The sequence below is a fragment of the Cellulomonas sp. P4_D11 genome (assembly GCF_056401915.1).
In genome coordinates, this window is record NZ_JBFUIK010000025.1 from 1 (window position 1) to 47511 (window position 47511).

At 75.0% G+C, this 47511-nt stretch carries 40 protein-coding genes and 1 pseudogene; 22 read left to right on the forward strand and 19 right to left on the reverse strand.

The annotated features are described in order from the left end of the window. The 4 genes and pseudogenes from AC1DT4_RS15000 to AC1DT4_RS15015 all read left to right on the forward strand — a co-directional run. Positions 1 to 225: pseudogene (locus tag AC1DT4_RS15000) on the forward strand (DUF4350 domain-containing protein); the annotation flags it as partial. Further along, a complete protein-coding gene (locus AC1DT4_RS15005; RefSeq protein ID WP_477090599.1) occupies positions 222 to 1229 on the forward strand; it encodes an AAA family ATPase in 1008 nt (335 codons plus the stop codon). The pseudogene AC1DT4_RS15000 and the gene AC1DT4_RS15005, both read left to right, overlap by 4 nt. A 1-nt stretch (position 1230) precedes the next feature. Continuing rightward, on the forward strand, positions 1231 to 2523 hold the full coding sequence (locus AC1DT4_RS15010; RefSeq protein ID WP_477090600.1) for a DUF58 domain-containing protein: 1293 nt from the start codon (positions 1231 to 1233) through the stop codon (positions 2521 to 2523). Continuing rightward, positions 2520 to 3680 carry a winged helix DNA-binding domain-containing protein gene (locus tag AC1DT4_RS15015; RefSeq protein WP_477090601.1) on the forward strand — a complete coding sequence of 387 codons (1161 nt, stop codon included), beginning with the start codon at positions 2520 to 2522 and terminating at the stop codon, positions 3678 to 3680. Before AC1DT4_RS15010 ends, AC1DT4_RS15015 begins: the two co-directional genes overlap by 4 nt. Here the strand turns inward: AC1DT4_RS15015 and AC1DT4_RS15020 are convergent. After that, entirely contained in the window at positions 3677 to 4666 is a 990-nt protein-coding gene (locus AC1DT4_RS15020; protein WP_477090602.1) for a stage II sporulation protein M, read from the reverse strand. The genes AC1DT4_RS15015 and AC1DT4_RS15020 overlap by 4 nt on opposite strands. A gap of 50 nt (positions 4667 to 4716) precedes the next feature. On the opposite strand from AC1DT4_RS15020, the gene AC1DT4_RS15025 reads away from it, so the two are divergent. Next, positions 4717 to 5532, forward strand: coding sequence for an RDD family protein (locus AC1DT4_RS15025; protein WP_477090603.1), 816 nt, complete (start codon positions 4717 to 4719; stop codon positions 5530 to 5532). A 25-nt stretch (positions 5533 to 5557) separates the two neighbouring features. On the opposite strand, the gene ahcY is transcribed toward AC1DT4_RS15025, so the two are convergent. The 6 genes from ahcY to AC1DT4_RS15055 form a co-directional block, all read right to left on the reverse strand. Continuing rightward, positions 5558 to 7048: an adenosylhomocysteinase gene (gene ahcY, locus AC1DT4_RS15030; RefSeq protein ID WP_477090604.1), complete on the reverse strand. Its 1491-nt coding sequence runs from the start codon at positions 7046 to 7048 to the stop codon at positions 5558 to 5560. Between the two features lie 113 nt (positions 7049 to 7161). Continuing rightward, a complete protein-coding gene (locus AC1DT4_RS15035) occupies positions 7162 to 8112 on the reverse strand; it encodes a cation diffusion facilitator family transporter (RefSeq protein WP_477090605.1) in 951 nt (316 codons plus the stop codon). Positions 8113 to 8152: 40 nt separating this feature from the next. Continuing rightward, the gene (locus AC1DT4_RS15040) at positions 8153 to 8356 is read right to left on the reverse strand and encodes a Trm112 family protein (RefSeq protein WP_477090606.1); all 204 of its coding nucleotides are present in this window, start codon (positions 8354 to 8356) and stop codon (positions 8153 to 8155) included. Next, complete coding sequence (locus tag AC1DT4_RS15045; RefSeq protein WP_477090607.1) at positions 8356 to 9822, reverse strand: phosphomannomutase/phosphoglucomutase; 1467 nt, start codon at positions 9820 to 9822, stop codon at positions 8356 to 8358. The genes AC1DT4_RS15040 and AC1DT4_RS15045 overlap by 1 nt, the downstream gene beginning before the upstream one ends. A 69-nt stretch (positions 9823 to 9891) precedes the next feature. After that, positions 9892 to 10170, reverse strand: a complete 279-nt coding sequence (locus AC1DT4_RS15050; protein ID WP_477090608.1) for a hypothetical protein — start codon at positions 10168 to 10170, stop codon at positions 9892 to 9894. A gap of 1 nt (position 10171) precedes the next feature. Then, positions 10172 to 10543, reverse strand: a complete 372-nt coding sequence (locus AC1DT4_RS15055) for a DUF3499 domain-containing protein (RefSeq protein ID WP_477090609.1) — start codon at positions 10541 to 10543, stop codon at positions 10172 to 10174. A gap of 75 nt (positions 10544 to 10618) precedes the next feature. Here AC1DT4_RS15055 and AC1DT4_RS15060 point away from each other — a divergent pair, with 75 nt between their 5' ends. Then, entirely contained in the window at positions 10619 to 11116 is a 498-nt protein-coding gene (locus AC1DT4_RS15060) for a metallopeptidase family protein (RefSeq protein ID WP_477090610.1), read from the forward strand. A gap of 27 nt (positions 11117 to 11143) precedes the next feature. Next, on the forward strand, positions 11144 to 12013 hold the full coding sequence (locus tag AC1DT4_RS15065; RefSeq protein WP_477090611.1) for a glycosyltransferase family 2 protein: 870 nt from the start codon (positions 11144 to 11146) through the stop codon (positions 12011 to 12013). A 21-nt stretch (positions 12014 to 12034) separates the two neighbouring features. Here AC1DT4_RS15065 and AC1DT4_RS15070 read toward each other — a convergent pair whose 3' ends face one another. From AC1DT4_RS15070 to AC1DT4_RS15080, 3 genes are all read right to left on the reverse strand, one after another. Then, on the reverse strand, positions 12035 to 13669 hold the full coding sequence (locus AC1DT4_RS15070) for a DUF5719 family protein (protein WP_477090612.1): 1635 nt from the start codon (positions 13667 to 13669) through the stop codon (positions 12035 to 12037). Further along, positions 13666 to 17175 (reverse strand): glycosyltransferase family 2 protein, encoded by a 3510-nt coding sequence (locus tag AC1DT4_RS15075; protein ID WP_477090613.1) that lies wholly within the window; start codon positions 17173 to 17175, stop codon positions 13666 to 13668. Before AC1DT4_RS15075 ends, AC1DT4_RS15070 begins: the two co-directional genes overlap by 4 nt. 66 nt (positions 17176 to 17241) lie before the next feature. Next, complete coding sequence (locus tag AC1DT4_RS15080) at positions 17242 to 17571, reverse strand: WhiB family transcriptional regulator (protein ID WP_456826089.1); 330 nt, start codon at positions 17569 to 17571, stop codon at positions 17242 to 17244. A gap of 282 nt (positions 17572 to 17853) precedes the next feature. On the opposite strand from AC1DT4_RS15080, the gene AC1DT4_RS15085 reads away from it, so the two are divergent. The 3 genes from AC1DT4_RS15085 (at position 17854) to AC1DT4_RS15095 (ending at position 21286) form a co-directional block, all read left to right on the forward strand. Continuing rightward, positions 17854 to 18486 (forward strand): class I SAM-dependent methyltransferase, encoded by a 633-nt coding sequence (locus AC1DT4_RS15085; RefSeq protein ID WP_477090614.1) that lies wholly within the window; start codon positions 17854 to 17856, stop codon positions 18484 to 18486. Next, positions 18483 to 19214 (forward strand): TIGR03089 family protein, encoded by a 732-nt coding sequence (locus AC1DT4_RS15090; RefSeq protein ID WP_477090615.1) that lies wholly within the window; start codon positions 18483 to 18485, stop codon positions 19212 to 19214. Before AC1DT4_RS15085 ends, AC1DT4_RS15090 begins: the two co-directional genes overlap by 4 nt. Positions 19215 to 19363: 149 nt before the next feature. Further along, entirely contained in the window at positions 19364 to 21286 is a 1923-nt protein-coding gene (locus AC1DT4_RS15095; protein WP_477090616.1) for a hypothetical protein, read from the forward strand. Positions 21287 to 21404: 118 nt separating this feature from the next. Here AC1DT4_RS15095 and AC1DT4_RS15100 read toward each other — a convergent pair whose 3' ends face one another. Genes AC1DT4_RS15100 through AC1DT4_RS15115 form a run of 4 tightly spaced genes read right to left on the reverse strand, consistent with a single transcriptional unit; the run spans position 21405 to position 24886 of the window. Further along, the gene (locus tag AC1DT4_RS15100; RefSeq protein WP_477090617.1) at positions 21405 to 22427 is read right to left on the reverse strand and encodes a glycosyltransferase family 2 protein; all 1023 of its coding nucleotides are present in this window, start codon (positions 22425 to 22427) and stop codon (positions 21405 to 21407) included. Continuing rightward, positions 22420 to 23739: a lipopolysaccharide biosynthesis protein gene (locus tag AC1DT4_RS15105; RefSeq protein ID WP_477090618.1), complete on the reverse strand. Its 1320-nt coding sequence runs from the start codon at positions 23737 to 23739 to the stop codon at positions 22420 to 22422. The genes AC1DT4_RS15100 and AC1DT4_RS15105 overlap by 8 nt, the downstream gene beginning before the upstream one ends. After that, entirely contained in the window at positions 23736 to 24146 is a 411-nt protein-coding gene (locus tag AC1DT4_RS15110) for a DUF2304 family protein (RefSeq protein WP_477090619.1), read from the reverse strand. The genes AC1DT4_RS15105 and AC1DT4_RS15110 overlap by 4 nt, the downstream gene beginning before the upstream one ends. Beyond that, positions 24143 to 24886 carry a glycosyltransferase family 2 protein gene (locus AC1DT4_RS15115; RefSeq protein WP_477090620.1) on the reverse strand — a complete coding sequence of 248 codons (744 nt, stop codon included), beginning with the start codon at positions 24884 to 24886 and terminating at the stop codon, positions 24143 to 24145. The genes AC1DT4_RS15110 and AC1DT4_RS15115 overlap by 4 nt, the downstream gene beginning before the upstream one ends. A gap of 121 nt (positions 24887 to 25007) precedes the next feature. Here AC1DT4_RS15115 and AC1DT4_RS15120 point away from each other — a divergent pair, with 121 nt between their 5' ends. Further along, on the forward strand, positions 25008 to 26570 hold the full coding sequence (locus AC1DT4_RS15120) for a DUF2142 domain-containing protein (protein WP_477090621.1): 1563 nt from the start codon (positions 25008 to 25010) through the stop codon (positions 26568 to 26570). Here AC1DT4_RS15120 and AC1DT4_RS15125 read toward each other — a convergent pair. Both AC1DT4_RS15125 and manA read right to left on the reverse strand, forming a co-directional pair. Continuing rightward, positions 26555 to 27679, reverse strand: a complete 1125-nt coding sequence (locus AC1DT4_RS15125) for a glycosyltransferase family 4 protein (RefSeq protein WP_477090622.1) — start codon at positions 27677 to 27679, stop codon at positions 26555 to 26557. The genes AC1DT4_RS15120 and AC1DT4_RS15125 overlap by 16 nt on opposite strands. Positions 27680 to 27699: 20 nt before the next feature. Beyond that, positions 27700 to 28896 (reverse strand): mannose-6-phosphate isomerase, class I, encoded by a 1197-nt coding sequence (manA, locus tag AC1DT4_RS15130; protein WP_477090623.1) that lies wholly within the window; start codon positions 28894 to 28896, stop codon positions 27700 to 27702. Between the two features lie 96 nt (positions 28897 to 28992). Between manA and rfbA the strand changes: the two genes are divergently transcribed. Next, positions 28993 to 29862 (forward strand): glucose-1-phosphate thymidylyltransferase RfbA, encoded by an 870-nt coding sequence (gene rfbA, locus AC1DT4_RS15135; RefSeq protein WP_477090624.1) that lies wholly within the window; start codon positions 28993 to 28995, stop codon positions 29860 to 29862. 140 nt (positions 29863 to 30002) lie between these two features. Further along, entirely contained in the window at positions 30003 to 32030 is a 2028-nt protein-coding gene (locus AC1DT4_RS15140; protein WP_477090625.1) for a hypothetical protein, read from the forward strand. Here AC1DT4_RS15140 and rfbD read toward each other — a convergent pair. Next, entirely contained in the window at positions 32020 to 32877 is an 858-nt protein-coding gene (gene rfbD, locus AC1DT4_RS15145) for a dTDP-4-dehydrorhamnose reductase (protein ID WP_477090637.1), read from the reverse strand. The genes AC1DT4_RS15140 and rfbD overlap by 11 nt on opposite strands. A 95-nt stretch (positions 32878 to 32972) precedes the next feature. On the opposite strand from rfbD, the gene AC1DT4_RS15150 reads away from it, so the two are divergent. Beyond that, positions 32973 to 33599: a dTDP-4-dehydrorhamnose 3,5-epimerase family protein gene (locus AC1DT4_RS15150; RefSeq protein ID WP_477090626.1), complete on the forward strand. Its 627-nt coding sequence runs from the start codon at positions 32973 to 32975 to the stop codon at positions 33597 to 33599. Here the strand turns inward: AC1DT4_RS15150 and AC1DT4_RS15155 are convergent. Next, positions 33585 to 34688 (reverse strand): glycosyltransferase family 4 protein, encoded by a 1104-nt coding sequence (locus AC1DT4_RS15155; RefSeq protein WP_477090627.1) that lies wholly within the window; start codon positions 34686 to 34688, stop codon positions 33585 to 33587. The genes AC1DT4_RS15150 and AC1DT4_RS15155 overlap by 15 nt on opposite strands. Before the next feature lie 32 nt (positions 34689 to 34720). Between AC1DT4_RS15155 and AC1DT4_RS15160 the strand changes: the two genes are divergently transcribed. The 7 genes from AC1DT4_RS15160 (at position 34721) to AC1DT4_RS15190 (ending at position 42560) form a co-directional block, all read left to right on the forward strand. Further along, positions 34721 to 35701, forward strand: a complete 981-nt coding sequence (locus AC1DT4_RS15160; RefSeq protein ID WP_477090628.1) for a glycosyltransferase family 2 protein — start codon at positions 34721 to 34723, stop codon at positions 35699 to 35701. A gap of 64 nt (positions 35702 to 35765) precedes the next feature. After that, on the forward strand, positions 35766 to 36386 hold the full coding sequence (locus tag AC1DT4_RS15165; RefSeq protein ID WP_477090629.1) for an acetyltransferase: 621 nt from the start codon (positions 35766 to 35768) through the stop codon (positions 36384 to 36386). Next, entirely contained in the window at positions 36383 to 37492 is a 1110-nt protein-coding gene (locus AC1DT4_RS15170) for a DegT/DnrJ/EryC1/StrS family aminotransferase (protein ID WP_477090630.1), read from the forward strand. Before AC1DT4_RS15165 ends, AC1DT4_RS15170 begins: the two co-directional genes overlap by 4 nt. Then, complete coding sequence (locus AC1DT4_RS15175) at positions 37489 to 39165, forward strand: FkbM family methyltransferase (protein WP_477090631.1); 1677 nt, start codon at positions 37489 to 37491, stop codon at positions 39163 to 39165. The genes AC1DT4_RS15170 and AC1DT4_RS15175 overlap by 4 nt, the downstream gene beginning before the upstream one ends. Before the next feature lie 28 nt (positions 39166 to 39193). Continuing rightward, on the forward strand, positions 39194 to 40219 hold the full coding sequence (locus AC1DT4_RS15180) for a glycosyltransferase family 4 protein (RefSeq protein WP_477090632.1): 1026 nt from the start codon (positions 39194 to 39196) through the stop codon (positions 40217 to 40219). Further along, on the forward strand, positions 40216 to 41241 hold the full coding sequence (locus AC1DT4_RS15185) for a glycosyltransferase family 4 protein (RefSeq protein WP_477090633.1): 1026 nt from the start codon (positions 40216 to 40218) through the stop codon (positions 41239 to 41241). The genes AC1DT4_RS15180 and AC1DT4_RS15185 overlap by 4 nt, the downstream gene beginning before the upstream one ends. Next, positions 41238 to 42560: a glycosyltransferase gene (locus AC1DT4_RS15190; protein WP_477090634.1), complete on the forward strand. Its 1323-nt coding sequence runs from the start codon at positions 41238 to 41240 to the stop codon at positions 42558 to 42560. Before AC1DT4_RS15185 ends, AC1DT4_RS15190 begins: the two co-directional genes overlap by 4 nt. A gap of 42 nt (positions 42561 to 42602) precedes the next feature. Here the strand turns inward: AC1DT4_RS15190 and AC1DT4_RS15195 are convergent, their stop codons facing one another. After that, a complete protein-coding gene (locus tag AC1DT4_RS15195; RefSeq protein WP_477090635.1) occupies positions 42603 to 44903 on the reverse strand; it encodes a hypothetical protein in 2301 nt (766 codons plus the stop codon). A gap of 166 nt (positions 44904 to 45069) precedes the next feature. Here AC1DT4_RS15195 and AC1DT4_RS15200 point away from each other — a divergent pair, with 166 nt between their 5' ends. Beyond that, positions 45070 to 47394, forward strand: coding sequence for a glycosyltransferase (locus AC1DT4_RS15200; RefSeq protein ID WP_477090636.1), 2325 nt, complete (start codon positions 45070 to 45072; stop codon positions 47392 to 47394). The last annotated feature ends 117 nt before the right edge of the window (positions 47395 to 47511 follow it).

Here is a 47511-nt window from a genome sequence, read left to right on the forward strand (position 1 = left end):
GGTGCCGCCCTGCGCGCCGGCGCGGCCTCCCGCAGCGCGGCCCGGTTGGGGCTGCCGCGGTCCGCGCCCGCGCCGCTGGTCATCGACGCCGTCGCGCGGGCGACCGGCCGGCGGCCGGCCGACGTCGAGGCCCTCCTGTACGGACCACCACCCACAGACGACCGGGCGCTGGCGCAGCTGGCGCGCGACCTGGACCATCTCGAGAGCGAGGTTCACCGAACGTGAGCGACGACAGCCCCCAGTGGACGGCGACGGCCACCCAGCCGGCGCACGAGCCCTCGCACGAGCTGCGGGCCGCCCTCGGCGCCGTGCGCACCGAGGTGGCCAAGGCGGTGGTCGGCCAGGACGCCGCGGTGAGCGGCCTGGTCATCGCGCTGCTGTGCCGCGGGCACGTGCTGCTCGAGGGCGTGCCCGGCGTCGCCAAGACGCTGCTGGTCCGTTCCCTGTCCGCGGCCCTCGACCTGCAGACCAAGCGGGTGCAGTTCACACCCGACCTCATGCCGGGCGACGTGACCGGGTCGCTGGTGTACGACGCGCGCACCGCGGAGTTCTCGTTCCGCGAGGGGCCCGTGTTCACCAACCTGCTGCTCGCGGACGAGATCAACCGGACGCCCCCCAAGACCCAGGCGTCCCTCCTGGAGGCCATGGAGGAGCGCCAGGTCTCCATCGACGGCACCCCGCGGCCGCTGCCCGACCCGTTCCTGGTGATCGCGACGCAGAACCCGGTCGAGTACGAGGGCACGTACACGCTCCCCGAGGCGCAGCTGGACCGGTTCCTGCTCAAGCTGGTCCTCCCGCTGCCGGAGCGCGACGAGGAGATCGAGGTGCTGGCGCGCCACGCCGCCGGCTTCGACCCGCGCGACCTGGCCGGCGCGGGGCTGCGGCCGGTGGCGAACGCGGCGATGCTGGCCCGCGCCCGGGCGGAGGTCGCGCGCGTGCAGGTGGCGCCCGAGGTGCTGGGCTACGCGGTCGACGTGTGCCGGGCCACCCGCCGGTCGCCGTCCCTGTCGCTCGGCGTGTCCCCCCGTGGTGCCACGGCGCTGCTGGCGACGTCGCGCGCGTGGGCGTGGCTGTCGGGGCGCAGCTACGTGACGCCCGACGACGTGAAGGCGCTCGCTCACCCGACCCTGCGGCACCGCGTCCAGCTGCGCGCCGAGGCCGAGCTCGAGGGCGTCGGCACCGAGAGCGTCCTCGACACGGTGCTCGCGTCCGTCCCCGTCCCCCGCTGACGTGGCGGTCACGTGGCGCGCGGTCGTCCTGGCCGCGCTCGGCCTCCCGGTGGTGCTCCTCGTGCCCGCCACCGGGACCGTGCTGCTGTGGACGCTGCTCGTCGTGGTCGCGTGCGTCGTGGACATCGCCCTGGCCGCGTCGCCGCGGCAGGTGGGCGTGCGGCGGGACGTCCCGGCGTCGGTCCGGCTCTCGGAGCGGGCCACGTCGACCCTGACGCTCTCCAACCTGGGCCGACGCCGCCTGCGCGGGCTCGTGCGCGACGCGTGGCCGCCCTCGACTGCCGCCCTGGTCGACCGGCACCCGCTCGACGTCCCCGCCGGTGAGGGGACCCGGGTCCGGACCGTGCTCGTCCCCACCCGGCGCGGCGACGCGCACGCCGACCGCGTGACCGTGCGCACCGTCGGGCCCCTCCGGCTGGCGGGCCGGCAGGCCTCGATGACCGTGCCGGGCCGCCTGCGGGTGCTGCCGGAGTTCGCGTCGCGCCGCCACCTGCCCAGCCGGCTGTCGCGCCTCAAGGAGCTCGACGGGCGCGCGGCCGTGCAGGTCCGCGGCCCGGGCACGGAGTTCGACTCCCTGCGCGAGTACGTCATCGGCGACGACGTCCGCTCGATCGACTGGCGCGCGACGGCCCGGCGCTCGGACGTCGTGGTCCGGACGTGGCGGCCCGAGCGCGACCGCCGGGTGCTCATCGTGCTCGACACGGGCCGCACGTCCGCCGTGCGCGTGCTCGACGCCCCCCGGATCGACGCGTCGATCGAGGCCGCCCTGCTGCTCGCGGCGCTGGCCACCAAGGCCGGCGACCGCGTCGAGCTCGTCGTCTTCGACCGCCGCGTGCGCGGGCGGGTCGCGGGGGCCACCGGCCCGCGCGTGATGGCCGCGTTCGCCGACACCCTCGCCCTGGCCGAGCCGGCGCTCGTGGAGACCGACTGGCCGGGCGTCGTCGCCCAGGTGCGCGAACGGCTGAGCCAGCGCGCGCTCGTGGTCCTGCTCACCGCCCTCGACCCCTCCGCCGTGGAGCAGGGGCTGCTCGGCGTGATCGGGCAGCTCACCGACCGGCACCAGGTCGTGCTCGCGTCGGTCGCCGACCCGGAGGTCGACGCGCTGCGCACCGACCGGGACGGCGCCGCCGCGGTGTTCGACGCCGCCGCCGCCGAGCGCGTGGGCCTGGAGCGCGCCGCCGTGGCCGTGCGGCTGCGGCAGCGCGGCGCGGAGGTCCTCGAGGCCCTCCCCGACGACCTGGCACCCCGGCTGGCCGACACCTACCTCGCGCTCAAGGCCGCGGGCCGGCTGTGACCGAGCTGCTCACGCGCGCGCGCCTCAACCGCGCGCTGCTCGCCCGCCAGCACCTGCTCGAGCGCCGGGCCGGACCCGCCGTCGAGGTCGTCGAGCACCTGGTCGGGCTGCAGGCGCAGAACGCCTGGTCGCCCTACGTCGGCCTCTGGAGCCGGGTCGCGGGGTTTCGGACCGACGAGCTGGCCGACGCGTTCTGGGACCGCAGCGTCGCCCGGATCGCGGTCATGCGCGGCACGATCCACCTGGTCACGGCCGCCGACGCGCTGCTGCTGCCAGGCCTCATCGCCCCGCTGTACGCCAAGGACCTCCTGGTCAACGCCCAGCACGCGGCCGGCCTGCGCACGCTGGACGTGCCCTCGCTCACGGCGGCTGCGCGCGAGCTGGTGGAAGCCGAGCCTCGGGTCACCACCGAGCTGGGCCGGCTGCTCGCCGAGCGGTGGCCGGACGTCTCCCCCAGCACGCTGGCCTACGGCGCCCGCGGCACGCTCCCGCTGGTCCAGGTGCCGCCGCGAGGGGTGTGGGGCCGCTCGGGCGCGACCACGTGGACGACGGCGTGGTCCTGGCTCGGACCGGAGCTGACCGCGGCCTCCCCCGACCTGACCGACCCGGCCGTGCTCGCCGCCGAGCAGGAGCGGCTCGTGCGGCGCTACCTCGCGGCGTTCGGCCCCGCCTCGGTGGCGGACGTGCAGAACTGGTCGGGGCTCACAGGGCTGCGCGCGGTGGTCGACCGGATGGACCTCGTGCGGTACCGCGCCGAGCCGTCGCCCGGGGCGGTCCGGGAGCGCGAGCTGCTGGACCTGCCGGGCCAGCCGCTGCCCGACCCGTCGGTCCCCGCGCCCGTGCGGTTCCTGGCCGACTACGACAACGTCCTGCTGGGCCACGCCGACCGCACGCGCATCCTCTCCCCCGAGCACCGGCCGCACCTGGCCAGCCCGAACGGCGTCGTCCCGGCGACGTTCCTGCTGGACGGGCGCGTGGCGGGGACCTGGGACGTGCCGCGGGACCGCACGGCGCGCGGGCCCGTCACGCTGACGCTGCGACCGTTCGCGCCGCCCACCACCCAGCAGCGGGACGCGCTCGTCGCCGAGGCGGAGGGCTTGGTCGAGCTGATGGCGGGCGAGGCCGCCGAGCGACGCGTGGTGCTGGTCGAGCCCTAGCCCGCCGTGGCCAGGGCGTACCCCGCACGGTCGGCCTCGAGGTCCCCGGTCTCCCCGGCCCGCACCGCGCGGCGCCCGAGCACGAGGACGTAGGCCCAGAACGCGGCGAGCGCGACGATGCCGATCCCGACCTTGACCGCCCACGGCAGCCCGGACCCGGTGACGAAGCCCTCGATCAGCCCGGAGACGGCGAGCACGCCGACCAGGCCGAGCGCGACGGTGAACAGGGCGCGGGCCTCCTCGGCCAGCGCCCGCCCGCGCGGCCGGGGGCCGGGATCCACCCACGTCCAGAAGATGCGGAGCCCGGCCGCGCCCGCGACGAACACGGCCGTGAGCTCGAGCAGCCCGTGCGGCGCGATGAGCTGCAGGAACACGTCCAGGTGCCCGTGCGCGGCCATCATGCCGCCTGCCGCGCCGACGCTGATCGCGTTGCTGACCATGAAGTACACCGGCAGGACCCCGGTGATCCCCGTGGCGATGCAGAGGGCCGTGAGCAGGGCGTTGTTCGTCCACACCATCGCGGCGAACCCCGCGCCGGGGTCGTAGTACTCGGCGAACGACTTGTCGACGTACTCCTGCTGCTGGCTCGGCGTGCCCATCGACGCGAGGGCCTCGGGCTGCGTCGCCACCCAGATGCCGGCCGTGACGGCGAGCAGGACGAACGCCGTGGCGACGCCGACGATCCACCAACGGACCCGGAACAGGGCCGCCGGCAGCGAGACGCCCACGAAGGCCGTGACGTCCCGCCAGCTGGGCTCGTGGGTGCCGGCGACAGCGGCACGCGCGCGTCCCACCAGCATGGACAGCCGCGTGACCATCTCCGGGTCGGGCGCGGCGGACCGCACCGCCGACAGGTCGGTCGCGACCGCCTGGTAGAGGCGCACCAGCTCGTCGGCCTCCGCACCCGTGCGGCGGCGCTGCCGCACCAGCTCGTCGAGCCGCGCCCAGTCGGCTGAGCGGGCCCGCTCGAAGGCGTCGAGATCCATGCGGCACAGCCTGCCATCTCGCAGGCCCACTCAGCGGTTACCCTGCCCGCATGGACGGCATCATCACGGGCGAAGGTGTCGTCCTCGACTCGCGGCCGGCGTCCGCGGCGAGCCGACTGCTGGCGGCACTGCTCGACCTCGTCGTGCTCGGGGTGGTCGTCTTCGTGGTCCTCATCGCGCTCGGTGCGGTGTTCTCGAGCCCGTCCGAGGAGGGCGTCCGGATCCTCGTGGTCGCGCTCTTCGCCACGGTGACGGTCGTGGTCCCGACGACGGTGGACACCCTGACCCGCGGGCGCTCGCTGGGCAAGCTCGCGCTCGGCATCCGGATCGTGCGCGACGACGGCGGCCCGATCGTGTTCCGGCAGGCGTTCGTGCGGGCGCTCGTCGGCGTGGGTGAGCTGTGGCTGACCTTCGGCAGCGTGGCGCTGATCTGCTCGATCGTGCACCCCCAGGGCAAGCGGATCGGCGACATCCTCGCGGGGACCTACGCGCTGCGCGTCCGCGGCGCGGCGCGCGTCCGCACGCCCGTCGTCATGCCCCCTGCGCTCGCGGGCTGGGCCCGCTCGGCCGACCTCGCCCGGCTGCCCGACGGGCTCGCGCTGTCCGTCCGTCAGTTCCTCGGCCGGGCCGCGTCCCTGCACCCCGCGTCACGCGTGCAGCTGGGCTCGCAGCTCACCGCGGAGGTGCAGCGGTACGTCAACCCGCTGCCGCCGCTGGGCACCCACCCCGAGGCCTTCCTCGCGGCCGTGCTCGCCGAGCGCCGGGACCGCGAGCTCACGGCACGCCTGCGCGCCGGGGCGCGGGACGCCGCGGAGTCGTCGCTGCTGCAGCGGCTCCCCCACGGCGTGCCGGACCCTCTCGACTGACGCCGTCCAACCCCGTGGACTGAGGTCAGTACCGGTAGTGCTCCGGCTTGTACGGGCCGGACACGTCGACGCCGAGGTACTCGGCCTGGGTCTTCGACAGCTCGGTGAGCCGCACGCCCAGGGCGTCCAGGTGCAGGCGCGCCACCTTCTCGTCGAGCACCTTGGGCAGGCGGTAGACCTCGCGGGCGTAGTCGCCCGGCTTGGTGAACAGCTCGATCTGGCCGATCACCTGGTTGGAGAACGAGTTGCTCATGACGAACGACGGGTGGCCGGTCGCGTTGCCGAGGTTGAGCAGGCGCCCCTCGGACAGCACGATGATCGATCGCTCGGGCCCCGAGTCGTCCGCCGGGAACGTCCACTCGTGCACCTGCGGCTTGATCTCCGTGCGCGTGATGCCGGGGACCGCCGCGAGCCCCGCCATGTCGATCTCGTTGTCGAAGTGCCCGATGTTGCCGACGACGGCCTTGTTCTTCATGCGCGCCATCTGCGCGGCCGAGATCACGTCCTTGTTGCCGGTGGTCGTGATGAAGAAGTCGGCCTGGCCGAGCACGTCCTCGAGGAGCGCGACCTGATAGCCGTCCATCGCCGCCTGCAGCGCGCAGATCGGGTCCACCTCCGAGACGATGACGCGCGCACCCTGACCGCGGAACGCCTCCGCGGCGCCCTTGCCCACGTCGCCGTAGCCCGCGACGAACGCGACCTTGCCGCCCATGAGCACGTCGGTCGCCCGGTTGATGCCGTCGGGCAGCGAGTGCCGGATGCCGTACTTGTTGTCGAACTTCGACTTGGTCACCGAGTCGTTGACGTTGATGGCCGGGAACAGCAGCCGACCGGCCTCCGCCAGCTGGTACAGCCGGTGGACGCCCGTGGTCGTCTCCTCGGTCACGCCCGTGATGTCCGCCGCGATCGTGGTCCACCGCTGCGGGTCGGCGGCGAGCGAGCGGCGCAGGGTGCCGAGGATGACCAGGTACTCCTCGGAGTAGCCCTCCTCGCCGGGCTGCGGGTCGGCCGGCACGGCGCCCGCGGCCTCGTACTCGACCCCCTTGTGCACCAGCAGGGTCGCGTCGCCGCCGTCGTCGAGGATCATGTTCGGGCCGGTGCCGCCGGGCCAGACGAGGATCTGCTCGGTGCACTCCCAGTACTCGTCGAGCGTCTCGCCCTTCCACGCGAACACCGGGACGCCCGCGGGGGCGTCGACCGTGCCCGTCGGGCCGACCGCGATCGCCGCGGCCGCCTCGTCCTGGGTGGAGAAGATGTTGCAGGACGCCCAGCGGACGTCCGCGCCGAGCGCGACGAGGGTCTCGATCAGCACCGCGGTCTGCACCGTCATGTGCAGCGAGCCGGCGATGCGCGCGCCCGCGAGGGGCTGCGTGGGGCCGAACTCGGCGCGCAGGGCCATGAGCCCCGGCATCTCGTGCTCGGCGAGGCGGATCTGGTGGCGGCCGGCCTCCGCGAGGGACAGGTCGCGGACCTTGTAGCGGCCGGGAAGCTCGGAAAATACCGCGGACGTGGACATCTCACTCCTGAGGGGTGCGCTGCGGTGGGCGGGCGCGACGAAGCGGGCTTCGTCGTTCGCGCCGGCGCGACCCCTCTCGGTCTGCGGGCATCACCCACGCCGTCCGGGCCATGCTAGACCTGGGTCGCGCCCGTCACACCGGCTTCCGGGGCCGAGCGCCGCAGGTCGGGCTCGAGGTAGATGACGGTCGCGATGGGCACGGCCGCGCGCACCCGGACCTCGGCCGCGTCGATCGCCGCCGCGACGTCCGCGGCGCTCTCGGCCGCGGACACCTCGATCTTGGCGGCCACCAGCAGCTCCTCCGGCCCCAGGTGCAGCGTGCGCAGGTGGATCACCGACGCGACGCCCTCACCCACCAGCGCACCCTCGATCGCGGCGACGTCCTTGGCGCCGGCGGACTCGCCGAGCAGCAGCGACTTCGTCTCCAGCGCCAGGACGATCGCGATGAGCACCAGCAGGATGCCGATCCCCGCGGTGCCCAGGGCGTCGAACTTCCCGTTCCCCGTGATCAGGGTCATCCCGACGCCGAAGAGCGCCAGCACGAGGCCGATGAGCGCACCGAAGTCCTCCAGCAGCACGACGGGCAGCTCGGGGGCCTTGGCGGTCCGGATGAACGACACCCACGACTGCTTCCCGCGGATCTGGTTCGACTCGTGGATGGCCGTGCGGAACGAGAACCCCTCGAGGCCGAGCGCGACCACGAGGACGACGAGCGGCACCCACCACCAGCGCCCCTCGATCGGGTGCGGGTCCTGCCACTTGTGCCACGCCTCGTACAGCGCGAACAGGCCGCCGAGGGAGAACAGGATGATCGACACGATGAAGGCGTAGACGTACCGCTCGCGGCCGTACCCGAAGGGGTGCGCCTCGTCGGCCTCGCGCCGCGCGCGCTTGCCGCCGACGAGCAGCAGCAGCTGGTTGCCGGAGTCCGCCAGCGAGTGCACGGACTCGGCCAGCATCGAGCTCGAGAGCGTGAGCAGGTACGCGATGAACTTGGTCACCGCGATCCCCAGGTTGGCGGCGAGCGCCGCCACGATCGCGCGTGTCCCGCCGCCGTGCGCCACTCGAGCTCCTCGTTGTCGGTTCAGCGGGACGGCGGGAGGGTCAGCCTCGGGCGACCGGGACGCCCTCGTCCACGAGGAGCACGGGGATGCCGTCGCGGACGGGGTACGCCAGCGGGTTGTCGGGGTCCGTGGACACCAGCGTCGGCTCGCCGTCCGGACCCACGCCGTCCACCAGCGTCGCACCCGTCACCGGGCAGCGCAGCAGCTCCCGCGCCCACGGCTCCAGAGCGCGCCCCGAGCCCATCAGGACTCCCCGTCCTGGCGCACGAGCGCGAGCACGTCGTCGCGGACCTTCTCCATGATGTCCTCGTCGGCCGCCTCGACGTTGAGCCGGAGCAGCGGCTCGGTGTTGGAGGCCCGCAGGTTGAACCACCACTGCGGATGGCCGTCCCAGTGCGACACCGTGAGCCCGTCCAGCTCGTCGACCTGCACCGGGCCGGCGCCCTGCTGGGTCACGTACGCCTCGACCACGCGCTCGCGCGCCGCCGCGACGTCGGCGACCCGGGAGTTGATCTCCCCGCTGGCCGAGTACGGCTGGTACTGCTCGGACAGGGCCGACAGGGGGTGCGGCTGCCCCCCGAGCGCCGCGAGCACGTGCAGCGCCGCGAGCATGCCGGTGTCGGCGAAGAAGAAGTCGCGGAAGTAGTAGTGCGCGCTGTGCTCGCCGCCGAAGACCGCGTCGTGCTCGGCCATCTGCGCCTTGATGAACGAGTGGCCGACGCGCGTGCGGACGGTCGTCGCGCCGGCCGCACCGAGCAGGTCCGGCACCACCTGGGACGTGATGAGGTTGTGGATCACGGTCGGCGTGCGCCCGGCGGCGCGCTCGCGCTCCACCTCGCGCAGGCCGACCAGCGCCGTGATGGCGGACGGGCTGACCGGGTCGCCGTGCTCGTCGATGACGAAGCAGCGGTCCGCGTCGCCGTCGAACGCCAGGCCCAGGTCGGCGTCGTGCTCCACGACCGCCGCCTGCAGGTCCCGCAGGTTCTCGGGCTCCAGCGGGTTGGCCTCGTGGTTGGGGAACGTGCCGTCGAGCTCGAAGTACAGGGGCACGACGTCCAGCGGCAGTGCCGGCAGGCCGGCGCCGGTCCCCAGCACGGCCGGCGCGGTGAAACCCCCCATGCCGTTGCCCGCGTCCACGACGACCTTGAGCGGGCGGATGCCCGACAGGTCCACCAGCGAGCGCAGGAACGCCGCGTACTCGGCGAGCATGTCGCGGTCCTCGACCGTGCCGCGCTGCGCGGCGTCGACCTCGGGCACAGAGCCTGCGGCGAGGTAGTCGCCCGCCAGCTCGCGCACCGTCGTCAGTCCGCTGTCCTGGCCGACCGGACGCGCGCCCGCCCGGCACAGCTTGATGCCGTTGTACTGCGCCGGGTTGTGGCTCGCGGTGAACATGGCGCCGGGGATGCCGAGCGCGCCGGAGGCGAAGTAGAGGCCGTCCGTCGAGGCCAGGCCGATCCGGATGACGTCGACACCGCGCACGGCCAGGCCGTCGGCGAACGCCGCCACCAGCTCGGGGCCGGACGGGCGCATGTCGTTGGCGATGACCACCTGGGGGCGCTCGGTGGCCTCGGGGAGCACGACGACGTCCGCGAACGCGGCGCCGATGGCCCGGGCGACGGCGGGGTTGAGCTCGTCGGGGACGACACCCCGGACGTCGTAGGCCTTGATGAGGGCAGTCAGATCGACACGGTCGGCTGCAGGGGAGGTCACGCCCTCATCGTACCCGGGGCCCTCCGGCCGCCGGGGAGTGGCGGCCGTCACACCGGGGCCGCGGGCACCTCAGTCGTCGTCGCCGCCGACGACCTCGGACCGGTCCAGCGGAGTGCCGTCACCGTCGAGCGCGAACCAGTTCCGCTGCTCGCAGGCAGGGCACGAGACGAAGACCACCTGCCGGCCGTCCGTGAGGGCCATGCGGATCCGGGTCAGGTCCGTCTCGCCGCACCGCAGGCACGCGGCGGAACCGAGCACGGCGGGTCCGGCCGGCTGGCTGATCGAGCCGAGCGGCTCCCCCGCGCGCTCCGCGCGGGCGCGGGCGGCCTCCCCCTTGCGGCGGGCCACGTCAGCCCTCGCCCCGCAGCACCCGCAGGTGCCCCCGGCGGGGAGCCTCGTTCAGGGCCGCGCCGACGGCCTCGGACAGCGCGACAGGCTCGGGCTCCGGGCGCCGGCCCGCCTCGCGCACCGCGTCGGCCAGCGCGAGCAGGTCGTCCTGGCTGGGCGGGGCGGCGGCGAACTCGGGCGTGAGCCGGACGACCTCCCAGCCGCGCGGCGCGGTCAACCGCTCCGCGTGCTCCACGCACAGGTCGTACGAGTGCGGCTCGGCGTGCTGCGCCAGCGGACCGAGCACGGCGGTCGAGTCGGCGTACACATAGGTCAGGGTGGCCACAGCGGCACGGCCACACGCCGTGCGCGTGCACTGCCTCACGGATCTCACGCGCTGACCGTACCCCCGGCCGCCCACAGCCGTGCCTCCCCACGCCGTCGCCCCCGCGCGATCTACAGTGCTGTGGTGAGCACCTCGCCCCTCCCGCCCGCGCGCCGCACGCCCGGCGTGGGCCGTCGGACGCTCGCGGTCCCGACCATGACGGTGGCCCCCGTCCGGCGGCGCGACCGGCGCGGCCGCGGACCCCGCGGCCCCCTCCTGCCCAGCTCCATGCCCGCCTACCGGACCCGGGCCGAGCGGTTCGACGACCTCGTCCTCGACGCGGTCGAGCGGATCGAGCGCACGTGGTCGCGCCAGCTCGAGGGCACCGAGTTCGCGGTCGAGGACGTGCCGCCGTCCAACCCGGCGCCGTGGGAGCACGGCGGGGTGCCCCTCGGCCGCTACTTCCCGGCCGACGCCGGGCTCCCGGCACGCATCGTCGTGTACCGACGCCCGGTCGAGTCCCGCGCGACCGACCCGCTCGATCTCGCCGACCTCGTGCGCGACGTCGTCGTCGAGCAGGTGGCCCACATGCTCGGGCGGTCGCCGGACGACGTGGACCCCCTGTACGGCGACACCCACTAGGGCGATGGCCATTACCCTGTCCGGACGATGAGCACCGCCCTCCCCCACTCCTCCCCGGCCACCGTCCGCGTCGTCTGCGTCGTCTACCACCCCGGCGAGGAGCTGGCGACGTTCGCCCGCACCCTCCGCACCGCGTCCGCCACCGCCGTGGAGCTCGTCATCGTCGACAACGGCACGGACCCGACCGTGGCGCGCGAGGTGGCCGACGAGTTCGGGGCCGTCCTCGTCGCGAGCGGCGGCAACCTCGGGTACGGCCGCGGCGCCAACCTCGGTGCGCAGGGGGCGCGGGCGCCGTGGCTCGTCGTCGCGAACTCCGACATCGAGTGGCAGCCCGGGTCGCTGGACACGCTCGTCGCCGCCGGCGAGGCCCACCCGACAGCGGGCTCTCTGGGCCCCGCGCTGCTCAACACCGACGGCACCGTCTACCCCTCCGCGCGCGAGCTGCCGTCCCTGACGCAGGGCGCCGGGCACGCCGTCTTCGTCCGGCTCTGGCCGGGCAACCCGTGGACCCGTCGGTACCAGGCCCACCAGCAGAGCACCGGCGGCCAGCGACCGGCCGGCTGGCTCTCCGGCGCCTGCCTGCTGCTGCGGCGCGAGGCGTTCGAGGCGGTCGGCGGGTTCGACGACGACTACTTCATGTTCTTCGAGGACGTCGACCTGGGCGAGCGGCTCGGCCGCGCGGGCTGGACCAACCTCTACGTGCCGCAGGCCCAGGTCACGCACGTGGGTGGGACGTCGTGGCGGGACAAGCCGGCGACCATGATCTCCGCCCACCACGCGAGCGCCGCCCGCTACGTCCGGCGCCGCTACCCGCGCTGGTACCAGTGGCCCGTCCGGCAGGCTGCCTCGCTCGGGCTGCGCCTGCGAGAGCGCTCGGAGCTGCGCGCGGCGCGCTGAGCAGAATCGGCGCGAGCGGCGTCAGCGGGTCCCGAGCCGCGCGTCCTCACGGACCGCGACGTCGGGCGTGGTGCGCGGCACGGCGACCGGGTCGAGCACCGAGACGAGGATGCCGTCCGCCTGGGTCACCTCGGAGACGAGCGCCCACGCGAGCGCGACGTCCGCACCGTCGTCGGTCACCAGGTCCACCCCGACAACCTTGCCGATGGGCGGCGGCACGTCCGCGGGAGCCGCGGGGTCCAGGATCACGACGTCCCCGGTGCCCGCCGCGAGCGACTCGACGTTCCAGGCGCCGGTCGTGCCGGCGCTCAGCCGGACGTCCCGCTCGACCAGGACCGTCCCGCCGGCGCCCAGCAGCCGGAGCGTTCCCGTGGCGTCACGGCCCGTCGTGGGGTCGAGGTGCGAGGAGACCGCGCCGATCACGAGGATGCCTCGCGTGCCGGTGGGCACGGCGACGACGCCGCTGCGGCCGACCGCGGTCGACGCGGCCCACGCCCGCTCGGTGCTGGGGACGTCGTCAAGCTCGCCGATGGAGCCGGGGCGGGTGACGACGGCCGCGGCGAGCACCGGCCGGTCGGCGTCGACGATCGCCGTGTAGGCGCCCGCCGGGAGCCCGCCGAGGGGCACGTCCGTGACCTCGCCCGGGGCGAGGGCCACGGAGTCCGCGCCGGGGAGCTCGGTCACCCCCGCGGGCCCGAGCAGCGTGACGTGCGCGGTCGTGCCGAAGTCGCCCGGGACCAGGAGCCGCAGGGCCGGCGCGGTGGCGTCGCCGACCGCGGAGGCGACCACCGCGACCCCGGGCACGACCTGGCGCTTCGAGGGCGCCGCGCCGGGCACCACCAGGTCGGTCCCGGCCGGCGTGAAGCCGTCGATCGCGGAGTCCTGGACGTGCGCGGCGACGCGGCCGCCCGTGGCGGAGACGTGCACCGCGAGCCGGCGCTGCTCGGCGGCGATCCCCCCGAGGACCACGACGCGCTCGGTCCCGGGCGCGACGAGGAACCGCTCGCCGGTCAGGTCGACCGGGCCCGACGGACCCCAGATCTCGATCGTGACCTCGGCGGGCGTCGACCCCGCGTTGTCGAGGACCAGCTGGGCGGTGCTGGACAGGTCGGTCGCGCCGCCCAGCAGCCAGGCGGCCGCCACGGGCTGCTGGCACGAGGCGGCGGACAGGCCGCGCAGGTCGCCCGCGGTCACCAGGCCGGCGCTCGCCGCGGCGACCCGCGCGGGAGCCGCACCGGGCTCGGCGCGGACCACCTGCGGTCCCGCCACGCCCGTGACGACGGCCGAGCCGCCCCCGGCGTCGAGCGTCGCGGTGGTGGCCGAGCGGTCGAGCGGACCGACGGTGCCGGCGGCGCTGCCGTCGGCGTCCGGCACGGACGTCACCGCCGTGACGGTGGTGACCGGGTCGACGGGGGTCGGGTCGAACGCGGAGTCGCCGCGTCCCGTGTCGTCCGGCTGGATGAGCGGACCCGGGCAGACCAGGGTCGTCGCGGCCGGCGGGACCGCGACCTTCGTCGGGGGGACGTCGGCCTCGTCGGCGCCGGGGAACCGCGCGCCCGCGACCACGACGACGACCGTCAGGCCGAGGACCGCGATCCCGGACAGGCCCCGCGCCGTGCGTCCGAGCCACACCTGCTTGCGGGAGAGCTCGCTCATGTCCGCACCCCCCGTCGGCGCCGCACCGGCACCGCGAGCAGCAGCGTGACCAGCGCGACCAGGCTCTGCACCGCGAGCCAGGGGGTGCGGGCCGGGCTGTCGAAGCGGACCACGAGGTCTCCACCCTCCGCGCCGAGCGCGAACGTCTGGCGCCAGCCGCCGTCGACCGCCCGGACCGGGACGCCGTCGAGCCAGGCGTGCCAGTGCGGGTCGGAGCGCTCGGCGAGCACGAGCAGCCGGTCCGCTGCGCCGGCCGCCACGACCGTGTCCACGGCGCGGTCCGCCGACGGAACCGGCACGGCGGTGACGGTGGGGTCGGTCACGTCGGCGCCGGCCGGCACGAGGCGGGCCCACGAGGGGACGACCGTCGGGGCGGCGACGCCGGCGGCGGGGGCGGTCGCCTGCACGCGCCAGAACGTCCCCGACGCGTTCTCGGTGACGCGCTCGAGCCCCGCCGTGGAGTCGAGGCGGCTCACCAGCTCCTCACGCTGCGCCGCGGCGACGGACGGCTCGACGTCGCCGAGCTCCGTGGGCAGCGGCGGGACCAGCACGTCGGCGACGGCGAGCGAGGCCAGCTCGCCGGCGACGTCGCCCGTCGCGGCCGTGGCCAGCTTCGCGACCAGGGTGTCGACCTCGCTGGTGGCGGCGTCGTCGGGCATCACCTCGGGCGTGAGCAGCTCGCCGCCCACCGTGCGCGTCGTCCCCGCGGCGGCCTGGTCGACCAGCTGGGGTCCGTCGCCGCGCAGGAGCTGCCAGGTGACGGTCGTCGACTCGCCGGCCGGCTCGAGCCCGACCGCGAGCACCCGCGAGGCGAGCGGCGAGTCCTGCGCCTGCTGGCCGACCGCGGGGACGACCAGGCGCTCGACGGGCCGGAGCCCGACGGCGTCGCCGGTGCGGGCCTGCCAGGTCCAGGACCCGAGCCACGCCACGGGCACCGCGACGGCCACGAGGGCGACCACCGCGACGAGCGGCTGGCGCCAGCCGAAGGTGTAGTGCGTCATCCGCTCGCGCAGCCGGTCGGTGCCGATCACGGCCGCGGTCAGCAGGCCGGCACCGGCGAGCGAGAGCGCGGGGCCGGCCCACCCGTGCACGACGACGCCGTCGGACCCCGCGACGGGGATCGCCACGACGACCGCGGCGGTGGCGAGGCCGAGCGCCGCGACCACCCAGGCGCCGCGCACGGCCCGCGCGACGGGGGCGCCGCGCAGGAGGGCGAGCACCGCCAGGGCCAGCACGACCGCGCCGGTCGCGACGGGCCAGACCCAGGCGACCACGGTGGGCAGGCCGGCCGGGACCAGCGCGGACGGGTCCGCCGGCACGCCGAGCAGCCGGCTCACGGGGTCGGCGGCCGTCGACGCGGCCGCCAGGCCGGGGTCGGCCACGAGCAGGCGCCAGCCCTCGATCCCGCGACCGCCCGCCTCGAGCAGCGTGGGGCCGAGCAGGGCGAGGGCCGGCAGGGCGACGAGGAGGACCCGTCCGCGGCGGCGCGGCGCGCAGAGGGCGACGACGCAGAGCGCCAGGAGCCCGGGCACGAGCAGGCCGGGCGCTCCGGCCACGACCACGGCGAACGCGATCGCTGCCGCGGCGGCCGCGGAGATCGAGCCGGTGGGATCGGGGGCGCCGACGCGCTCGGGCGTCGGGGCGTCGTCGTCGCCCGGTTCCGGGGGCACGTCGCCGGACGCGCGCGGGGTCGGCACCGTGGGCGTCCCGCGCACGGGCGTCGCCACGTCGGCCTGGTCGACGTCGTCGTCGCGCTGCGCGGTCGCGAGGCCCGAGAGGACCTGGTCGACTCGCTGGACGCCGACGGCCCGCGCCAGCCCGAGGGCGACCCACGGCAGCGCCACGTGCGCCACGACGGCGCCGAGACGCCCGTCGCCGAGGCCGAGCAGCAGGGCGGGTGCCCCGGCCCACACGACCGCGGCCCACGCGCGCACGCCCACCGAGCGCGTCGCGGCACCGGCGGCGGCCCAGGCGCCGAGCCCGGCGAGCAGGACGGAGCCGAGCAGCAGGAGGGCGACGGCGGTCGACAGGGACCCGCCGAGCACGACGGTCGGCACCGTCAGCGCCGTGAGGAGGGCGTCCGCGGGACCGGGCCCGCCGAGGCCGCCGGCCACCCAGCCGGACGACGCGGCCGACCACAGCTCGCCCAGCCGGGCGGAGGCAGGCAGCAGGGCGTCCCCGACGAGCCGCGCACCACCGGCGACGGGCGCGAGCAGGGGGCCGAGGGCGATCGCGACCACCACGACCAGCACGGTGGCCACCGCGGCAAGGGTGGCGCGGCGGCGCGTGGCCAGTCCGGCCAGCTCCCGCAGCTCGAGCTCGCTGGGTGCCTGGACGACGCGACGGGCCTCGGCCCGGGCCAGCCGGCGGTCGCGGGCCTGCGACCAGACGTCCCGCCAGCCGGCCTGCAACGGCCGCAGCGCGCGGCGCGGCAGGCGGCGGCTGCGGGTGGCTCCGACGCGCGCGCGCAGGACGCCGTCGGGCCGCGCGAGGGCGACGAGCGCCGCCCGGACCTCGTCGACAGCCAGGCCGGGCTGCTTGACGGCGAGCTGCATGAGCGCGCGGACGACGGAGCCGACCAGCGCGAGGACGGCCACCACGGGCACGAGCAGCGCGGGCGCGGAGACCAGCCGGCTGTGCACCAGCGCGCGCCGGCGGGCCGCGAACGACCGACGGGGATCCGCGCGGTCGTCCTCGCCGTCGCCGTCACGGTCGACCGGGTCGCTCTCGAGGGCCGTCGAGCGCAGCCCCAGGTACCCGGCCTGGGCGTGCCGCACGACGGCGGACGGGACGACGATCACGCGGTGCCCCGCCAGGCGGGCCCGGCGGGAGAGGTCGAAGCCGTCGCCGAACGGTCCGAGCAGCGGGTCGGTGCCGCCCAGCTCGTCCCAGACGTCGCGCCGCACCAGGGCGCCGGCGATGCCGACCCCGAGCACGTCCTCGCGGCCGTCGTGCTGCCCCTGGTCGAGCTCACCCGGTTCGACGTCGGTCATCCGGCGGCCCGAGCGCGACGTCCGGACGCCTACCTCGAGCAGCCGCTCCGGGTCGGTCCAGGTCCGCTGCTTGACGCCCGCGACGCCGACCGACCGGGCGTGGCCGACCGCGCGGACCAGCTCCGCGAGAGCGGTGGGCGCCGGCGCGCTGTCGTCGTGCAGCAACCACAGCCAGCTCGTCGCCAGGCCCTCGTCGGTCTCGAGCGCCCGGCGCACCGCGTGCCCGAACGTGCGCGCGCCGGGCGCGCGCACGACGTGCAGCGCCGGGGTCGGCGATCCGCCCGCGGCGGCGAACGTGCTGGTCAGGAGGGTCGAGATCGAGTCGTCGGCGGCGTCCGAGACGTCCACCAGGAAGACCCGCAGCGGCCGGCGCGTCTGCGCCGCGAGCGCCACGAGCGTGGGCGCGAGGTACGGGGTGCGACCGCGGGTGACGACGACCGCGGACACCGGCGTCGTCACCGGTGTCGAGGAGGTCGCGGTGGGGAGGTCCACCGGAAGGAGCGTGTCAGTCATGCTCGGCACATCATGCCGTCGCGCGGGACGAGGCCCGCGCGCGACACTCCAACCAGGCGGAGACGATCAGACGACACGCCGCTTGAGCTTGCGGCGCTCACGCTCCGACAGACCGCCCCAGATGCCGAAGCGCTCGTCGTTCTGCAGCGCGTACTCGAGGCACTCGGAGCGCACGTCGCAACCCGTGCACACCTTCTTGGCCTCACGCGTCGAGCCGCCCTTCTCGGGGAAGAACGCCTCGGGGTCGGTCTGGGCGCACAGCGCGCGCTCCTGCCAGCCCATCGGGCCCTCGTCCTCGAGGGCGCCGAAGATCGGCAGCACGTTGGAAGCGTGCGTCTGTGCACTCTTCCGTGCGTCCGACGGGAAGATCTCGTCGTTGTCGAGCAGGTTCCACATGCGTGCCTCCGTGCGGTCCTCGTGCTGGTTTTCTGCTCGTTCAGGGGCTCGGCGTTCGACGCTCTCTGCACTGCTCTCTCGAGGCGCCGCGGGTGGTGCTCGCTCATGAATCCGTTCTAAGGAATTACACGCGTGTCGTTCGCGTTGGTCAAGCGGGAGCGTGGTAGTTGTCCGGTTTTGCCGGGTGAACTTGGCGCGGACGGGTGATCCGGGCGTGTCGGGCGTGCCGCCCAGCACGTCTCGTAGGGTGAGGGCACCACCCGCCGACCCAGGACGTGAGACGTGGCAGACGAACCCGTGGACGGCCCGCGCGACGAGGTCCCGGCGACCGCGCAGGAGGACTACGCCGAGCGGTTGGCCCGGCTGCAGGGCGCCCGGTGGAAGCAGTGGGTCGACGTGCAGGCGCCGTACCGCCGGCACATCCGGCGCCTCCGGCTCGGCCGCACGGTCGACGTGGGCTGCGGTCTGGGGCGCAACCTCGCCTGGCTCGACGAGGGGTCCGTGGGCGTCGACCACAATCCCTTCTCCGTCGGCGTCGCGCGGGAGCGTGGTCTCGACGCCTGGACCGACGAGGAGTTCTTCGCCGACCCCGCCCTGAGCGCCCCCGAGTCCTTCGGCGGCCTGCTCGCCGCGCACCTGGTGGAGCACCTCGACGAGGACGACGTCGTCGGGATCCTGCGGCCGTACGTCGACCTGCTCGCCCCGGGGGGTCGGGCGGCCTTCATCACGCCGATGGAGCGCGGCTTCGCCAGCGACGCCACGCACGTGCGGTTCAGCGACTTCGCCGTGCTGGTCGACCTCTGCGAGCAGCTCGGGCTCCAGGTGCGCCGGACCTACTCGTTCCCGTTCCCGCGATGGACGGGCCGCTTCTTCACGTACAACGAGTTCGTCGTCCTGGCCCAGAAGCCCGCATGAGCGAGGTCGGATCGGTCCCCCAGCTCCTCGACGCCCTCGTCCGGGCCGGCGGCGCTCCGCGGATCACCTGGTACGGCCCGGGCGGCGAGCGCGTCGAGCTGTCCGGGGCGGTCACCGTGAACTGGGTGAACAAGACGGCGAACCTGCTGGTGGAGGAGTTCGACGCCGGCCCCGGCACGGTGGTCGGGCTCGACCTGCCCGCGCACTGGCGCACCCTGGTGTGGGCGCTCGCCACGTGGCGGACGGGCGCGTGCGTGACCGACCGGGCGGCCGGTTCGGACGTCCTGGTCACCGCCGACCCGGCGAGCCGCGCGGGTCACCCCGCGCTCGTCGGCGTCCCGCTGCCCGCTCTCGCCCGGCGCGTCGAGGGCACCCTCCCGCCCGGCGCGGTCGACGCCGGGTCGGCCGTGATGACGTACGCGGACCAGCTCCTCTGGGCTCCGCCGACCGTCGCGTCCGCTCCCGCGCTCGACACCGGGGGCGCGGTGGTCCCCCACGAGGGTCTCGCCGGCGTGCTCGCGCAGGGAGCGCCGTCGCAGCCCGAGCGCGCGCTCCTCGTCGCCGGGGAGCTCGCGGACTTCCTGCGCTCGGCCGTCGGGGTCCTGCTCGCCGGCGGCTCCGTGGTCCTGCTGCACGGCGACGTCGCCGACGAGCTGGCGCGCGACGACGCCCGGCGGACCCGGCTCGTGTCGACCGAACAGGTGACGCTGGAGCTGCCGCGCCGCTGATCAGGGTGAGATCCGGACTTTTCCGCCACCCTCCGGTTGCGCCTATGTCCGGGCTGTAGTATCGCCGATCGCTCGAGGATGTCGGGCACGCCGCATCACGCCCGATGCACCCGGTGGCGACCCCGGGCAGCCCCGAACGGACCTCGCCCGTGCTCGTCATCCACCCGGCGCTGGCTCGCCTGCGCGAGACCTCGTCCGCCCGACCGGCTCCCCGCGCCCTGGTCCGCTCGGTCGCGGTCCTGGCGGGGCTCGCGGTCGGCCTCGTCGTCACGCTCCTGCGCTCGGCCGGTCTGCTGCACGGCGCGGCGGCCCTCGTGGTGCTGGCGCTGCTCGCGCTGGCCGTCCCGACCTCGCGCGAGCTCCCGCGCCGGATCCTCCTGCTCGCCGGCGTGACCATGGCCGCGGTCCCCGCGCTGTGGTGGTGGAACCTGCCGGTCGGCGGTGTGGGCCGGGCGACGTGCCTGCTCGCGGCGCTGGCGGGTGGGCTCACGGCCGCCATGTTGTGGGACGGGCCGCGCGCCGGCCTGCGACGGGCGCGGGCCGCCGTGCCACGGTGGCGTCGCACGGACCTCGTCCTGCTCGCCGCCGGGGCCGCGGGCGCGTGGGTCGCGGCGGGCTGGCTGCGGCTGTCCACGGGCAGCGCGGCGCTCTCGGCGCTGCTGCCCGCGTGGGACAGCTCGGCGCACGTCGACATGGTGCTCATGCTGCGGCGCCACGGCGCGGTCGTCGCGGCGCTGGGCGCAGGACCGGGCGGCGAGCACTGGAAGTTCGCCGAGTACCCGGAGGGCTACCACGCCGTCGCGGCGACCGCCGTCGAGCTGCTCGAGGGCGCCCGCCCCGGGACGATGGCCGACGAGGTGCTGGCGTTCGCGCACGTGCAGGGCCTCCTCGTCGTCGCGCTCGCCGTCCTGCTCGCCGCGGCGGTGTGCGCACTGCCCGCCCTGAGGCCGCGGCCGACCCGCGCGCTGCTGCTCTCGGCGTTCGTCGTGGCGGCCTTCGTCGCCGGGCCCGGTGCCGCGGCGGTGCGCGACGGCTTCGCGAACTTCGCGCTGGCGGCCGCGCTCGCCGCCTGCGCCGTGCTGCTGGCGACCTCGATGCCGCGCCCGCTGATGCCGCTGCACCTCCTGGCGCTCTGCGGCCTGGTGGTGGGGGTCGCCCAGACGTGGGTCCTGCTGCTGTGCGTCGCCGTGCCGGCCGTCGCGCTCGCCGCGCTGCCGCTGCGCCGCCGGGAGTGGCGCAGCAACCCCCGCGTCCTGGCACTCGCCGGGGTCGTCGTCCTGGTGGGCCTGGTGGGTCTGGCCCAGACGGCGCGGACGCTCGCGGTGCTCGACGCCGGCGCGGTCCTGGTCATCCCGGGCGCCATCACGACGGCCGAGCCGGGGATCCTGGTGACCGTCGTCCTGGGCGCCGTCGCCGTGTCGCTCTGGCCGAGGGGTCCCCGGTCGTCCTGGTCGGCCGTGGTGCCCGTCGCCGGCGCGGCAACCGTCGTCGCCCTCGCCGTCGTGCAGCTGCAGGGCGCCGGCACGCTCTCCTACTACTTCTGGAAGCTGTTCACCGGCGTTGCGCTGGTGTGCACCGCGACGATCGCCGCGCAGGTCGCGGCATGGCCGACGACTCCTCGTCCTGCCACCGCGGCCGCGCGGCTCCGCCTCGGTCTCGCCGTCGGTGCGGGCGCGATCGCCGTGACGCAGGTCTTCGGCTTCACCGGGCTCGGGCGCGCGCTCCTGCCGGCGTCCGCCGACCACGAGGCCGCCGCCGCTGCGCTTCTGCAGGCCGCCGAGACCGTCGACCGGCTGCCCGCCCGGACCGTGTCGTACCTCGGCGGCGACGGCCTGCACCCGATCAACGCGCAGCAGTGGGTGCTCGCCCTCACGGGCCGGTGGACGGTCGAGGCGAACGACACCGCGGGAGCGCTCGTCGGGGCAGACGGCGCGCCGCGCACGGCTTCCGACGCCGCCGCCGTGCTGCTCGCCTCGCCCGACGCGATGGTCGTCGTCGACCCGCGGCTCGCGGACGGCCTGCGCACGGACCCCACGCTGGCCGCGTCCACCGACCGCGTCGTGACCTGGTGACCTGGTGATCTCGCGACCTCGCGACCTCGCGACGTCGTGAGCTCGTGAGCTCGTGAGCTCGTGACGTCGTGAGCTCGTGAGCTCGTGAGCTCGTGAGCTCGTGAGCTCCTGACGAGGCTCAGACGAAGCGCCGCACCAGCCGCCAGTAGCCGGCCAGGACGGTCTGCAGGATCTCCGCGCCCGCGGGGAGCGCGAGGGCGACGGGCGAGAAGCGGGCGACCCAGAGGTCGGTGAGGTCCCGGTCGGGGACGGTGCGCGCCGCCTGGACCTCGGCGCGGCGCGACCGCACCCAGGACGTGTGCCGCAGCAGCCAGCCCCAGCCGGCGACCTTCTGCCGCCCCCAGCCCTGGAGCCCCGCCACCACAGCCATCGCGAGCTCGAACCCCAGCAGCGCGGGCGCCAGCAGCAGGAGCGTGCGGGTCCCGTAGGTGGTGAGCACCAGGAGCAGGCGGTTGCGCTCGAGGAGGTACATCTTGCGGGCGTTGCGGCTGAACGCGTAGTGGTGGACGACGACGGCTCCGGGCACGTAGCGCACGCGCCAGCCGCGCTGCCACGCGCGCCAGCTGAGCTCGAGGTCCTCCTGGTAGGCGAAGTACGGCTCGGGGAAGCCGCCGAGCGCGTCCCAGGTGGCCCGCCGCATCGCGAGGGTCGCGCCGGTGGCCGACGCGACGTCGCGTGCCACCCGGTGCTCGGACGCCGGGTCGCCGAGGCCGCCTGCCCAGCTCAGCCCGAGCACGTGCAGCGGGTTGCCCGCGGTGTTCATGGTCGAGGGGTCGTCGGCGAGCCGGACGTCCGCGCTCGCGATGCCCACGGCCGGGTCGGACACGACGGCGACCAGCGCGGCCAGGGCGTCGGGCGCGACGATCGCGTCGCTGTTGACCAGGGCGAGGTACTCCCCCGAGCCCTGCCGGGTGCCGAGGTTGACGCCGCCGGTGAAGCCGAGGTTCCGCGCCGGCCGCAGGAGGCTCACGCCGCGGTCCGCGCACAGCTGGTCGACGTCGTCGCGCGTGCAGCCGTTGTCGACGAGCACGAACCGCACGTCGACGCCTTCCGACGCGAGCACGGCATCCAGCGCCTCGACCAGGTACGGCTCGTCGCCGTACGCCAGCATCACCACGTCGAGCACGGGCAGGTCAGCCATGGAGCACCTCCGTCGGGGCCTGCACGGTCCGCCGCCACCGCACCGTGTGCACGACGAGCGCGACGGCGAGCACGACGAGCGCGACGCCCGACCCGGCCACGAGGGCCACCGCGGCGACGCGGGTGACCAGGCCGTCCGCGAAGCACGCGAGGACGAGCGCGACCAGCCCGGAGCACCAGCCGACGACCACCCACGGGTCCGCGCCGAGCGCGAGGAGCGCCTGCGCGCACAGCTGCGCGAGCATGAACAGCGCACCCGAGACGGCGATCAACCAGATGACGTCCCGGCCGACCAGGAACTCGTCGCCGAACAGGAGCTCGACCAGCGCGCCTCCCCAGAACCACATGACGACGACGCCGACGCCCGCGATGGCCGCCGTGAGGCCCGTCGCGAGGCCCAGCCGTCGGACGAACCCGCGGGTGTCGGCCGCCCCGACCAGGGCAGCCAGGCCCGGCAGCAGCACGGCCTGGACGGCCGCGAACAGGAACACCGGGACGCGCGCGATGACGAGCGCGGCCAGGAACTGCCCGGTGAGCGCCTGCTCCGCGGGCGTCGCGAGGACCTGGACGATCAGCGGGCCGGCGTTGGCCAGCAGCTGCGACGTCACCGAGGCGACCAGCAGGACCGCCATGGCCCGGACGACCTCGCTGCGCACGACGTCCGGACCGGGCGCGACCAGCTCCCGGCGGTGCCGCGGCGTGGTGACCAGCACCGCGAGCAGCGGGGCGACGACCAGGACCAGCCCGTACGCCGCGGGGTCCTGCACGCCCGCGGCCGCGAGCGCGGCTGCCGCCGCGACCCGCAGGACGCCGTCGACGGCCAGCTGCGCGCCGTAGTGGCCGAACCGGCCGTTGCCGGCGAGCAGGCCGCGCACGGCATAGGACAGCCCCATGCCCACCAGCGCGAGCACCAGGATCAGGACGAGTCCGCGGCGGTCGTCCAGCAGCTCGGACGCGAGCAGCGGCGTCGTGACGAGGGCCAGCACGAGGACCGCGCCGACGAGGACTCCGCCGACCCGCAGCACGGTCGCGGCGACGGGCCGGTTGCCCTGGCCGAGCGCCCGCCGCGCCGCGGTCGTGCGACCCAGCTCCTGCTCGAAGGGCAGGAAGAGCCCGATGCCGACGGCGTTGAGCAGGGTCCACAGGACCGACAGGGGGGCGAACAGCTCCGGACCGAGGGCGTGCCCCGCCTGCCCGAGGAAGCCGTAGGTGGACAGCCCGAAGACCCCGAGGCCGAGCGCGACCGGGACGAACCCGCCCCGACCCCGGTCCGCTGCGGCCGCCGGCGCGAGCTCCTCGACGGCGTCGGTCATCCGACCGCGCCGCCACCCGAGGAGGGGTCGGCGACCGGGGGCTCGCTGGCGCCCAGGCCCGTGTGCTGCTCGAGCACCTCGATGCGGTTGCGGAGCAGCGCGGACTCCTCGGCCAGCGTCTGGTTCTCGTGCTCCAGGCCGCTCACCTCGCCGCTGAGCTGCACACAGACGATGAGCAGGACGAGCAGGCCGAGGAAGAAGACCAGGTTGACCGGCGTGGTCACGCCCACCAGCTCGGCCAGCCACGCGGTGATCTGCGGGAAGATCGCACCCACGAGGACCACCACGGCGACGCCGATCCACAGGGCGGCGAACTTCTCGCGCAGCCGGCGGCGGCGCAGCAGCTCGATCATGAAGGCGAGCGTGACGAGGCCGCCGACGAGGGCGACCAGGTAGCCGCTGGTCACACGACCACCGCCTCGGTCGCACTGACCGGGGTGCGGCGGCGCGTCAGGGAGATCAGCAGCGCGAGGCACGCGCGCAGCAGGTACACGGCCGACTTGACCGGACCCTGCGAGGGGCGGCCCGCGGTGCGCTCGCGCATCGACACGCCGACCTGCGCGACCGACAGGCCGCTGCGCGCCGCGATGACCAGCGACTCGACGGTGTCGCCCAGGTACTCGGCCGGGTAGTGGACCGCGAAGAGCCGCACGGCCCGGGGGCCGGCGCCGCGAAAGCCGGACGTGGCGTCGGTGAGCTTCGTCCCCGAGATCCGGCTCAGCGTCCCCGCGAGCACCTGCATGGCCCAGCGGCGAGGTCCGCGGACGTCGTACTCGCCCGTCCCCGCGAACCGGGCGCCGATGACGACGTCGGTGTGCTGCAGCTGCTCCACCAGGCGCGGGACGTCGCGCGGGTCGTGCTGGCCGTCGGCGTCGACCTGGACGACGACGTCGTAGCGCTGCTCGATCGCGTACCGGAACCCCGCGCGCATGGCACCGCCGACGCCCAGGTTGAACGGGAGGTCGAGGACCGCGACGCCGTGCTCGCGGGCGACGGCGCTGGTGCGGTCCGCGGAACCGTCGTTGACGACGAGGACGCCGACGTCGGGCAGGTGCTCGCTGATCTCTGCCAGCACGGCCGGGAGCGAGTGCTCCTCGTTCCACGCCGGGAGCACGACCAGCACGCGCTGGACGGACGGGGTGGGCATGACGCACAGGGTACCGGCGTCGGCGCTCACCCCGTGCACGCCCCGGGGACGGTCCGGGCGCACCTAGACTTGCGCGCGCCTCGCCGATCGCCTGGTCGGCACCGCTGCCACCGAGGACGACATGACGACGCGCGCCGACTCCCCGACGCCGACCACCCGCGAGCGCACCCGTGCGTCCGCCCTGGGCTGGACCGGCATCGGCGCGCTCCTGTTCGCGCTCGGCGCCCTGTGGTCGCTCGCGGTGCCGCTGATGGCCTCGCCGGACGAGCCGAGCCACGTCGTGCGGGCCGCGGCGGTCGCCCGCGGGCAGCTGTACGGCACCCCCAACGACGCGGAGCAGAGCGTCGACCGCCCGGGGGCCGGCACGCTCGTCCGGCTGCCGTCGGACTTCGCCGCCGCGCTCGCGCTGCCCAACTGCTTCGCGTTCGACCGCGACCAGCCCGCCGACTGCCAGGACGAGCTGCCGCCCGCCGGCCCGGACGTGCTGGTCGAGACGTTCGCCGGCCAGTACCCGCCGCTGTACTACGCCCTCGTCGGCTGGCCGTCGCTCTTCCTGTCCGCCGGGCCGAGCATCGTCGCGATGCGGCTGGTCAGCGCCGCGATCTCGGCCGCGCTGGTCACCTGGGCGGCGTTCCGGCTCTCCACCGCGCGCGGCAACCGGGCAGGTCCCTGGGGGCTCGCCGTCGCGCTCACGCCGATGTGCCTGTTCCTCGGCGCGACGGTGAACCCGGCCGGTTTCGAGATCAGCGCCGCGATCGCGTTCTGGGCCGCGTGCCTGGTGCTCGTCTCCCGCGACGGTCCGGTCAGCACCCCGGCGCTGGTGCAGGCGGTGGTCGCCGGTGCGCTGCTCATCAACAGCCGCGCCACCGGGCCGGTCTGGGCGCTGGCCATCGTCGTCGTGGTGCTCGTCGCGGCACCGGCGGGCCGCTGGCGCGAGCTGCTCCGGCTGCCGTCGGCACGGTGGCTCGGCGCCGTGGCCGTCGTCGCGGCCCTGGTCGCGGTCGGCTGGCTGGCGACGCACGGCTCGGTGGTCACCACGCGCGGCCTGTACCCGCAGTACGACGACCTCGCCGCCGCGCTGCTGGGCATCTTCGGTGCGGGCTTCGGCTACCTGCAGAACATGATCGGCGACTTCGGCTGGCTCGACGCGCCCGCGCCGCCGCTGACCTTCGTCGCCTGGTACGTCGCCCTGGGCGCCCTGCTGCTGCCCGCCCTCGCCGCCGTCCGTCCGGTCCGCCAGCGCGCGGCCCTCGGGCTCGCGATCGTCGGGACGGCCGTCGCGCCGGTCGCGCTGCAGCTGCCGACGATCGCCGACTCCGGCCTCGTGTGGCAGGGCCGGTACGCGCTCCCCCTCGCCGTCGGCGTGCCGATGCTCGCCGCGCTGGTGCTCCGCGTCGACGCGACCGAGTCGGGCGAGGCGCACCGCCGCACGGCCCGGGCGGTCGTGCCCGTGCTGCTCGTCGCCCACGTCGCGGCGTTCTTCTGGGGCTCGCGCCGGTACGCCGAGGGGCTCGACGGCCAGCTCGTGACGGCACACCCCGACTGGTCCTCACCGGTCGGGTACCTCACGGGCGTCGCCCTCTACGCGGTGGTCGCCGCGGCGCTGGCGTGGATCCTCTGGTCGACCTACCGCCCCGCGCGCGAGCCGGCGCCCGAGCCCGAGCCGGTTCACGCGGCCGTCTGAACCGCCTGCTCGTACGCCTCCACGTGCGCGGCCGCAGCCGCGTCCCAGGTGAACCCCGCCGCGCGCTCGACGGCCGCCGCGGACAGCGCCGCGCGCCGCTCCGGGTCGGCGAGCAGCGCCGCCAGCTCACGCCCGATGCTGCCGGCGTCGGTCCCGGTGTAGGCGACGGCGTCGCCGCCGACCTCGGTCAGGGACAGCTCGCGCGTCGTGAGGACGGCCGCGCCGCACGCCATCGCCTCGAGCACGGGGAGCCCGAAGCCCTCTCCCAGGCTCGGGTACGCGACGACGGCCGCGCCGGAGAGGTACGGGGCCAGGTCCTCCAGCGGCAGGTAGCCCGGTCGCAGCACCCGCAGCCCGTCCGGCACGGCGGCGACCGCGGGCTCGACCTCGGTGTCCCAGCCGGGCCCGCCCGCGAGGACGAGCACCGGCGCGTGCGGACCCTCGACGGCCGCCGCCCAGCCCCGGACGAGCGCCGGCACGTTCTTGCGGGGCTCGAGCGTGCCGAGGAACGCGACGTACGGGCCGTCCGCCAGGCCGAGGCCGGCGCGCACCCGGTCGACGTCCGCCGCCGGGCTCGGGTGGAACAGGTCGGTGTCGACGCCGTGGTGCGCGACGTGGAACCGCGCGGGGTCCCCGCCGACGAACTTGCGCACCTCGCGCCCGGTCGCCTCGGAGGGGACCACGATCGCGGCCGCCCGGGCGACGGCCGTGCGGGTGGCCCGCGTGAAGAACTCGCGCTTCACCCTCGAGTGCAGCTCGGGGTGCGAGAAGAACGTGGCGTCGTGCAGGGTCACCACCACCGGCACCGAGCCGCCGCGCGGCATCGTGTAGTGCGGGCTGTGCAGCACGTCCGCGCGGACGGCCCGCGCGAGCCGCGCCAGGTGCGTCTGCTCCCAGACCAGCCGAGGTCCGCGGCGGTCCACGCGAGCCGGCGCCGTGACCAGCTCCGCCCCGGGCACCAGGGCCGCGAGGGTCTCGGCGTCGCGCTGCTGGCCCACGACCACCAGGTCGACCCCCTGCCGCGCGAGCGCGGGCAGCAGCGCGTCGACGTAGCGCCCGACGCCGCCCCGGTCGACGGGGATGGCCGTGGCGTCGAGCAGGATGCGCATCCGACCAGGGTAGATGTCGCTCAGGGGACGTCGGCCTGCACGAGCGTGCCCCGGCCGCCGACGGTGAGCGGGCCGTCGCTCGCGGGCACGAACGCCGACTGGCCGCGGCCGAGCACGAGCGCGCCGTCCCGCTCCGCGCTCAACGTCACCTCGCCGTCCAGGCACAGGACGATGCGCGGCCCCCGGCCCGGCAGCGGGTGGCTCAGGTCGTCGCGGATCTCCGTGACGGAGAGCTCGAAGTCGTCGACGGGCGCGTAGAAGACCTTCGTCGCGCCGTGGAACACCTCCGGGGCGATCCGGATGGGGGGCGCTGCGACGTAGTCGACGTTCGCGAGCAGCTCGGGGACGTCCACGTGCTTGGGCGTCAGGCCGGCACGCAGCACGTTGTCCGAGCTGGCCATGATCTCGACCGCGAGCCCGCTGAGGTAGGCGTGCACCCCGCCCGCCGGGACGAACATGGCGTCCCCGGGCTGGAGGGTGACGGGGTTGAGCAGCAGCGACGTCACCACGCCTACGTCGCCGGGGTACTCCTCCTGCAGGAGGACGACGGTGCGGTCGGCGCGAGGCGACGGCGACCCCGTGGCCAGGCGGTCGGCGCAGGCCTGCGCCACCTCGCTCACCTCGTCCGGGCCGGGGCGCGTCGCGGGGTCGAGGAGCTGCTCGAACACGGTCCTGATGCCCTCGGCCGTGGGCTGCGCCAGCAGGGCGCCGTGCAGCTCCTTGGCCAGCGGGGCGTCGAGGCCGGCGAAGAGCTCGGCCGTGCGCCGGGGAGCCCGGAACCCGCACATCGCCTCGAACTGGGTCAGCGCGTAGACGAGCTCGGGCTTGTGGTTGCGGTCGCGGTAGTTGCGGTGCGGCGCGTCGACCGGGACCCCTGCCGCGTCCTCCTCGGCGTGCCCGGCGCGGGCCCGCTCCAGGTTCGGGTGCACCTGCAGCGAGAGGGGCCGCTCGGCGGCGATCACCTTGAGCAGGTACGGGAGCGACTCGCCGAACCGGCCCACGACGTCCTCGCCGAGCAGGTCGTGGTGGCTCGCAGCGATGAGCTCGTGCAGGGGCTGCGCTCCGGCGTCCGCCGCGGCGACGGCCGGCGCCGACGGGTGCGCCCCGAACCACGCCTCCGCGACAGGCTGCCCGTCGGGACTCGTGCCGAGCAGGTCGGGGATCGCTGTGGTCGAACCCCAGGCGTAGGGCTGGGTCGACGGCATCAGTCTCAGCACGGCTGCCCATCTGGTCGGCGTCGGGAGAGCCCCGATGATAGCGACCCCCGGGCGCACGATTCCCGGGTGAACCTTCGGATGGACCACTATGGCCCCATGCGCGGCATCATTCTGGCGGGCGGCTCCGGCACACGCCTCCACCCCATCACGCTCGGCGTGAGCAAGCAGCTGGTCCCGGTCTACGACAAGCCGATGATCTACTACCCGCTCTCGACGCTCATCCTCGCGGGCATCCGCGACGTGCTGGTCATCACGACCCCGCACGACGCGGAGCAGTTCCGCCGGCTGCTCGGGGACGGCTCCCAGTTCGGCATCGCGATCACCTACACGGTCCAGGCCGAGCCCAACGGGCTCGCCCAGGCGTTCGTGCTGGGCGCGGGCTTCGTCGGCAACGAGCCGGCCGCCCTCGTGCTCGGCGACAACATCTTCTACGGGCCTGGGCTGGGCTCGCGCCTGCAGCGCTTCGAGAACATCGACGGCGGCGCCGTGTTCGCCTACCGCGTGGCCGACCCGACCGCGTACGGCGTCGTGGAGTTCGACGCCGAGGGGCGCGCGCTCTCGCTCGAGGAGAAGCCGGCGAACCCGCGGTCCAGCTACGCGGTGCCCGGGCTGTACTTCTACGACAACGACGTCGTCGCGATCGCGCGGGACCTGGCGCCGTCGGCGCGGGGCGAGTACGAGATCACCGACGTCAACCGCACGTACCTCGAGCAGGGCCGCCTGCAGGTCGAGGTGCTGCCCCGGGGCACGGCGTGGCTCGACACCGGCACCTTCGACTCCCTGCTCGAGGCCTCGGACTACGTCCGCACCATCGAGCACCGGCAGGGCCTCAAGGTCGGCGCCCCCGAGGAGGTCGCCTGGCGGCGTGGCTTCCTGTCCGACGACGAGCTGCGCGAGCGCGCGGAGAAGCTGGTCAAGTCGGGCTACGGCACGTACCTGCTCGGCCTGCTGGACCAGGTCCGCTGACCGACCGGCCCGTCGGCGCGTGACCGGTCTCACGCCCGCCGGCGCCCGCTGACGCCCGCTCGGGACCGCGGTGGGTCACCGCCGCCCGGGTACCCTGGCACGTCTCGCGACCGAGGCGCCCGACCCTCGAGAGGACGACGATGACGCACCGCGACCCCGGTGCCACCCCGGCACCCAGCGGCGTCACGGACGTCCCCGAGGCGACCGAGGAACCGGTCCAGCTTCAGGAACCGACGCAGCCGGAGGAGCCGGCGGGCTCGGCCCGGGCCGCGCGTCCCACCGTCGCCCGGATCGCCCTCGCGCTGCTCGCCGGCGTCGTCGTCGCCGCGGTCGTCGTCGCGCTGCGCTCGGCGGGCGCGCTCTCCGGCCTGGTCGGATTCGGCTTCACCGCCCTGGTGCTGCTGGCGATCCCGAGCTCGCGCGAGCTCGCCCGCCGCCTGTTCGTCAACGGCTCCCTCGCCGTGGGCTGGTGCGTCGTCACGTGGTGGGTCGTCGTGCCGCCCACCAGCCTCGGCCGGGTCACCGTCGCGCTCGCGCTGGCGAGCGGCGCCGTGGTCACGTGGGTGCTGTGGGGTCCGACGGCGCGGCGGGCGCGCGCGCTCGTGCCCCGCGTCCGGCTCGTCGACGGCATCGCGCTGGGCGCCCTGCTCTGGATCCCGGTGCGCCTGCGCAGCCGGCTCCGCGTGGAGGACGCCCACGCCGCCCTGTCGATGGCGATGGGCGGCTACGACAACGTCGGCCACTTCAGCATGGTCAACATGCTCCGGCTGCACGGGGCCACGATCGACCGGCTCCCGCCCCCGGCGCCGGGTGACGGCTGGACCTACGACGACTACCCGCAGAGCTTCCACGCCGTGGCCGCCAGCGTCATCGAGCTGGCCCACTCCGCCGCATACTCCACGCCCTCGCAGGAGATCGTGCGGTTCACGCAGGGCTCGGCCGTCGTCGCGGGCCTCATGGTCGCGCTGCTCGTGCTGGGCATCGTCAGCCTCCCGCGCCTGCGCCGCGCGCCCGTCGTCGCGCTCCCCGTGGTCGCGTTCGTCGTGGCCGCGCTGCTCGTCGGCCCCGGCGCGACGATGCTGCTGGCCGGCTACCACAACTTCTTCTTCGGGTGCGTGGCGGTCGGCCTGGCCATCGTCGCCGCCCTGCTCATCCCCCGACCGACGTCGGCCCTGCACCTCGCCGTGCTGGGCGGGATGCTCGTCACCGTCGCCCACGCGTGGCTGCCGCTGACCGTGCTCGCGGGCGTCGCGGCCGTGAGCATCCTGTGGCCGGCGCGCCGCGGACAGTGGCGCGCCACGACCCGGCAGTGGGTCGCGGTCGGGCTGGTGGTCGCCGCGACGCTCGGCGGGCTGCTCGAGGCGCTCCGGATCCTGGGCCGCCTGCTGACGGCGTCGACGTCCGTGCTCAGCATCGGCGGCGCGTTCGACACCCCGCCCACGAACGTCGTCGTCCTCGTCTCGGCGAGCGCGGTCGCCGGCTGCCTGCTGGTCGGCCGGTGGCGGGGCTCGTCGCGCGTGATCGCGCTGGCCGCCGTCCCGGTGGTGGGCGCGCTCACGCTGGCCTACATCGCCCGGAGCCAGCTCTCGGCGGGCGGCGAGCTCGGCTACTACTTCTCCAAGTTCGTCTTCGCGGAGTACATCGTCTCGCTCGTGCTCCTCGCGGTCGTGCTCGGCGTCGCGTTCGCCGCCGTGCCCCGGCTCGCGGCCCCGCTGACCACCCGCGCCCGGCACGCCGTCGGCTCGGTCGTGCTGGCCGCGGCCGCGTTCCAGACGTTCGGCTGGGTGCCGCTGCAGGCGTTGCCGTCCGACGTCGCGATCTTCAGCCCCATGCCGGTCATCGACCACCTGCTCGGCGCGTCCGAGGTCATGGCGCAGGACCGCCTGTCGCCCAGCTCGTACGTGTCGATGTCCGACGACCTGTTCGGGGACCCGGTGCGCGCGTGGTTCTGGTCGGCGGCGCTCTCGGGCACCAGCTACGACAGCCGGAGCGCGATCACGACCGCCATCTGGAACAACGCCGGCGACGGCGACGCGGGCCTGATCGACGGGATCACCGAGATCCTCTCGCTCGACCCGAGCGAGCGGGTGCTGGTGTCCCCGGCCCAGCTCGACGTGGTGCGGTCGGCGGTCGGTCCGGCGGACGCCGACCGCGTCCTCAGCTGGTAGGCCCGGCCAGCACGGTCGGCGCCGCGGCCGCCCAGCGCTCGTCCCACGCCCCGACGGGCGCGATCCCGACGGCCGTCAGGTTCTCGTGGTCGAGCACCGAGTACGCCGGGCGCGGGGCGGGGCGCACGAACGCCTCGCTGCTGGTCGGCCGGACGATCTGCGGGTCCATCCCGGCCGCGCCGACGACGGCCCGCGCGAACCCGTGCCACGTCGTCGAGCCGCCGGCCGTGCCGTGGTACGTCCCCGCGGGCACCCGCGCCGCGACCATCCGGTGCACCAGGTCGGCGAGGTCGAAGGTCCACGTCGGCTGTCCGTGCTGGTCGTCGACGACGTCCAGGCCGCCGCGCTCGGCCGCGACGCGCGCGATCGTCGTCGGGAAGCACGTGCCGTGCGCGCCGTACAGCCAGGCCGTGCGCACGACCAGGTGGTCCGGGCACTCCGCCCGCACGGCCCACTCGCCGGCCGCCTTCGTCCGGCCGTACGCGGAGCGAGGAGCGATCGGGGCGTCCGGCGGGTACGGCCGTCGGGCGGCGCCGTCGAAGACGTAGTCGGTCGAGATCTGCACGATCCGGCCACCGGCGCGCCGCGTGGCCCGGGCGAGGTGGGCGGCGCCGACGGCGTTGACGGCGAACGCGGCGGGCTCGTCCGTCTCCGCGGCGTCGACCGCCGTGTACGCCGTGCAGTTCACCACGACGTCGGACCCCTCGACGGCCTCGTCGACCGCGGCCGCGTCCGTGACGTCGACGTCGGCCCGGAGGAGTCCGCGGACGTCCTCTCCCCGCGCCTCGAGGAGGTCCACGAGCTCCGTCCCGAGCATGCCGCCCGCTCCGACCACCAACCAGCGCACGCCGACTCCCCCGCTCTCGATCACGACGGGCCAGGGTATCCGGCCCGGGTACCCTGGCTCGTCCCCGACGCCGCCTGCCCTCCGGAAAGAAGACGATGACGTACCGCGAGCTTGCGATCCCCGGGGCGTGGGAGATCACGCCCGTCCAGCACGGCGACCCGCGCGGCGTGTTCCTCGAGTACTTCCAGGGCCCGCCGTTCCTCGAGGAGGTCGGGCACGGGTTCGACCTCAAGCAGGCGAACCTGTCGGTCTCCGCCGCCGGCGTGCTGCGCGGGATCCACTACGCGGACGTCCCCGTCGGCCAGGCCAAGTACGTCACCTGCGCCAAGGGCGCCGTGCTCGACGTCGTCGTGGACCTGCGCGTCGGGTCCCCCACGTTCGGCACGTGGGACACCGTGCTGCTCGACGACGTGGACCGCCGCGCGATCTACCTGTCCGAGGGCCTCGGGCACGCGTTCCTCTCGCTCGAGGACGGCTCGACCGTGCTCTACATGTGCTCCGAGCCGTTCACGCCGGCGCGTGAGCACGGCGTGCACCCCCTGGACCCCGACGTCGGCATCGTGTGGCCGACGACGGCGCGTGACGGGTCCCCGCTGGTCCCGCAGCTGTCCGCCAGGGACCTCGAGGCGCCGTCGCTGGCCGAGGCCCTCGCGTCCGGTGCGCTGCCGCAGGCCGACGAGGTCGCCGCCTACATCGCGTCCCTCGGCTCAGCGCAGGGCTGACGCCGCCCGGTAGACCTCGGCGTGCGCCGCGGCCGACGCGGCCCACGTGTACCGCCCGGCCGCTGCCCTGACCTCGTCGCGCCCCGGACCGCCCGACACGGCCGCGACCAGCCCGGCGGCGATCGCGTCGACGTCGAGCGGGTCGACCAGCTCCCCCACCGCGAACTCCGCCATGGAGCTGCCCGCGGACGTGACCACCGGCACGCCGTGCGCCATCGCCTCGAGGACCGGCATGCCGAAGCCCTCCCACAACGACGGGAAGGCGAACGCGTCGGCGCTCGCGTAGGCGGCCTGCAGGTCGGCGTCGCCCAGCCGTCCGAGCAGGTGCACGCTCCCCGCCGGCAGGTCCGCCAGCGCGCGCTCGACGTCGGCGGTGGCGTCGCCCCAGCCGGACGGGCCGACCAGCACCAGGTCGTGGTCCAGCTGCCCGGCCGCGCGGGCGTAGGCCTCGACCAGGCGCGGCACGTTCTTGCGGGGCTCGAGGGTGCCGCACCACAGGACGAACGGCCGGTCGACCCCTGCCCGGCGGCGCCACGCGCCCGCCTGCTCGGGCGTGACCTCGTCCGATCGCACCCCGTGCGGCACCACCGTGAGGCGCGCGGCGTCGAGACCGTGGGCCACGCAGTCCTCCTGGGTGGCCGACGACGGCACGACCACCTGCGCGGCCTCGTCGCGCACGATGTCCAGGGCCCGACGGAAGAACGCGTTGCCGCGGGCGGTGAAGTGCTCGGGCTCGCGCAGGAACGCCAGGTCGTGCACCGTCACGACCAGCGGCACCCGGCGCCCCGGAACCGCCCACGTGGTCGCGTGCACGACGTCGGCCCCGGGCACGGTCGACTCGGCGCGCGGGCGTCGGAGCCGGCTCCAGCTCTCGTACAGCGCGACCCGGGGCAGCGGGGCGTGCACGACGCGGCCGGTGGGCGCGGGACGCGGGACCTCGTCGGCACCGTGCCGCGCGGCGAGCCCGACGGCCGTGACGTCGGAGCGGTCGGCGAGCGCGCGCGTGAGCTCCGCGATGTACGAGCCCGAGCCGCCGGGGACGGGCTGCCAGCACTGCTCGACGGTCATCGCGATGCGCAGCGGGTCCACGGCGCGAGCGTAACGACACCTAGACTCGCGCCGTGCCGACCACCCCGACCGCGACCGTCCGCGCGGTCGTCGTCTCCTGGAACGGCGCCCACCTGCTGCCCGCGTGCCTGGACTCGCTCGCGGCGCAGACGGTCCCGGTCGAGGTCGTCGTCGTCGACAACGCCTCGGTGGACGGGACCGCGGAGCTGCTCGAGGCGCGCGGCGTCCACAGCGTCCGCGCCGAGCGCAACCTCGGCTTCGCCGGTGGGGCCGCCCTCGGGATGCGGGGGGCGACGGGGCACGTGGTGCTTCTCAACAACGACGCGACGTTCGCTCCCGACGCCGTGGAGCAGCTGCTCCGCGCGCTCGACGACCCCCGGGTCGGCGCCGCGACCGCCAAGATCCTGCTCGCGGGCACCGACCCGGTGCTGGTGAACTCCACGGGCAACATCGTCACCGCGGACGGCCGGGGCACGGACCGCGACTACCGGCGGCCCCTCGGCACCGAGTCCACCGACCCGGACGTCTTCGGCTTCTGCGGCGGGGCGGCCCTGCTGCGCCGGGACATGCTCGACGAGGTCGGCGGGTTCGACCCCTCCCTGTTCCTCTACTACGAGGACACCGACCTGTCGTGGCGCCTGCGCGCCGCCGGCTGGACGGTCCGCTACGTCCCGGGCGCCGTCGCCGAGCACCAGCACGCGGCCAGCTCGGGGACGGACAGCCCGGTGTTCCGGTACTACAACACGCGGAACTCGCTGATCGTCCTGGCCCGGCACGCACCGGCGCGGACGGCGCTGACGTCGGGAGCCCGCCAGGTGCTCGGCCTGCTCAGGGCCGGGCTGCGCGACGGCTGGCGCACACCGACCACCGGGGCGCGCGCCCGCGCCCTGCGCGACGTCGTCGGGCGCCTCCCGCGCGAGCTCGCGGTGCGGCGCCGGACCTGGTCGCACGCCGCCGTCCCGCGGCGGGACGTCGCCGCACATGTCGGGCTGCCGGACGCCCCGCCGAGCGGCGGACCCCGGGCGATCGAGTAGGCTCTCCGGGGCTACCGGGCGACGCGCACGGGTCCAGGACGACGTCTTCGGAGGTGCGACAGCAGTGGGGGGCGTAGTCGTCGTCGGCAACGGAGGGCACGCCCGCGCCTGCCTCGACGCCTGGGACCCCGCGCCCGCGCTGACGCCCGCCGGCTACGTCGGGCCCGCCTCCGGCGACGTCCTCGGCCTGCCGTACCTGGGCAGCGACGACGCCCTCGCCGCGCTGTTCGCGTCCGGCATCACGCACGCCTTCGTCGCGCTCGGCTCGAACGCCGCGCGGCGGACCCTCGGTGCCCGCTGCCTCGAGCTCGGCTTCGCGCTCGCGACCGTCGTCGCCCCCTCCGCGCAGGTGGGCCGGACGGCCGAGGTCGGTCCGGGCTCGATCCTGCTGCACCGCGCCGTCCTCGGCGCCCGCGCGCGGGTGGGCACCGGCTCGATCGTCAACACGGGCGCGACCGTCGACCACGACTGCGTGATCGGCGACTACGTCCACGTCGCGCCCGGGGTGAACCTCGCCGGAACCGTCGTCGTGGGTGACCACGCGATGATCGGGATAGGTGCGAGCATCATCCCGGGAGTCCGCATCGGCGCGGGCGCCACGGTCGGCGCGGGGGCCGTCGTCCTGCACGATGTGCCGGACGGACAGACCGTCATCGGAGTACCTGCACAGGAGTTGAAGCGTTGATCCCGATCGCGAGCCCGGACCTCTCCGGCAAGGAGACCGAGTACGTCAACGAGTGTCTGACCTCGACATGGATCTCATCCGTCGGTCACTTCATCACCGATTTCGAGCAGTCGTTCGCGCAGCTTGCCGGCACCAAGCACGTCATCGCCACGAACAACGGCACCACGGCGCTGCACCTCGCGCTGGTCGCCCTCGGCATCGGACCGGGCGACGAGGTGATCGTGCCCGCGCTGACCTACATCGCGACCGCCAACGCGGTGGTGTACTGCGGCGCGACCCCGGTGTTCGCCGACGTCGAGGCCGACACCATGAACCTCGACCCCGCCGACATCGAGCACCGGATCACCGAGCGCACCCGCGCGATCATCCCGGTGCACCTGTACGGGCACCCGGCCGACATGACGGCGATCATGGAGATCGCCGCGCGGCACGGCCTGCAGGTGGTCGAGGACGCGGCCGAGGCGCACGGCTCGCGCGTGGACGGGCGCCCCGTCGGCTCGCTCGCGCACGTCGGCGTGTTCAGCTTCTTCGGCAACAAGATCGTCACCACCGGTGAGGGCGGCGCCGTCACCACCGACGACGACGAGCTGGCGGCACGGCTCCGGCTGCTGCGTGGCCAGGGCATGGACTCGGCCAAGCGGTACTGGTTCCCGGTGGTCGGCTACAACTACCGCATGACCAACGTCGCGGCCGCGATCGGCGTGGCCCAGCTGGAGCGGTTCGACCAGTTCGTGGTCCGCCGGCGCCAGATCGCCGCCGCGTACGTGCAGCACCTCGGGGGCGTCGCGGGGATCACCCTGCCGATCCAGCGGCCCGACGTGCAGCGGGTCGACTGGCTGTACACCGTCGGCATCGACGGGTTCACGTCCGACCAGCGCAACACCCTGATCGACCTGCTGCGCGCCGACGGCATCGAGACCCGGCCCGTGTTCTACCCGCTGCACCTCATGCCCCCGTACCACGTGGACGGCGGACCGACGTTCCCCGTCTCCGAACGGCTGGGCGAGGAAGGCATCTCGCTGCCGACGCACATGCTGCTCTCCGACGACGACGTCGCGACCGTCTGCGCCGCCCTCGTCACGCGGGTCGCCGAGCTCCGCGCATGAGCGCCGAGCCGTTCGTCTCGTACGCGCAGCACGGCGAGGACGTCGTCCTCTGGCGCGCCCTCGGCGACCGCGAGAAGGTCACGTACGTCGACGTGGGCGCCTTCGACCCGACGTACGACTCCGTCACGCGCGCCCTGTACGACCGGGGGTGGCGCGGCGTCAACATCGAGGCGCAGCCCGCCCGGCTCGAGGCCTTCGAGCGCGACCGCCCCGAGGACACCAACCTGTCGATGGCCATCGGCGACAAGGACGGCGAGGCCGTCCTCACGCTGCCGACGAACCCGGGCTGGGCCTCGCTGCTCGACTCGTCGGTCACCGGCAGCGACGAGGGCTCGAGCCAGCTCATCACCGTGCCGGTGCGGCGGCTCGCCACCGTCTTCCGGGACCTCGGTCTCGAGCACGTCGACGTGCTGAAGATCGACGTCGAGGGAGCGGAGCCGGGCGTCGTGCGCGGGCTGCTCGACGGCGACGTGCGCCCCGTCGTGTGCGTGGTCGAGGGCGTCGCGCCCGGCCTCGGGCGGCAGGCGGGCGACGAGGCGGTCGCGCTCCTCGTCGAGGCCGGCTACGTCCACTGCATGTTCGACGGCCTGAACCACTACCTGACCACCGACGAGTCCCTGCGCGAGAGCCTGTCGCTGCCGGCGAACCCGGTCGACGGCTTCGTCACCGACCACGTCTACCGGCTCTCGCACGAGCGCGACGCCCTGACGGCGTCGATCACCGCGCTCGCGCAGGAGAACTCCGCCCTGCGCCGGGGGGTCGGGCACCTCGACGTGGGCCCGACGCCGCAGGCGACCAAGGCTCCCGCGGCCTCCCCGGCGCCCCGCGCGACCGAGCGCCCGGCACCGTCGCCGGCGGCACGCCGCGAGCCGCGACCGACCTCCGCCACGGCCGGACCGACCCCGCGCTTCCTCGACCCCCGCGTGCGTGCCAAGCGCCGCCGCGAGACGTTCGAGCAGCTCCTCACCGGGCACGGCGACGAGCCGCTCCCGGAGATGACGGGCGCCCCGCTCCCCCGCATCCTGCGGCTGTCCTCGGGCGGGCTCGCCCCGAAGGACGCGGTCGACGTGCTCTACCGCGAGATCCTCGGCCGCGCGCCCGACCCCGACGGGCTGCTCGTGTGGGCCGGGCGGGTGGAGAAGGGCGAGGCGCTCTTCGACCTGGCCAGCGAGATGGCGGCGACGGAGGAGGCGCGGGGACGCACCCGCTCCGACATCGCGGTGGTGCGCGCGGACCTGCGGACGTGGGAGCGGCTCATCGCGGTCGAGGCCCTCGGCCTCGGCTCGTGGCGCGGGCTGCCCGGTGAGACCGCGGCGTCGGTCGGCCACCGGATCTTCGTGAACGCGCTGTTCGAGGTGTCGTTGCAGCGCGCCCCGCGGCCGGACGAGCGGGCGCTCGAGGTCGGCAAGCTCGTCGGCGGCGTCGGCCGGGAGTGGCTGCTGCGCGCCTACGCGGCCCGGCCCGAGACCGACCGGCGCCTGTTCGGCACCGGCGGCGGCGGGGTCCGCGGGCGCGTACGCAGCCTGCGGGACCGGCGTCGCCGGCTCGAGATCTTCCGTGAGCTGGTGGCGGCCGCGGAGTCGCGCCAGCTGACGCTCCTGCTCGTCGAGCTGTCCCAGGCGGAGACGGACAGCGCGAGCATCCCTGCGACACCCTCCTCGGAGACGCCCTGATATGCGAGTAGTCATCGCCTCGAGCTCGGTGCCCCACGTCAACGGGGGCGGCAACCTCATCGTGCACTGGACCGCCCAGGCACTTCGGGAGGCCGGCCATGAGGTCGAGGAGTTCTACCTCCCGTTCCCCGTCGACACCCGGCGCGTGCTGCCGGCGATGGTGGGGCTGCGGGCCACCCCGTTCGCGGGACAGGGCGACCGGCTGATCGCGATCCGCTGGCCGGCGCACCTGATCCGGCACGAGAACAAGGCGACGTGGTTCATCCACCACTACCGCGAGCTGTTCGACCTGTGGGACACCCCGTACCGGGGCATCCGCAACGACCAGGAGGCCGCGTCGTACCGGGAGGCCGTGCGCCGCATCGACAACATCGGGTTCCGCGAGTCGAAGGCGGTGTTCAGCAACTCGGCGATCGTGCGGGACCGGGTCAAGGAGTACAACGGGGTCACCGCCGAGCCGCTGCTCCCGCCGCTGGGCGGTGACACGTCGCGCTTCACCACGGAGGCGTACGGCGACTTCATCTTCTACCCGAGCCGCGTGACTCCCATCAAGCGCCAGCTGCTCGCCGTGGAGGCGATGCGGTACACGACGACGCCCGTGCGGCTCGTCATCGGCGGCAGCGCCGACACCGCGGACTACAGCCGGCGCCTGCAGGACCTGGTGCGCGAGCACGGGCTGCAGGACAAGGTCGAGCTGCGGCTCGGCTGGATGGAGGAGGCCGAGAAGACCCGCCTGCTCTCCGAGTGCCTCGCCGTGTCGTACCTGCCGCTGGACGAGGACTCGTACGGGTACCCGTCCCTGGAGGCGTCGCACTCACGCAAGGCGATCGTCACGGTCTCGGACTCCGGGGGGGCCCTCGAGTTCGTGACCGACGGGGTACAGGGCCTCGTGACGGCTCCCGACGCCCGCGCGCTCGCCGCCGCGTTCGACCGGCTCTACGAGGACCGCGCCCTGGCCGAGCGGATGGGCGAGGCCAGCTTCGCCCGACGGGCCGAGCTCAACATCGCGTGGGAGCACGTGCTCCACCGACTCCTGGAAGACAGCACCTCGTGAAGATCCTCGTCGCCAACAACGCCGCACCCTTCGTCCGCGGGGGCGCCGAGCTCCTTGCCGACCGGCTGGTCCTCGAGCTCCGGCGCGCGGGGCACGAGGCCGACCTCCTGCGCCTCCCTCTCGGGGACACCCCCGAGCAGGTGCTCGAGAGCATGACGGCCGCGACGCTGATGGACGTCATCAACTGCGACCGGATCATCGGGATGAAGTTCCCGGCGTACCTGATCCCGCACCCCGACGTCGTGATCTGGCTGGTCCACCAGTTCCGGCAGGCCTACGACCCCGCGCCCGTGGGCTGGCCGCAGGACCCGCGGCTCGACCGGGTGGCCGACGCCGTCCGGGCCGGCGACCGGGCCGCGTTCGAGGCGGCGAACCGCGTCTACACGATCTCCCCGATGGTGGCGGAGCGGCTCGAGCGCGCCAACGGTCTGACCGCCGAGGTGCTGATGACGCCGCCGCACGCCGACCAGGACTTCCGCACCGAGCCCGCCGAGGACTTCATCGTCGCGCTCGGCCGGCTCTCGGGCGGCAAGCGGCAGCGGCTGGCGATCGAGGCGATGGCCCACGCGAGCCCGGGCTACCGGCTGGTCGTCGCCGGCGCCCCCGAGACGCCCGAGACGTTGGCCGACGTCGAGCGCCTGATCGAGCGGGAGGGCCTCGGCGACCGCGTCGAGCTGGTCCCCCGCTTCATCACCGAGGAGGAGAAGCTGGACCTGATCGCCCGCTGCATCGGCTCGGTCTACCTCCCCATCGACGAGGACTCGTACGGCTACGTCTGCTACGAGGCCGCCATGTCCAACAAGCCGTCGATCACCGGCACCGACTCGGGCGGCACCCTCACGCTCGTCGACCACGGGCGCACGGGGCTGGTCTCCGAGCCCGACCCGGTCTCGCTGGCCGCCGCGTTCGACGAGCTCGCGCTGCACACGGCCCGCGCCGCCGAGATGGGTCGCAACGCGCGCACGCTCGCCCTCGACCTGGACCTCTCGTGGGACCGCGTCATCGAGGAGCTCACCCGATGAAGGTCGCCATGGTGACCCCGATGGCCCCCGAGAGCGCCATCGCCGACGTGATGGTCCAGGCGATCCCGCGCATGAGCGAGGAGTGGGACGTCGAGGTCTGGTGCCCCACCGGGACCGACTACCGACCGTGCCCCGTGCCGGTCACGCCGTACGCGGAGGCCGACAGCGACACCCTGAGCGCGCTGGCCGCGTACGACCTGGTGATCTACGTCCTGGGCAACAGCCCGTGGCACTCGCAGATCCTGCCGCTCGCCCGGGCGCTGCCCGGTCTGGTGGTGCTGCACGACGTGGCGATGACCGACATGGTGCGGCACTCGGCCACCGCACGCGGCGAGCTCGACGTCGTCGCGCGGCGGATCGCCGACGAGTCGACGCCGGAGGAGGCCGAGATCTTCCGCCGCGGACGTCACCCGGAGGGCACGCCCGGCTGGATGCGGTACAGCGAGCAGACGCCGATGAGCGACTACGCGATCGAGACGAGCCTGGGCGTCGTCGTGCACTCGTGGTGGCACGCGGGCCTGGTCAACGGGCGCTCGCTCGGCGACGTCACGGTCGCCCCGCTCCCGGTGCCGTCCCCGCGGATCGGCTTCGACTCCAACCACCAGGAGGACGCCGCCGACCATCTGCACTCGTTGCCCGCGGATGCCGTCCTGCTCGTCACGGTCGGCGCGGCGAACGCCAACCGGCGGATCGACGCGCTGCTCGACGCGGTCGCGTCGGACCCGGTCCTCGCGGCCCGCGTGCACCTCTGGTCGGTCGGGCCGACGCAGTCCGTGGACGCCGACGAGCTGCGTGCGCGCGCGGCCTCGCTGGGTCTGGCGGACCGGTTCGCGGTCACCGGGGCGGTCAGCGACTCGCTGCTGCACGAGATCCTCGACCGCGCCGACATCGCCGCGGCCCTGCGCGACCCGGTCCTCGAGGGTCAGTCGGCGAGCGTCTTCACGCAGATGCTGGCCGGGGTGCCGCTCGTGGTCCTCGACCACGCGCACTACGCGGAGCTCCCCGACGACGTCGCCGTGAAGGTGGACCCGCAGGACGTCGTGGCCTCCCTGCGGACCGCCCTACGCGCGCTGGTCGACCACCCGCAGGAGCGGGCGGAGTCGGGAGCGCGTGGCCGCGACTTCGTGCTCTCGACGCGCAGCGGCGACGCCTACGCCGAGCAGCTCCTCGAGGGCGGTCGCCGGGCCATCGCGTCGCGGCCCCTGGTGCTCATGGGCACCGACGTCGCCGAGCGGCTGCGCCGGACGGGGCTCAACGAGCACCGCGCCGTCACGACGGTGGTCGCGGACCTCGCGTTCGAGCTGTTCGACCTGGAGTGAGCGTCCCGGCCGCCCCGTCCCGAGGGACGGGGCGGCCGGCCGTCACCGGAACGAGGCGACCGGGTCCAGCACCGCGACGGTCAGCTTGCGCGGGTCGTCCGGGACCGTGCACGCGCGACCGCCCGGCGCGACGTCGAGCGTCGCGTCGGTGGTGGCGGACGGCAGAGAGACCGTCACGGGGGCCTCCCCGTTCGCCTCGAGGTCGACCGTCGTGCTCACCGTCTTCCCGTCGGCGGTCAGGCTGACGACGACGTCGCGCGAGACGCACGGCGCCGCGGACAGGTCCAGGGTGACCGACGTGAAGTCCGCGTCCGGCTCGGTGGACCGGACCGTGAACCGTGCGGGCTCGGTGCCCAGCCACCAGCGCTCGTGGTCACCGTCCTGCTCGGGCAGCGACCCGTCGGTGTTCTCGAACACCGCCGGCGACCAGAACAGCTGCTCCTCGTCGGGCAGGTCCTCGAGGTCGGTCGCGGGGTCGGTGACCTCACCGTCCTGCGCCACGGGGAGCGCGAACGCGACCCAGTCGCCGCCGCGCCCCGTCGCGACCGGCTCGCCGGCCACCTCGGTGAGCTGGGCGAGCACGACGTCCTGCTGCTCGGGCGTGTACCCGCGCAGGTCCACGCTGATCGCGCAGAAGCCGCCGGCGACCAGGTAGTCGACCGCCTGGGTGGTGATGTCCCCGTGCAGCGAGTCGAGCCAGGCGCTGTCCTCGGTGTCCTTCATCGCCCCGGCCGACCACTTCTTGGTGGGGTTGGTCAGCGCGGGCCAGAACTGCTGCAGCGGCCACAGGTTCACCTTCGGCGGCTCCTCGGGATACCGCAGCACGGGCAGCTGCAGCACGCCGCACTCACCGGGGACGGCGGCGTTGAGCTCGTCGGCGTACGCCTCGCCCGCCGCCCGCTCCGCCGCGCCGGCCGCGGCGATCTGGGTGAACTGGATGCGGTACGGGGCGACGGCGTCGAGGATCAGGACGACGCCCAGCCCGGCCGCGACGAGAGTGGTCCGCCAGCCCGACGACGGCAGGCCGAGCCGCCGCCACGCGACGGCGGCTGCCGCGAAGACCAGCGTGTACAGCACCGGCAGGAGGCGGTCCCACGCACGGATCTGCGTGGAGACGAGGTACGCGAACAGGAAGTTCAGGCCCCACGGGACGAAGAAGAGCACCGCGGTGGACAGGAGAGCCCCGACCAGGCCGAACGAGACGCCGTCCCCCGACGAGCCAGGCAGGCGCAGCCCGAGCGCCTTGCGACGCGAGGTGATGATCAGGCCGACGATCGCGAAGACGATGGCGACACAGGTGAAGAGCGAGCCGAAGTTGGACGGCAGGATCACGCCCGAGGTGCCGACCTTGGTGCCCTCGGCCAGGGCGCCGTCGACCAGGGAGTTGACCGGCCCCATCCCCGGCACGCGGGAGTACGGGGCGGGCATCAGGGCGAGGGACAGCGAGCCGGCGTACTGCACCGACTCGACCACCAGCCGCTTGGCCACCGGGTGCAGGGCGGGGTGCGTCCGCTCGAAGATCGCCGCGGGGAGCAGCGCGAGCCCGAAGAGCGCCACGACGAGCGCGGGGGGCGTGGCCGACAGGGCGAGCGAGCGCCACCGGGCCCCACGCGCGAAGCGCACGACGAGCGCGATCGTGCAGAAGAGGACGGCGAACACCGCGTAGTAGACGCCGCTCGTCGCGACGACGAGCACCACGAAGCCGTAGCCGAGCGCGGCGCGGACGCGGTGCTCCGAGCGCAGGGCGCGTTCGACGGCCCCGCTGCCGACCGCGAGCGCGAGGCCGACCCCGAGCACCGCCGAGTACATCGACGCGAGGTACATGTGCTCCGTGCGCAGCCAGTGGAACGGGATGAACGTGAGCGCGAGGGAGGCGAGCACGGCCATCGGTCCGCGCAGGCCGCACACGCGCAGCACCCACAGCGCGGCGAGCGCGGTCAGCGGGAACGAGAGCGCGTACATCGTGTTCAGCCCGAGGAACGGGTCGTTCGTCAGCGCGGCGACGACGCCGGACATGAGGTTCTGGGTGATGTCGGCGGCCGGGAAGTACCGCAGGTCCTGCCCGAACGGGTACCCGAGCTCGTTGTTCCCGAAGATCGCGCCCGTGGCCCACATCTTGGCGATCACGTAGACGGGGACGGCGTCGCCCGAGCCGAGCGGGGCGCGCATCCGGTCGAAGCCACCGAGGCCGAGGAAGAACAGGACGATCGACGTGAACGCCACCGACACCGGGTCGGCGAGGGGGTTGTCCCAGCGGAACGAGAGCCAGCGACTGCGGGCGCGAGGGGCCGGCGTCTCCACCGTGGCGTCGCCCGCCTCGGCAGGTTCGGTGTCCAGCGTCACGTCTCTCTCATCCTACGAAGGGGCAGGTCGGGCGCGGATCTCGTCGCGCGGCGGGCGCCCGGGGCGTCGCACGTCAACCCCAGCCCCGACCAGAGGGCGTCCAAGGATAACCGCCGCGCCCGACTAGGCTCTGCCCGTCATCCGTTCCGGCGTGAGGGGTCCGTGCGTGCACATCGCCGTCGTGAGCGTCGCCCGCACGGCTGCGCACGCCCGCCTCACCGTGCGGCACGCCCTGGCCGTCACCGACGCGCCGGTGACCGTGCTCGACGTCGACGGCACGTACCTCCCGGTCGGCCGCGAGACCGTGGTCGGGCCGGCCGACGTCGGCCTCCCGGCGGACGAGGTGCACCGCCGTGCGGCGCGGCTCGCCCCCACCGACGTCGGGCGGTCGTGCGTCCCCTCCCTGGTCCGGTCGCTGCCCTCGGACGTCGTCCTCGCACTCGCGCCCGGCGTGGTGCTACTGGCGTCCCCCGAGCCGATCGCCACCGCGCCGGCCGACCTCGTGCTCCTGCCGCGGGCGGACGCCCTGCGCGCCGACGGCCTGCGGCCCGACGCCTCCGACCTCGCCGACTCCGGGGCGTACTCGCCCCTGCTGCTGGGGGTGCGCCCGCGCCGTACGGACCTGCTCGACCTCTGGGAGCGCGCCGCCCTCGAGGCGGCCGGCGACCGCTGGCTCGACGCCGCCGCGGCCGTCGTACCTTCCACGGTGCTGCGCACCCCGGGCCTGCTCGTCTCGCCGTGGACCGTCGAGCCCGCCCAGGCCTACGGCACAGTGGACGGGACCCTGGCGCTCGACGGCTCCCCGGTCATGGCCCTCGACCTGACCGGGCTGGTGGCCGACGCGCCGTGGGAGCTGGGCCCGCCGGCGTGGGAGCGGCCGCGCGCCCGGCTCAGCGACCACCCCGCGCTCGCGGCGCTCGTCGCGTCCCTCGCGGGCGAGCTCGAGCCGTCGCCCGTCGATCCCTTCGCCGGCACGTCGCTCGGCACACCCGTCGACGCCACGCTGCGCGCGGTGTACCGCGCGGCGGACGCGTACGTCGACCCGTTCGACCCGGCGCGGCGCGACGAGCTGCTCTCCTGGCTCACGGCGCCGTCGGCCGACGGCGGCCCCGGCCGGTACCTCACCGCGCTGCGCGCCGGCCGGGCAGACCTCGTCCGGTCGTTCCCCGAGGTCCCCGGCGCCGACACCGCGGCGTTCCTCGCGTGGACGGCCGCGCACGCGGTGGGCGAGGGCCATCCCGCGCGACTGGTCGAGGAGTCGCTGCGTCGCGTCCCCGTGCGCGCGCCCGAGCGCGGTCGACGGGCGCCGGGCGTCAACGTCGTCGGCTTCCTGCGCGGCGAGCTGGGCATCGGGGAGTCCGCCCGCCTGCTGACCGCGGCCCTGCGGTCCGCGGGGGTGCCGGTGGTGACGCGCACGGTCGAGGCCGGTCTCGCCAGCCGGCAGCGCACGGCCGACCCGGCCGAGCAGCCGGGCGCGTTCCTCGACACGACCGTCGTGTGCGTCAACGCCGACCTCACCACCCGCGTGCTCGCGGCGGTCCCGGACGTCGCGGACCAGAGCTACCGGATCGGCATGTGGTACTGGGAGGTCGAGGAGTTCCCCGCGTCCCAGCACGGCGGCTTCGCCCGGCTCGACGAGGTCTGGGTGGCCACGGACTTCGTCCGGAGGGCCGTGGAGCCGCACTCGCCCGTGCCCGTGCGCACCCTCACGCCGCCGCTCCCCCAGCGCGGGCCGGACCCGACGCTGACCCGCGCCGACCTGGGCTGGCCCGACCGGCCCGTCTTCCTGTTCGCGTTCGACTTCCTGAGCACGGCCGAGCGGAAGAACCCCTGGGGCGTGGTCGACGCCTTCGTCCGCGCGTTCGCGCCCGAGGACGGGCCGCTGCTCGTCGTGAAGTCCATCAACGCCGACCGACGCCCCTCCGAGGCGGAGCGCCTGCGCCTGCGGGTGGCCGGGCTCCCCCACGTGCGGCTCGACGAGCGCTACCTGGACCCGGCGGAGCGCGACGCGATGATGGCTCTCGCCGACTGCTACGTCTCCCTGCACCGCAGCGAGGGGCTCGGGCTGACCATGGCCGAGGCGATGTCCTGGGGGAAGCCCGTCATCGCGACGGCCTACAGCGGCAACCTCGAGTTCATGACTCCCGAGAACAGCTTCCTGGTCCCGTGGACCCCGACCCGGATCGGGGACGGCGCCGAGCCCTACCCGGCGGACGGCACCTGGGCGGAGCCGGACCTCGACGCCGCGGCACGGTTCATGCGCCTCGTGGTCGACGAGCCGGAGACCGCGGCCGAGCGGGGCGCGCGCGCCGCGCGGGACATCGCGACCCTGCACTCGGCCGAGGCCGCGGGCCGCAGGTTCGCCGCCCGGCTCGAGGAGCTGGCGCGGGTCCGCAGCGCGCACGGTCGGGTGAGCGTGCGGTCACGGGTGGAGCGCGCGCTCACCGGCGTGCTGCGGCGAGCGCGGGTCAGCGGCCCAGGACGCGCTTGACCCGCCCGGCCGCGCGGCGCCCGACCTCCGAGACGCCTCCGGCCCGCAGGTAGTCCCGCGCCAGGACCGCGTCCTGGCGCAGGCTGCGCCGGGGACCGCGCGACCGCGGCCGCGCCG

Bases quoted from the DNA above. Each gene is read 5' to 3' on its own strand.
- AC1DT4_RS15020 (WP_477090602.1), bottom strand. From the start codon at position 4,666: ATGGATCTCGACGCCTTCGAGCGGGCCCGCTCAGCCGACTGGGCGCGG.
- AC1DT4_RS15025 (WP_477090603.1), top strand. From the start codon at position 4,717: ATGGACGGCATCATCACGGGCGAAGGTGTCGTCCTCGACTCGCGGCCG.
- ahcY (WP_477090604.1), bottom strand. From the start codon at position 7,048: ATGTCCACGTCCGCGGTATTTTCCGAGCTTCCCGGCCGCTACAAGGTC.
- AC1DT4_RS15040 (WP_477090606.1), bottom strand. From the start codon at position 8,356: ATGGGCTCGGGGCGCGCTCTGGAGCCGTGGGCGCGGGAGCTGCTGCGC.
- AC1DT4_RS15065 (WP_477090611.1), top strand. From the start codon at position 11,144: ATGAGCACCGCCCTCCCCCACTCCTCCCCGGCCACCGTCCGCGTCGTC.
- AC1DT4_RS15070 (WP_477090612.1), bottom strand. From the start codon at position 13,669: ATGAGCGAGCTCTCCCGCAAGCAGGTGTGGCTCGGACGCACGGCGCGG.
- AC1DT4_RS15075 (WP_477090613.1), bottom strand. From the start codon at position 17,175: ATGACTGACACGCTCCTTCCGGTGGACCTCCCCACCGCGACCTCCTCG.
- AC1DT4_RS15080 (WP_456826089.1), bottom strand. From the start codon at position 17,571: ATGTGGAACCTGCTCGACAACGACGAGATCTTCCCGTCGGACGCACGG.
- AC1DT4_RS15090 (WP_477090615.1), top strand. From the start codon at position 18,483: ATGAGCGAGGTCGGATCGGTCCCCCAGCTCCTCGACGCCCTCGTCCGG.
- AC1DT4_RS15100 (WP_477090617.1), bottom strand. From the start codon at position 22,427: ATGGCTGACCTGCCCGTGCTCGACGTGGTGATGCTGGCGTACGGCGAC.
- AC1DT4_RS15105 (WP_477090618.1), bottom strand. From the start codon at position 23,739: ATGACCGACGCCGTCGAGGAGCTCGCGCCGGCGGCCGCAGCGGACCGG.
- AC1DT4_RS15115 (WP_477090620.1), bottom strand. From the start codon at position 24,886: ATGCCCACCCCGTCCGTCCAGCGCGTGCTGGTCGTGCTCCCGGCGTGG.
- AC1DT4_RS15120 (WP_477090621.1), top strand. From the start codon at position 25,008: ATGACGACGCGCGCCGACTCCCCGACGCCGACCACCCGCGAGCGCACC.
- AC1DT4_RS15125 (WP_477090622.1), bottom strand. From the start codon at position 27,679: ATGCGCATCCTGCTCGACGCCACGGCCATCCCCGTCGACCGGGGCGGC.
- rfbA (WP_477090624.1), top strand. From the start codon at position 28,993: ATGCGCGGCATCATTCTGGCGGGCGGCTCCGGCACACGCCTCCACCCC.
- AC1DT4_RS15140 (WP_477090625.1), top strand. From the start codon at position 30,003: ATGACGCACCGCGACCCCGGTGCCACCCCGGCACCCAGCGGCGTCACG.
- AC1DT4_RS15150 (WP_477090626.1), top strand. From the start codon at position 32,973: ATGACGTACCGCGAGCTTGCGATCCCCGGGGCGTGGGAGATCACGCCC.
- AC1DT4_RS15175 (WP_477090631.1), top strand. From the start codon at position 37,489: ATGAGCGCCGAGCCGTTCGTCTCGTACGCGCAGCACGGCGAGGACGTC.
- AC1DT4_RS15190 (WP_477090634.1), top strand. From the start codon at position 41,238: ATGAAGGTCGCCATGGTGACCCCGATGGCCCCCGAGAGCGCCATCGCC.